The 57,671-nt window shown below is 57.4% G+C and carries 39 protein-coding genes and 1 tRNA gene (1 of these 40 running past the window's edge); 17 read left to right on the top strand and 23 right to left on the bottom strand.

Annotated elements, in window-relative coordinates:
* The 6 genes from ABIQ96_RS26525 to ABIQ96_RS26500 form a co-directional block, all read right to left on the bottom strand.
* Positions 1-2,286, bottom strand: the 5' portion of a protein-coding gene (locus ABIQ96_RS26525) for a PQQ-dependent sugar dehydrogenase (protein WP_348217688.1). The gene continues 3,156 nt to the left of window position 1, outside the view; only the first 2,286 of its 5,442 coding nucleotides appear in the window; its start codon is at positions 2,284-2,286; the stop codon falls past the left edge of the window.
* Between the two features lie 285 nt (positions 2,287-2,571).
* Positions 2,572-4,773 carry a serine/threonine-protein kinase gene (locus tag ABIQ96_RS26520; RefSeq protein ID WP_348217687.1) on the bottom strand — a complete coding sequence of 734 codons (2,202 nt, stop codon included), beginning with the start codon at positions 4,771-4,773 and terminating at the stop codon, positions 2,572-2,574.
* On the bottom strand, positions 4,770-5,336 hold the full coding sequence (locus tag ABIQ96_RS26515) for an ECF-type sigma factor (protein WP_348217686.1): 567 nt from the start codon (positions 5,334-5,336) through the stop codon (positions 4,770-4,772). Before ABIQ96_RS26515 ends, ABIQ96_RS26520 begins: the two co-directional genes overlap by 4 nt.
* 333 nt (positions 5,337-5,669) lie before the next feature.
* Complete coding sequence (gene ccsA / locus ABIQ96_RS26510; RefSeq protein ID WP_348217685.1) at positions 5,670-7,520, bottom strand: cytochrome c biogenesis protein CcsA; 1,851 nt, start codon at positions 7,518-7,520, stop codon at positions 5,670-5,672.
* Entirely contained in the window at positions 7,517-8,674 is a 1,158-nt protein-coding gene (locus ABIQ96_RS26505) for a cytochrome c biogenesis protein ResB (RefSeq protein ID WP_348217684.1), read from the bottom strand. The genes ccsA and ABIQ96_RS26505 overlap by 4 nt, the downstream gene beginning before the upstream one ends.
* Positions 8,675-8,680: 6 nt before the next feature.
* On the bottom strand, positions 8,681-9,757 hold the full coding sequence (locus ABIQ96_RS26500) for a hypothetical protein (RefSeq protein WP_348217683.1): 1,077 nt from the start codon (positions 9,755-9,757) through the stop codon (positions 8,681-8,683).
* A gap of 138 nt (positions 9,758-9,895) precedes the next feature.
* Here ABIQ96_RS26500 and ABIQ96_RS26495 point away from each other — a divergent pair, with 138 nt between their 5' ends.
* From ABIQ96_RS26495 to ABIQ96_RS26470, 6 genes are all read left to right on the top strand, one after another.
* Positions 9,896-10,177 (top strand): type II toxin-antitoxin system RelE/ParE family toxin, encoded by a 282-nt coding sequence (locus tag ABIQ96_RS26495; RefSeq protein ID WP_348217682.1) that lies wholly within the window; start codon positions 9,896-9,898, stop codon positions 10,175-10,177.
* A gap of 9 nt (positions 10,178-10,186) precedes the next feature.
* On the top strand, positions 10,187-10,492 hold the full coding sequence (locus ABIQ96_RS26490; protein ID WP_348217681.1) for a HigA family addiction module antitoxin: 306 nt from the start codon (positions 10,187-10,189) through the stop codon (positions 10,490-10,492).
* 878 nt (positions 10,493-11,370) lie between these two features.
* Positions 11,371-12,672 carry a TolC family protein gene (locus tag ABIQ96_RS26485; RefSeq protein ID WP_348217680.1) on the top strand — a complete coding sequence of 434 codons (1,302 nt, stop codon included), beginning with the start codon at positions 11,371-11,373 and terminating at the stop codon, positions 12,670-12,672.
* A 4-nt stretch (positions 12,673-12,676) separates the two neighbouring features.
* Positions 12,677-13,405, top strand: coding sequence for a hypothetical protein (locus ABIQ96_RS26480; protein WP_348217679.1), 729 nt, complete (start codon positions 12,677-12,679; stop codon positions 13,403-13,405).
* Between the two features lie 6 nt (positions 13,406-13,411).
* Complete coding sequence (locus ABIQ96_RS26475; protein WP_348217678.1) at positions 13,412-16,567, top strand: CusA/CzcA family heavy metal efflux RND transporter; 3,156 nt, start codon at positions 13,412-13,414, stop codon at positions 16,565-16,567.
* Complete coding sequence (locus ABIQ96_RS26470; protein ID WP_348217677.1) at positions 16,564-17,004, top strand: hypothetical protein; 441 nt, start codon at positions 16,564-16,566, stop codon at positions 17,002-17,004. The genes ABIQ96_RS26475 and ABIQ96_RS26470 overlap by 4 nt, the downstream gene beginning before the upstream one ends.
* 144 nt (positions 17,005-17,148) lie before the next feature.
* Here ABIQ96_RS26470 and ABIQ96_RS26465 read toward each other — a convergent pair whose 3' ends face one another.
* From ABIQ96_RS26465 to ABIQ96_RS26455, 3 genes are read right to left on the bottom strand one after another with little or no spacing between them, the layout of a single operon-like run.
* Entirely contained in the window at positions 17,149-21,042 is a 3,894-nt protein-coding gene (locus ABIQ96_RS26465; RefSeq protein ID WP_348217676.1) for a hypothetical protein, read from the bottom strand.
* Positions 21,043-23,466 (bottom strand): hypothetical protein, encoded by a 2,424-nt coding sequence (locus ABIQ96_RS26460; protein WP_348217675.1) that lies wholly within the window; start codon positions 23,464-23,466, stop codon positions 21,043-21,045.
* A gap of 27 nt (positions 23,467-23,493) precedes the next feature.
* The gene (locus tag ABIQ96_RS26455) at positions 23,494-24,522 is read right to left on the bottom strand and encodes a multiheme c-type cytochrome (protein ID WP_348217674.1); all 1,029 of its coding nucleotides are present in this window, start codon (positions 24,520-24,522) and stop codon (positions 23,494-23,496) included.
* 522 nt (positions 24,523-25,044) lie between these two features.
* On the opposite strand from ABIQ96_RS26455, the gene ABIQ96_RS26450 reads away from it, so the two are divergent.
* The 6 genes from ABIQ96_RS26450 (at position 25,045) to ABIQ96_RS26425 (ending at position 35,005) form a co-directional block, all read left to right on the top strand.
* Entirely contained in the window at positions 25,045-26,268 is a 1,224-nt protein-coding gene (locus ABIQ96_RS26450) for a 2Fe-2S iron-sulfur cluster-binding protein (protein ID WP_348217673.1), read from the top strand.
* A 10-nt stretch (positions 26,269-26,278) separates the two neighbouring features.
* Entirely contained in the window at positions 26,279-28,030 is a 1,752-nt protein-coding gene (locus ABIQ96_RS26445; protein ID WP_348217672.1) for a cyclic nucleotide-binding domain-containing protein, read from the top strand.
* Complete coding sequence (locus ABIQ96_RS26440) at positions 28,012-28,842, top strand: hypothetical protein (protein WP_348217671.1); 831 nt, start codon at positions 28,012-28,014, stop codon at positions 28,840-28,842. Before ABIQ96_RS26445 ends, ABIQ96_RS26440 begins: the two co-directional genes overlap by 19 nt.
* Before the next feature lie 371 nt (positions 28,843-29,213).
* Positions 29,214-30,575, top strand: coding sequence for a cytochrome c3 family protein (locus ABIQ96_RS26435; RefSeq protein ID WP_348217670.1), 1,362 nt, complete (start codon positions 29,214-29,216; stop codon positions 30,573-30,575).
* Between the two features lie 36 nt (positions 30,576-30,611).
* The gene (locus tag ABIQ96_RS26430; protein ID WP_348217669.1) at positions 30,612-32,693 is read left to right on the top strand and encodes an adenylate/guanylate cyclase domain-containing protein; all 2,082 of its coding nucleotides are present in this window, start codon (positions 30,612-30,614) and stop codon (positions 32,691-32,693) included.
* Positions 32,694-32,773: 80 nt separating this feature from the next.
* Positions 32,774-35,005, top strand: coding sequence for an ATP-binding cassette domain-containing protein (locus ABIQ96_RS26425; protein ID WP_348217668.1), 2,232 nt, complete (start codon positions 32,774-32,776; stop codon positions 35,003-35,005).
* A 33-nt stretch (positions 35,006-35,038) separates the two neighbouring features.
* On the opposite strand, the gene ABIQ96_RS26420 is transcribed toward ABIQ96_RS26425, so the two are convergent.
* Positions 35,039-35,953 carry a FecR domain-containing protein gene (locus ABIQ96_RS26420; protein ID WP_348217667.1) on the bottom strand — a complete coding sequence of 305 codons (915 nt, stop codon included), beginning with the start codon at positions 35,951-35,953 and terminating at the stop codon, positions 35,039-35,041.
* 228 nt (positions 35,954-36,181) lie between these two features.
* Here ABIQ96_RS26420 and ABIQ96_RS26415 point away from each other — a divergent pair, with 228 nt between their 5' ends.
* Positions 36,182-37,537, top strand: coding sequence for a hypothetical protein (locus ABIQ96_RS26415; protein WP_348217666.1), 1,356 nt, complete (start codon positions 36,182-36,184; stop codon positions 37,535-37,537).
* 34 nt (positions 37,538-37,571) lie between these two features.
* Here ABIQ96_RS26415 and ABIQ96_RS26410 read toward each other — a convergent pair whose 3' ends face one another.
* Together ABIQ96_RS26410 and ABIQ96_RS26405 are read right to left on the bottom strand one after the other, a co-directional pair.
* Complete coding sequence (locus tag ABIQ96_RS26410; RefSeq protein ID WP_348217665.1) at positions 37,572-39,653, bottom strand: FecR family protein; 2,082 nt, start codon at positions 39,651-39,653, stop codon at positions 37,572-37,574.
* 21 nt (positions 39,654-39,674) lie between these two features.
* Positions 39,675-40,631, bottom strand: coding sequence for a hypothetical protein (locus ABIQ96_RS26405; protein ID WP_348217664.1), 957 nt, complete (start codon positions 40,629-40,631; stop codon positions 39,675-39,677).
* Between the two features lie 151 nt (positions 40,632-40,782).
* Here ABIQ96_RS26405 and ABIQ96_RS26400 point away from each other — a divergent pair, with 151 nt between their 5' ends.
* Positions 40,783-42,966, top strand: a complete 2,184-nt coding sequence (locus ABIQ96_RS26400) for an adenylate/guanylate cyclase domain-containing protein (protein ID WP_348217663.1) — start codon at positions 40,783-40,785, stop codon at positions 42,964-42,966.
* A 135-nt stretch (positions 42,967-43,101) separates the two neighbouring features.
* The gene (locus tag ABIQ96_RS26395; RefSeq protein ID WP_348217662.1) at positions 43,102-43,539 is read left to right on the top strand and encodes a cyclic nucleotide-binding domain-containing protein; all 438 of its coding nucleotides are present in this window, start codon (positions 43,102-43,104) and stop codon (positions 43,537-43,539) included.
* Positions 43,540-43,619: 80 nt separating this feature from the next.
* On the opposite strand, the gene ABIQ96_RS26390 is transcribed toward ABIQ96_RS26395, so the two are convergent.
* The 4 genes from ABIQ96_RS26390 to ABIQ96_RS26375 all read right to left on the bottom strand — a co-directional run bounded on the left by ABIQ96_RS26390 (position 43,620) and on the right by ABIQ96_RS26375 (position 48,408).
* Positions 43,620-45,122, bottom strand: coding sequence for a heme-binding protein (locus ABIQ96_RS26390; protein WP_348217661.1), 1,503 nt, complete (start codon positions 45,120-45,122; stop codon positions 43,620-43,622).
* Positions 45,123-45,261: 139 nt separating this feature from the next.
* Complete coding sequence (locus ABIQ96_RS26385; RefSeq protein ID WP_348217660.1) at positions 45,262-45,399, bottom strand: hypothetical protein; 138 nt, start codon at positions 45,397-45,399, stop codon at positions 45,262-45,264.
* Positions 45,400-45,832: 433 nt separating this feature from the next.
* On the bottom strand, positions 45,833-47,941 hold the full coding sequence (locus ABIQ96_RS26380) for a PA14 domain-containing protein (RefSeq protein WP_348217659.1): 2,109 nt from the start codon (positions 47,939-47,941) through the stop codon (positions 45,833-45,835).
* A 393-nt stretch (positions 47,942-48,334) separates the two neighbouring features.
* Positions 48,335-48,408 (bottom strand) — tRNA-Arg (locus tag ABIQ96_RS26375).
* A gap of 96 nt (positions 48,409-48,504) precedes the next feature.
* Between ABIQ96_RS26375 and coaD the strand changes: the two genes are divergently transcribed.
* Entirely contained in the window at positions 48,505-48,999 is a 495-nt protein-coding gene (gene coaD / locus ABIQ96_RS26370) for a pantetheine-phosphate adenylyltransferase (protein ID WP_348217658.1), read from the top strand.
* On the opposite strand, the gene ABIQ96_RS26365 is transcribed toward coaD, so the two are convergent.
* From ABIQ96_RS26365 to ABIQ96_RS26345, 5 genes are all read right to left on the bottom strand, one after another.
* Positions 48,996-50,396, bottom strand: coding sequence for a Gfo/Idh/MocA family oxidoreductase (locus tag ABIQ96_RS26365; protein WP_348217657.1), 1,401 nt, complete (start codon positions 50,394-50,396; stop codon positions 48,996-48,998). The genes coaD and ABIQ96_RS26365 overlap by 4 nt on opposite strands.
* 18 nt (positions 50,397-50,414) lie before the next feature.
* A complete protein-coding gene (locus ABIQ96_RS26360) occupies positions 50,415-51,818 on the bottom strand; it encodes a DUF1080 domain-containing protein (protein ID WP_348217656.1) in 1,404 nt (467 codons plus the stop codon).
* A gap of 155 nt (positions 51,819-51,973) precedes the next feature.
* Positions 51,974-54,259 carry a c-type cytochrome gene (locus ABIQ96_RS26355; protein WP_348217655.1) on the bottom strand — a complete coding sequence of 762 codons (2,286 nt, stop codon included), beginning with the start codon at positions 54,257-54,259 and terminating at the stop codon, positions 51,974-51,976.
* Positions 54,260-54,344: 85 nt separating this feature from the next.
* Positions 54,345-55,373, bottom strand: a complete 1,029-nt coding sequence (gene rsmH, locus ABIQ96_RS26350; RefSeq protein WP_348217654.1) for a 16S rRNA (cytosine(1402)-N(4))-methyltransferase RsmH — start codon at positions 55,371-55,373, stop codon at positions 54,345-54,347.
* On the bottom strand, positions 55,370-55,720 hold the full coding sequence (locus tag ABIQ96_RS26345) for a nucleotide pyrophosphohydrolase (RefSeq protein ID WP_348217653.1): 351 nt from the start codon (positions 55,718-55,720) through the stop codon (positions 55,370-55,372). Before ABIQ96_RS26345 ends, rsmH begins: the two co-directional genes overlap by 4 nt.
* 190 nt (positions 55,721-55,910) lie before the next feature.
* Here ABIQ96_RS26345 and ABIQ96_RS26340 point away from each other — a divergent pair, with 190 nt between their 5' ends.
* Positions 55,911-56,765, top strand: a complete 855-nt coding sequence (locus tag ABIQ96_RS26340) for an endonuclease/exonuclease/phosphatase family protein (RefSeq protein WP_348217652.1) — start codon at positions 55,911-55,913, stop codon at positions 56,763-56,765.
* A 65-nt stretch (positions 56,766-56,830) separates the two neighbouring features.
* On the opposite strand, the gene rplQ is transcribed toward ABIQ96_RS26340, so the two are convergent.
* Positions 56,831-57,319: a 50S ribosomal protein L17 gene (rplQ, locus tag ABIQ96_RS26335; protein WP_348217651.1), complete on the bottom strand. Its 489-nt coding sequence runs from the start codon at positions 57,317-57,319 to the stop codon at positions 56,831-56,833.
* Positions 57,320-57,347: 28 nt separating this feature from the next.
* On the bottom strand, positions 57,348-57,671 hold a 324-nt coding region (locus tag ABIQ96_RS26330), incomplete at its 5' end, for a DNA-directed RNA polymerase subunit alpha C-terminal domain-containing protein (RefSeq protein ID WP_348217650.1).

Here is a 57,671-nt window from a genome sequence, read left to right as displayed (position 1 = left end):
ATAGGTCTGCCCCGCAACCGGCTGGATGCCTGAGTAACCCCACTGGTTTTGTGCCAGATCGTGAATGGCGAATTCAAGCTGGCCGCTCACAGGGTTCGCAGCACCGGGAACACCGAAGAGAAAGCGCTCCGCTCCGAAATCAAAACTGCTCGCACCTCCCCAAGTGGCTCCCGCCCGGCGTGTCATTTGGAAACGATAATAAACCGCATGCTGGACTTGTTCGGTCGTTTGGCAAATTCCACCACTTGTCTCATCGGCGGGACCGGGGCCGTTGTATTCGCGTCTGGCGGCGCTCCCATTGGTGGTTTTCAGAATGCCTCCAACGACCTGCGGATCACCCGAACTCGCGCTCCACACGGAGGAGGTCATCGTGTGGCCGACGAAGCTGTCATTCAACATGGTATTGTCTACATCCCAATGGGTACCAGCGTTGCGGCCGATAACAGAACCATCCGGGTAGCTGAAGTTTTCCACGCCGATCAGTCCGGGCTGCGGGTCGGCGCCGGGATAACTGGCGGGGTTCGAGGGATTGGTGCCGACGGCGAATTCCAGGGTATCTGTGAAACCATCCGCATCGCTGTCGTTGCTTTGCGGATTGGTGCCGGCCGCGAATTCCTCTGCGTTGGTTTTGCCATCGCCGTCAGGATCGCCGAGAGCTCCGTTAGGTCCGTTTTTCGCTCCCGGAGGATTTTCCCCGATGGTGCCATCGTCGCCATCGCTCAGACCATACAGTATTTCCCAATAGGCCGGGAGACCGTCCGCATCGAGATCCGGAATGGCGGTGAGAAGCCCAACGCCCGCGGCATTCAGCGAAACAGTGAGATCATCCCAGGTCGTCGTCGTATTGCTGGCAAGCCTGACCGCGGTGGACCAGTCCGCAGTCGTGGTGGTGCTGAAGGTGGTGTAGCTGCGGGTGAGATCCGCATTGTTGCTGCCATCCAGTGGATTCCAGAAACTTTGCTGGCCGGGGTTCACAAACAATCCTAGCAGATGATTCGTGTAGTCGATGACGGCGACCATGGTATAAGTTATGCCATCCGTCAGATGAAGGTTCGCATAGGACGTCCCAACGCCCGATTGATCGATGCCAACAGTGTCGGTGCCGGCATTGCCAGTGGGCACTCCGAAGAAAATTCGTTCACTCGTGAAAGCATACGAACTGGCACCGCTCCAGGAAGCGTTGCCACTTGCCCGGTTGATCGTGAAGCGGTAGAAAACCTGGCCGGCCACCCTTACGCCTCCGCTGCGTTCGTGATCGTTATCCGTATCGTTGGCAGCAGTGCCCGCGCCTTCGGTCGGTCCGTTGTATTCACGGCGGGCGTTGGCGCTGTTATTGGTGACCAACTGGTTGTTGGAAATTGCGGCGTTGGTCGCACTGGAGCCATTCCAAGTCGAAGTGGTGGCCGTGACGATGTTCGTGAAATTATTATAATTGAATCCACTTCCTCCGGTTTTGCCATTGATGGCCCCATTCGCGTAGGTAAAGGTTTCGCTGCCGAGGGTTTGCAAGCCGGCGGATGCCGCGTCACGGGTGACCATAAGATCGTCCCAAGTCGCTTGGCCGGAGCTGGCCAACCGGACGGCGCTGGACCAGTTGGTCACGGTGTAAGGGCGGGTCACATCGGCATTGTTGCTGCCATCCCGCGGGTTCCAATAGTCTTCCGGGCCGGGATTGACGAAAAGTCCGAGCTTGTGGTTATCGAAGTCGATCACCGCGACCAAAGTATATGTAGTGCTGTCCGTGAGATTGATGTTGCCGAGGGTCGTTCCACTGTTTGCTCCGAATTCCTGAATGCCGATGGTATCGGTCGCAGCGCCGCTGCCGCCAGGCACGCCAAAGAACAGTTGCTCGGATCCGAATTCCAGAGAACTGGCACCGCTCCAGGACGCGCTGGCGGCGCGGTTGAGCGTGAAGCGATAGAAAACCTGGCCAGTCGCGCGGATGGCGCCGCTGCGTTCGTGATTGTCGTTCGTATCGTCGGCCGCGATGCCAGCCCCTTCGGTTGGGCCATTGTATTCGCGAAGAAAGCCACTGCTGTTAGTGACGAGTAGGTTGCTCAGGATACTGGACGTGGCCGAACCGAAGGCCGCATCCCAATCGGACGTGGTGGCGGTGACGGTGTTGGTGAAGGTGTTGAAATTGAAGCCCGTGCCTCCCGCTTTGTTCGCGATCGAGCCGTTAGCGTAGGTGAAAGTTTCGGCTCCGATCGTTTGCCCGGATGCCCTCCGCAGTCCCATGAACGAGGCGAGGAGAAGAAGAGTCGCCAGTAAGGGTTTCGAAATCATATTGCACTGAATGTGATGCGTCCGTCAGACGCGCGGAAGATTCATCGCGGAAACCGTGCCGATCTTCAGCGACACAAGGGCCCGGGAATCCGCGCAGGCACCGTTTTCCGGGAGAATCCGGGTACGATTGCTGACAGCTCGATTCAATGGGTTACCTGTCAATGCGTATCAGGAAGGAAATCCCCGCCAAAAATTTCAGAAAATCCCATTGTCCCCGGTAGGCATCTTCACTTCAACACGACATTTTCTTCCTGGCCCCGCGCAGCCGGAACCACTTGTCCGTCATCAATTTTTCTCCATTTCCTGCCCTGCCTCCCTTGAGAGCAATCCGGCAATCAACCAATCGAACCAGTAGGCCGGGATCGAGCTCCCTCCCACGGAATCGTTCCCTGCGGATTCCTCGATCAGTTTTCTGGCATCATCCAGCGCCGACTTCGCCTTACTCCCCAGCCCCTGCCGCGAATATGCCATCGACGAGAGGCACAAGATGGAAGCGCGGCAGGAATTCTTGATTCCCCGATCGGCAAGACCGGTCGTACAAGCCTCCAACACGGACTCGTTACGACCGCACCGATATTCGTACAGGCCCAACGCGAGCCCCGCCCACGAGGGAAGCGGCGCTCTCAAGGGAGGCCCCATCACTTCCACCGAATTCTGCAAGCGTTGCAGGAAATCGGCGTCAGCCGGACTAAGCAGAGACGCTTTTAACAGATGCTCCGCCTGCAACGAATTGCGAGGGACCAAATAATAATCCTTCACCTCACTCCGGAATTCCAGATAATCACGTTCCTGATAGTGACTCAGGGCGGCACCGATTGCTATCAGATCCGAACCTTGGAGAATTCTGGAAGGATCATCCAATCGATTGGCCTGCATTAACAACCTGAAACATTGGATCGCCTGATCCCAGCGGCCGTGGGTGGCGTTCCAGTCGCCCAAAGACCGAAAAACAACGGCTGCTTCTAACGAAGGCTCGATGGACGAAAGAGGATACTTCTGGCGGAGTGCGTCTGCTTCGTCGATCCGTCCCTGATCGAGGAGAAAAGCCACACGTGCCACGTTCGCTCGGGCATCGGCATTAAGGTGAAGGCGATTTTCCTCGCTCCTCGATACTTGTGCTTCCCTCCGCGCCTGCCGCTCGCGCCTGTAAAGCATCGTAGATATGACCAGGCCAGCCATGAGTAACACGGTGAGCGAAACGCCCGCGCTGACCGCCAGACGGTTGCGCCGGATAAATTTACCCAACAGATAGAGACTGCCCGGCGGACGGGCCGTGACCGGCTGATGCGCCAGAAATCCCAGCACGTCGAGAGCCAGGCCGTTCACTGTCTGATAGCGGCGCGCGCGGTCCTTTTCCATCGCCTTCATGACGATCCAGTCGAGATCCCCGCGGATGGAGTTAATGAGTTGCGCGGGTCCCGCTTTCCTCTCCTCCGCCACCTCGTGCAGGGTTGACTTCTCCACTTTGCCAAGCGTGATCGAGGGTCTTGGTGCCTCGGTATTCAGCAGGGTGTGGCGGATTTTTGAAATGCCGTAGGAAGCGAGTTCCTCCCTATCAAACGGTGTGTGCGAGGTAAGTAACTCGTAAAGCAAGACACCTAGGCTGTAGATATCGCTGCGGGTGTCGACGTCGAGGCCTGCCAAATCGATTTGCTCCGGACTCATGTAGGCAGGAGTGCCGAACAACTGATCGTGAGAAGTTAAAACAGCATGATCGAAAGTTTGGGGATTGATCGCCTTTGCGATTCCGAAATCAATTACCTTCGGCACGTCGATCCCGTCCTGCTCGCTCACCAGAACGTTAGAAGGCTTGATGTCGCGGTGAATGATTCCCTTCTGGTGCGCATGCTGAATGGCTTGGCAAACCTGGACGAAAAGACGCAGGCGCTGCACATTGCCCAGTTTTTTGCGATTGCAGTAGGTGGTGATCTTCTCACCGGTCACCAGTTCCATCACAAAATAGGGACGCCCGGAGGCAGTGGAACCGGCATCAAGAACCCTGGCGATATTCGGATGATCCATCAGCGCAAGGGCCTGTCGCTCGATTTCGAATCTCGCAATCACGCTCTCGGTATTCATTCCCAACCGGACGATTTTCACCGCCACGCGCCGGTGGATCGGCTCCTCCTGCTCGGCTTCATACACGACACCGCCGCCGCCTTCACCGATTCGCATGATCAATCGGTAGCGGCCCAATCTGGCACCGGGACCTTCGAGATCAGCATCGGGAAACGGTTCGCCGGCAGGCTGCGGCGTCATTTCCGAAACCAGATCAGATGCCATCCGCGCCCGCCGCTCGCGCGCTTCAAGAAAGAACGAGGCCGCGCCGCGTGAAACCTCCACGAGTTTCCTCATTTCCTCCAAGCCCGCCGGATCGCTGCGGAAGGTGCGCTGGAGAAACTCCTCGCGCGTCTCGCCCTCATCCAGCGACAGAGCGACCTCCAAAATCGCACTCTCGATCTCCCTCGATGACTCCGTGTTTTTCATGAGTCGCCGCGGGTGCGGGATTCCTCTTGAGCCAGAATGATCCGATAGAGCTTCGCTTTGGCGAACATCCACTGTCGCTCCACGGAGCGGAGACTGAGGCCGGTGAAACGGCCGATCTCCTCGCTGCTGAGTCCTCCATAGAATTTCAGCAGCACGACCTTGGCCGACTCCGGATCGGTCTTTTCAAGGATCGTGAGGCATTCATGGATCATGATGATATGATCGTCATTCTCAATCCAGTTGTGCTCAAACGTCGTCACATCCACGGGTGCCATCCGTTTTACGGTAGCCTTGCTTCGGGCGCGCTCCACCAGGATACGCCGCATGGCCACCGCCGCGGCTCCGAAAAAATGAGCTTGGTTTTTCCATAGGGTGTTCTCGCTGCCGGCCACTCTCGTCCACGCCTCGTGAACCAACGCGGTCGGTTGGAGCGTCTGGTAGCCCGCCTCGTTTTTCAAGCGGTGGGCCGCCAAGCTGCGCAGTTCCTTGTAGATGATCGGCAGCAACTCGTCCGAAGCAAATCCTGCCGTGTCGGGATCGGTGTCCGGAGTCTCGTTATCCATTTTCGGGAAAAATATTCAAAGCTCGTTACTCCCGCAAGTTGATTGCTGCTTGCACAAAAAGACACCCAATCCCAAATCCCGGCAATCCCCTTCCCCAGCTAGCAAGGGGCCACCCAAACCCAATAATGGGCGCCCCCTTGCTATTTCCCTGGGAAATCTCACTCTCGACAAAAGGACGTTAAATTCATTGATCGGTTGGGTTTTGTGTCGCTCAAAGATCTCCTGAAAAATCTTCGGTGAGCACATTCTATTGCGGTTTTCCGGGATCCCCCCCGCCAGAAAACTTCGAAAACTTTGTGATCCCATCCAATCGGGAGGTTGTTGAAGCCATCCTCAGACGGACATTTCCACCGAGTCACAAGGTATCTTCGGACCGCGTTCGCGGATCAGGCCGAGCGCCATGATGAGAACCTGGCTGATCATGAACGCGCTGAGCCAGAGAAATGCCGCGTCGGTGAAGCCATAGGAATGAAGGCCGATGCCGAGCATGTTGGTGCCGAACCAGGACCAACTGGTGACGATATTCCCAAACACCGCCATGACCATCATCCCTCGCTCCCGAATCATGCCACCCCAGCGTGCGTGGAGGATGATGGCGTTCCAGATGACGATGAGCAGCGCGCCGTTTTCCTTGGGGTCCCAGCCCCAGAAGCGGCCCCAGGACTGGTCGGCCCAGATGCCGCCGAGGACGGTGCCCACGAAGCTGGCGAGGGTCGCAAAACAGATCACGCCATACACCATGCCGCGCAGCGAGGCGGCGGTGGATTTCGGAATGTTCCCGAAAGCGCGGCGGAGCAGATAGACAATGGCGATGGTGCCGGCGAGGAAGGTGGACGCGTAGCCGAGGGTGATGACGACGACGTGGGTGGCCAGCCAGAAATTCGTATCAAGCACCGCGCGCATCATTTCCAAGGTATCACCTGATAGAGACAAATGATGGGCGATGAGCAGGGTCGTGAAGCCAAGCACCGAAGCAACCACGATGCCGATCGCATTCCGATAGAAGAGCTCGATGAAGGTGCTGAGAATGATCGCTCCCCAACCGATGAAAATCGCGGAGGAGTAGAGGTTGGTGACGGGCGGGCGGCCTTCCAACATCATGCGGGTGACGAGGCCCAGGGTGTGAAATGCTAGGCCGATGAGCAGGACGCGGAAGGCGGCTTGCCGGAGCGTGGTGCCCAGCCAGAGCCAGGAAACAATGGCGCAGAGAAACGCAACCACGTAGAGAACCATGCAGAGGTAAAAGGGCGCGATCGAGTTGAAGAGACTTTCCGCAGAGGCTTTCTTCAAATTGTCCGGGCGATTCTCCAACAGCCAGGCTCGATAGTCTTTGATGGCCGAGTTGAAAGCAGTGGCATCCCCGGCGCGATAAGCGTCCCCAATGCGGGCATAGGCGAGAGTCGATGAATGAAGCGTTCCCTTGTCGATCGAATCCATCAAGGAGTCGGGGAGCTTTTTCCAAGCGTCAGTTCCATTGCCGGAAGGTGTCGTGTAAACCTCTGTCATCGGCGCCCAATCGGCAACAATCGTCATGCGCGATGAGCCGCTGTCAATGGCGGGCTGGTTGAACTCCTCACCCCGGTCTTGCTTCCCGATCTCAGCGACGGCCGCGCGGACGTCAGTTAGAAAAAGGTTGAACTCGGATTCGAGGTGATCTTGTCCTGGCAATGCGAGGGCGTGCTTGAGCTGGTTGTAGAGGGTGAGATTCCGAGTGAGAAGCATCAGCGCGTTTTCATACGGCGACCAGGTTTTCGAATCGGTCGCTCCGATGCGCTTTGCCTCCGGTTGCAGCGCGGCAAAGGAGGGCTGGAGCTGGGCGTAGGAATAGGACTTCTCCTCACCACGGGTGAGCTTGGTTAGACCGAGAAGGTCGTCGTGGTGGATGAGAAAAATTTTCCGGGTATCGGCCAGCGCGGGGTTGAAATCGAGTTCCGCAAGCCATGCGGCGGGGGTGGCTGGAGAGTCATCGCCGGGAACGCTTTGTTTGCCGTGGATCGAAAGCAGTGCGTTCCGCGCCAACGAATCGAGAGGCTGGACCCGACCGTTGGACACAACGGGAAGCGTGCCGAAACTCTTGAAATCGCGACCCTTTGATGCCCGCGTGGCCTTGAACACGGCGGTGGCGATGAAGAAAAGGCAGAGCGAGGGAATGAGCCACGCGGTGATTTTCCGGAGGGTGCTCATGGTGCGGGAGAGATTTTGTTGCGGCGGGAGATGGCTTTCATCAGGTGCTGGGAAAACACCCAAAGCAGGCCGAGCCCGACCATCGCGCAGGAAATGTAGGGGAGCGTCCAGACGGGGTTGCGGACGACTTGGAAAATAGAGGTCGAATCGTTGTTATCGAAGCCAGACTGATAGAAAGTGAGTCCGCCGTAACGCAGTGGATGGTTCATGTAGATGAGATCCTCGCGATTCTCGCCGGTGTCGGGATTGAGAATCCTGATCTTGCTGGAGAAGTTTTTCGGAACGTTGGTGCCGAGGTAGCGGTCGTGACTGAAGTCGAGGAGCTTGATGGAAAAAGGATGATAGAGGCGGCGCGGGCGGATGGACATTTCCCAAGGTCTTCCGGCCGCTTCGAAGGGCTGGTCGCCTTTGAACGCGTTTGATAGAAGCCAGCGGCCCAGGGATTTCCCTCCGTCCGGGATGACCTCGACAAAAGCGGTCGTGAGATCTCGGCGATCGTCAACAGTCTCGCGAGGGGTGCGGCGAACGGCGTAACCTTTTCCGAGTCCTTCGGTGGCACGGGTCACATCAAACTTCTCCGTGGCGTCGGCTTCCGGGACAATCTCGCTGTTGGAATAGTAGCTCTGGATTTTCACGGAAAAGCCTCCGAACGGGAATTCCGCGCCGTCTTTCAGGCGAGCCTGCGGAATCGCGGTGACGGTTTCCAAGCCATCGCCGTCGGGACGGATAACGACGAGCTCCACCTCGCGGGGAAAGGTCGAGTAGTTGATCGTTTCTCCTTCGTTGACGACCATCTGGGCTTCCCGACCTAGCAGTCCGGTGAAAATTTCCCCCACCAGCATCAGCAGGATGCCCGTGTGGATGACGATCATGCCGGCCTTGTTCCAACTGAGCTTGAAGCGCGCGGTGTGGGCGGCGAGAAGGTTGATGATGAGGAGAATGCCTAGCAGCGTCCCGCCGGGGATGGGGATGAAGAACTTTTTCTCGCCGGGCATGACATCCCACCATGCGATCCAGGAGCGAAAAAATCTCGCCTGCACCTCATGAATGCCCAGTTCGACCTGGGTGATCGTGGCGACAAAAATCAGCACCATCGCGAAACCCAACAGGGAAACGGTTAGGCGCAGGGAGCTGAGGAGCTTGAAAATTGGCAAGGGACGTTACTCGGGAAAAGTTGCAGAGCGGACGAAGGTGTCGAATTTCTCAAGGTTCGTTTCGACGAGTGAGGCGTCGCCGGTAATTTTGAAGAACCACGTCATGCCGGGGCGCTTGAGGATGGCGGAGCCGATCGCTGCTTTTTTCCCGTTGATTACAGGCTCGGCGCTGACCATGTGGCTGATGAAAATTTCTCCGGCAGGTATTTCCGACTTTTTCCCGAGAGCCGGATCGTCCTCGGAATCGAGCGGCGCGAGTTGGACCTGCGAACGCCAACGGTTGACGTTGCTCAGGACGCTGCCGGAATCCCCGGGCAGCGGGACGACGGAGACATCCGCCGAGGTGCCGTCCGGGCCGGCGATGCTGAAACTCGCAGCACGCATGGAGCTGCCCTCGCTGGGTGTCCAGCCCGCGGGCGGCGTCACATGGATCTTTTTCGCACTGCTAGAAGCAGGTGCCGGATTTGCCGTGGAAGCGCTTGCTCCCCCGCCCCCCTTGCGGACGGTTTGCAGGAACTCCATGAAAATCCCGCCGGATTTTTTTAGAACACCTACAGGGCCGGTGAATTTGAAATACCAAGTTTCCGATTTCAGCGGAAGAACTCCCGCAAGTATCCCATCGGCATCGTCCGCGGAACTTTCCGAGGTGAGATTGAAGAGCAGTATTTCCGCATCCGAGCCCGCGATCTTAAGCGGCTGCCCGGACACCTCTTTGTCGGCAAGCGGCTTCAGCCCCATCTGGCCTCGCCAGCGGTTGATGTTCGCAGCAAGGCCTCCGCCATCACCGGGGAGCTTCGAAATCGTTACCCGCCCGCCTCCCGGCAACGTGTAAGCAGCAGTGAGAAACTGCCCCGCTTGCTCCTGTTTCCAATCCGCCGCAGCCTGCCAAACCACCGAACCTGAACGAGCCGCGTCGTCTTGGGCTGTTTCTCCCTTGGGAACCCCACCCATTGGCCCCGCAGGAACTGCCGCGGAATTTCCTGATGCGGAATCCGTGGCAACCTTGTAGGTGCGGATCTCATTGTCCTTGCAGGAGCCGAGGACACAAAGCGAGAGAGGGGCGAGGAGCAATAGTCTGCACATGATGTTCGGAAATGACGGAGAACCTCGGTTTCAATGGCGATTGGAACCCCCTTGTCGAGAATTGAGAAGCCTCGATGGTGATCCTCTGCAATTTTCTTCCTTGAGACTATTATCAAATATGGTAATAATCATTGGCAAGTGATCGAAAACTTCACCTGCAAGGAAACATCAAAAGTCTTCGATGGAGAATACTCCCGGAAATTCCCCGGGGATATTCAGCCTCGGGCGCTCATGAAACTTCGGCAACTGCACCGGATCATCGCCATCGACCAACTCCGCCAACCACCTTCCAACCGTCTCGAATCACTCTCCGGAAATCTCAAGGGTTTCTGGAGCATCCGCATCAATCAACAATGGCGTGTCGTCTTCCGCTGGAAAGACGGCAATGCTGCCGACGTCCAAATCACTGACTATCACTGAGCCACCGCCATGAAAAAGAAACCGCAACTCATCCCGCTGCTCAACTTCTTCGCTGAAACCCTCCGCGAAACGCTTGAAGAATCCGGACTATCTCAGGCGGAGATCGCCCGCCGTTGTGGGATTCCCGCGCCCCACCTCACGCAGATGAAACAGGGCAAACGCCGCTGCACTCCCGAATACGACCTTCGCCTAAGCTGCTTCTTCGGTATCCCCGCCGGCATGTGGATGAATCTCCAGCTCGATTACGAATTCATGCGTGCCGATCGGGAAAAAGGCGAAGCCATCCGCAAGGAAGTGCAGCCATGCGCCGCTTGATCATTTATTGCGCCAGTCGCGTCGCGAAGAATGTTTCTGCTCCTTTGAGAAAGGATGGAAGTCGTTGAACATTGGCTGCCGGCATCGGGGAATTTATCCTGAGCGTCACGCTCTTCTCTGTAGGAGTATTGCTCATTTTGGGTCTAACTTTTGGTCGGTAATTGGAAGCGGTTCCGGCAGCAAATCAGCCATTCAATAAACACCAAGTTTGGGATAACCATCCGGCCAACCGCACGAATCCATGGAGGATTCCCATGTGAAAACGCTCTTCCCTCGCAATAAATTCTGTCGCAATATATTCTTGACCCTTCTCACCTCCGGCGTCAGATGCGGGCAGTGCAACGTGTGATGGCAGCTCTTCTTTTGCTGTGCTTCGGGATCATGATCCCGGCGGCAGCCGCTCCCATGCGGACCTGCTTCTTGGAAAAGAAGGTGCACACTGCCGGTTTTGCCACCTACGGCGAGACATCCACCGGTAAGGTGAAATGTTGCCCGGACTGTGGCTCAACCGAAAAGGGCGATTCCTGCTGCATTGAGGTAAAGAAGCTGCCGGACGCCACCAATCCCGCTCCGCCGTTTCTTTTGTTTCCAATTTCGTTTTGTTTGGCCGCTCTGGACGCGTGCGTTCCGCCCTGTCCAGTGATGGAATTGAAAGAGGCTTTTGTTCCTTCAGTTCCAATCCGCGGCCCCGACGTGCCAGGCGAGTGGCGAGCGCTGCTTGGAGTCTGGAACATTTGATCCGGGGTGTTAGCCCCGTGTGAAGCCATCTATTGTTAGGTTGGCTTTTCGTGCGCTGCCGGACAGGTATGCCGCGTCCCGATCTCAGGATCGAAGTCCGCACGAAGATCGCCAATTTCCAAGTTTTCATCACTCATTCCATGACATCCAGAATCTCTTTAGTCGCTCCGATGCGGCACCTGCCATTTGCAGGAACATTTCTTTCAGTGTTGGGGGCGACAGTCACCCTCATCCATGCCGAACCGGAACCCGTCGCTGTCACCATCAATGGCCTTGTCACGCAGGCGCTGTCGGCCAATCCGGAAATTAAGTTCTACAAGGCCGAAATCGCTGTCGCTAAATCGAACCGCAGCGTGGCAGGGAAATTATCGAATCCTGAACTCAATCTCAATCTCGGTCAAAAGCGGGTGCGTGGAGACAATGCCCAGGCAGAAGGCGTTGCCTTTGCCGTGGCTCTGGCCCAACCCATCGAATGGCCGGGCCGCCTTGGATTGCGAAAGGCGATTGCAGACCGTGACATCGCACTTGCCGAACTTGGATTGAATCAATTCAGCGCGTTTCTCGCCGCACGGGTGAAGATCCTCGGCTACTCGCTGGCGACCCAACAGGAGAACGCCGCCGCTGCCGCCGATGTGGCGAATCGAATTACCAGCGTGAAGGAAGTGATCGTGCAGCGTGAACCGGGCGGCATCGCACCGCTGCTGGAAACCAAAATTCTCGAAGCCTCTGAAATCACCGTGCAGCGCAAGGCCAGCGAAGCAGCGGTGGAAATGCAGAAGGCCATGCTGGAACTCAACCAACTCATGGGCCGTCGCGCCGATTCGCCATTGCAGGTGAAACGCACCGAATACGAGAGCGCGAAGCCTGCGCCACTTGTGACGCTGCTCAGTCAAGCCGCCCAAGGAAATTACGCAATCCGCGTCCGCCGGGCGGAGCTGGAACAACAAGGCTTGAAAGTCGCGCTCACTCAGAACGAGCGATACCCGACCTTCACCGTGGGACCATCCGTTTCCCATGAGAATGCCGGAGATAAGGAAACCGTCATCGGTCTAACGCTCTCGTTGCCGCTACCCTTGTGGGACGATGGTCGGGCGGCGGTCACCACCAGCGAGGCGAGACGGATGCAGGCCGAGGCAGCGCTGCAATCGACCTTCCGCGATGTCGAACGCGAAATCACCGAGGCATGGCTGATCCTTGAAACCCAGCGGAAAAGACTCGATGGTTGGAAGCCCGACTCCCTCCAAACATTCGCCGAAGCGGCAAGCCTTGCCGACCGCCACTACCGCCTCGGGGCCGTGCCCATCAGCACCTACATCGAAATGCAGGATAAATACCTCGAAGCCACCGAAGCCATCAATGCCAGCCGCCTTGAAGTTCTCCGCGCCTCACTGGACCTCGAACAACTCGTCGGTTCCACCACTGCCAAAAATTCAAACAAGTAACGCCATGAAAAATTCATCCCTAACTATTCTCGCGTGCGTGGCCCTCGGTGCCATCACCACCCTTGGCACGTCGTGTCAGAAGTCCGACGCGGCCACCGCCAAAGTCGCGGAGAAAGCTCCCGAAAACGGCGCCAAGTTCAAAAAAGGCGAAGGAGTCTCTCTAACCGAAGAGATGAAGAAGTCCATCGGTTTTCAGACTGCCGAGGTGACCGAGGAAGAAGTGCCGTCAACACTGACCCTTGATTTCACCGCCACAGGCTCACAAGCCGCCAACGGGCCTCTCACGGTCCAACAGTCGGCGTTCATCAAGCCTGGGACGGAAATAAAACTGGCAGGCGAGGGCATTGCGCCGGAATTGAAAGGCGTGGTCCAAAGCATTGATAAGATTCCCTTCGGCACGGCCCGCGATCTGGAGGTCACCATTTCCATCAGCCAACCGCTGCCCCAGAGCATCAACTTCAAGGGAACCATCGACATACCCGCCAATGGTTCGGTTGCCGCCGTCCCCGTTGCCGCGCTTTTGAAGACCGCAGAGGGGACATTCGTCTATGCCGTGAACGGAAATTTCTACGTCCGTACCCCCGTCAAGGTCGGCGCTTCCAACGACAAATTCGTGGAAATCACCGATGGCCTATACTCAGGCGATCAGATCGTGACCAAGCCCGTCATGTCGCTGTGGATGGCCGAGCTGCAAGTGCTTCGCGGTGGTAAAGCCTGCACCTGTGGACACTAACACGTCATGCTGAATCATCTTCTCGAAGCGGTCATGCGGCAGCGCGTCGCGGTGTTGCTTGCCACGCTTGTTCTCATCGGTGTCGGAGTGTGGGCCATGCTGCGGCTGCCCATCGACGCCGTGCCGGACATCACCAATCCCCAGGTCCAGATCAACACCGCCGTGCCCGCGCTCGCGCCGGAGGAGATTGAGAAACTGATTTCATTTCCGATAGAAAGCGAAATGGCGGGTCTGCCGGAAATGGTGGAACTGCGCTCGCTTTCCAAGTTCGGTCTCTCGCAAATCACGATGACCTTCAAGGATGGTGTGGATCTCTATCGGACCCGGCAACTCGTCACCGAGCGTCTTCAAGGCGTCTTGGATGAATTGCCTCCCGGACTCACTCCCAAACTCGCCCCCATCGCCACCGGTCTGGGAGAAATCTTCTACTACACGCTCGATTACACCGCCGAGGCCAAAGGCAAGCCCGCCACCCGCGAGGCGCAGCTCATGGCGCTCTGGCAGATCCAGGAATACACGGTCAAGCCGCTTCTGCGCAGCACCCACGGCGTGGCTGAGGTCAACCGGAGCGGTGGTTACGAACGCGAACTCATCATCCAGCCGGATCCCGCCAAGCTCGCGGCGGCTGGACTCTCGCTGGATGCCCTCGCGGAAATGGTGGAGCAGAACACGAAAAACGCCGGCGGAGGCTCCATCGAAATCGGCGGCGAGCAATTGATCGTGCGTGCTCCGACACGGGTAACCTCGGCGGAGGAAATCGCCAAGCTGCCGCTGAAATTCGGAGCGGGTGTCCGCCCGATTTTGCTGAGCGATGTCGCCACGGTTGGCATTGGTTCGTCGTTCCGCACCGGAGCCAGCACGCATGAGGGACAGGAAGCACTGGTCGGAGCCGCGATCATGCTCGCCGGAGAAAACACCCGCCTCGTCGCACAGTCGGTTAGGACCAAGCTGGAAGAAATCCAGGAGAAACTCCCGGAAGGCGTGAGTATCAAGCCCGTTTATGACCGCAGCGAATTGGTCAATCGCACCATCCACACGGTTGAACGAAATCTGTTCGAAGGCGCGGTGCTTGTCGTCGCCGTTCTGTTTCTGCTGTTGGGAAATTTCCGTGCCGCCTTCATCGTCGCTCTCGTCATCCCGCTTTCCATGCTTTTCGCCATGACCGGAATGATCCGCCTGGGAGTCTCGGGAAACCTCATGAGTCTCGGCGCGGTGGACTTCGGTCTCATCATCGACGGCGCTGTCGTCATGGTGGAAAACATCGTCCGCCATCTCGGCGAAAGGCAGCATGCGCTCGGTCGCAAACTGACGCCCCAAGAGCGATCCCGCGAAGTCCTGCGTTCGGCCAAGGAGGTCGCGAATCCGATGTTCTTCGGCGTCCTCATCATCACCGTCGTCTATCTGCCGATCCTCGCTCTCCAAGGGATCGAGGGTAAGATGTTCGCCCCGATGGCCGTGGTGGTCATGCTCGCCCTCGGCGGTTCGCTCGTGCTCGCCCTCAGCCTGATGCCAGTCCTCTGCTCCTATCTGCTAGGAGGCAATATCCAGGAAAAGGACAACTGGCTCGTCTCGCTGGTGAAAAAACTTTATACGCCGCTCCTCAACTTCGGCCTCCGCTTCCGCTGGCTGGTGATCCTGCCGATGTTCGCACTTTTCGGGTTTTCGCTGGTGATCTTTTCCCGGCTCGGCTCGGAATTCATCCCGCAGCTCGACGAAGGGGATTTCACCCTCCAATTCATCCGCACTAGCAGTGCGGGGCTTTCTTCATCGGTCGAATTACAGAAACAATCCGAGACCATTCTCCGCCGGGACTTCCCGGAAATCCGTGACGTATTTTCCCGTATCGGCACTGCGGAAGTCGCCTCCGATCCGATGGGACCGAATGTTTCCGACACCTACGTCATGCTCCAGCCCCGCGAAACCTGGCGGATGGTGGACGGCAAGCCCATCACCAAGGAGGCGTTGGGAAATCTGATGAGAACCCGCGTGCTCAATCAGGTGCCGGGGCAAAACCTCCTGGTCTCGCAGCCCATCCAAATGCGTTTCAACGAAATCATGGCGGGTTCACGGGCCGACCTCCTCTGCAAGATCTACGGCGAGGACTACGACGAACTCGAAAGCCTGGCGGGCCAAGTCCGTGCGGCGCTCAACGAAATCCCGGGTGGCGCGGAAACCGAATTCGACGCCATTGGCAAGGTCCCAATGATCGAGGTCCAGCCCGATCGCGATGCCATGCAGAAATTCAACGTCCATGCGGATGATCTGAACTGCCTGATAGAAACCGCGCTCGCCGGTGCCAACGTCGGCACGCTCATCGAGGGCAACCGCCGCACACCCATCATCGTGCGCCTGTCGGAAGACCGGCGTGCGGACATCCCCGCCATGGAGCGGCTGCCGCTGCGCACCGAAGAAGGTGCGTTGCTCTCGCTCGGTCAGATCGCCAAGGTAAAACTCGTGGAACAGGTAAACCAGATTTCACGGGAGAACACCCAGCGCCGTGTCTCCGTGATGATCAACGTCCGCGGCCGGGATACCGCCGGCTTCGTGGAGCAAGCCACCAAGGCGATCCATCAGCAGGTGAAATTTCCCGATGGCTATTACTTCGAGTTCGGCGGCCAGTTCAAGAACCTCAAGGAAGCGAAGGCTCGTCTAACGATTGTCGTGCCGCTCGCTTTGGGGCTGATTTTCGTGCTCATCTTCCTGAGTTTCCGGTCCCTCCGGCAAGCCACGTTGATCTTCCTCTGCGTACCGCTCGCCGTCTCCGGAGGCATCATCGCCCTATGGCTGCGGGCGATGCCGTTCACCATTTCCGCCGCCGTCGGATTTATTGCCCTCAGTGGCATCGCCGTGCTCAATGGGATCATGCTCATCAGCTTCATCAATCAGCTACGAGAGGAAGGGAAATCCCTGCGAGACGCCGTCGTAGAAGGCACTCTCACCCGCCTGCGGCCCAAGCTCATGACCGCGCTGGTCGCCTCGTTAGGCTTCCTTCCCATGGCCATCGCCACCGGTGCCGGGGCCGAAGTCCAGCGCCCGGTTGCCACCGTCGTCATCGGTGGCATCGTGACATCCACTTTCCTCACCCTGCTCGTCGTGCCACTGCTCTACGAATGGCTTGAGAGAAAAACCAAACCAAGAAACCAACCACCCATCGAAACATGAAAACCATCAGCAAACTTCTCACCGCCGCCCTTCTCGTCGCCTTCACCAGCAGCGCATTCGCTGCCGCCACCGTCAAGGCAGGACCCCGCAAGGGACGCATCCTCGAAGTCGATGCCCAGCAAGCCGAGTTCTTCATCGAGAAAGACCGTACCGTTAGCATCGCCTTCTATGATGCCGCCATGAAAGCCCAGCCCGTCGCCGCCCAGGTCATCACCGCCACCGCCGAGGCCCCGAGCGGCAAGGTGAAAATGGAGTTTGAGAAAAAAGGAGATCTCCTCGTTTCAAAAACCCCGCTGCCGGAAGGCGAGCACTACACCATCGTCGTCCAGGTGAAAACCGCTGCCGATGCCAAGCCTAAAAACTTCCGCATCCCCATGGACATCAGTGAATGTGGCAAATGCCACAACCCCGAATACGCCTGCATTTGTGACGAGTGAAGCAGGTTGTTTGCTCTGCAGCGGAGCGACTGCGCTGACGAGAAATGGGAGCATCACTGCTCTCATTTTGGTTTGGTCGCCTGGAGCGATCCTACATTTGTAACTTGAGCATTCAGGAAAGCGCATTGCCCCGCATTGGCTCGTTCACCATTGCATTCCGTCGGGGGCTCTCCGCTGTCTCAAGCGCCCCCTGTATGGCGGTGGTTCATCCCGCTCCGCCGATTTTGGAATCGTAAACTGAAGGGTGGGCGCGAGGGTTTTTCCGTAGGTGTCGAGGAGGGTGTCGTTTTCGCCGTGTTTGACGTCGGAGACTTTATACATGGGGCCGTTGCGGGTCCCCTGCCCTTCGCCCGTGGGTTTACGGAAGAAGGCTTTCATATCCTCAAGATTGAAAGGGCGGGAGCCGCGACGACCGAAGACTGCGGTTTGGTTGCCGCTTTCATCGACAGCGCGGTCTCGGTCGAGGCCGCGGGAGATGCTGACGGCCGCGCCTTCGGTCGGGTAGGTGGCGATGAGTTTTGGCTCGGGTTTGGGTGAGAAGCCCATGTGCCCGGGAACGTTTTCCGGGGAAATCATTTGCAGGACCCGCATGCCATTGTGACCGTCGGCGACGAGCGCATACATGGAGGCGCTCACGGAACCGACCTGGACATCGCGAACGTCGTTGAGCTGGCCGCCCGCGGTGAAATGACTGAGGAGGCGCGGCTTTTCCGGGTTTTTGATATCAATGATGGCGAGGCCTTGAGGGCCGTTGGCGACATACAGATAGGTTCTAGCAGCGTAGAGACCGCCTGTATTTGCCAATGAAATGGACGCCGCAGAAATCGGGGTGGGTTTCGCCGGCTCGGAAACATCGAAGACTTTCACGCCGTCGTCATCGGTGACGAAGCAGTAATGCCACTGGACGGTGGATTGACGCGCGCCGTGCAGGGCGGGGCCGGAATAGCCGCCGGCGAGAACCGGGGATTTAGGATTCGATGCGTCGATCACGGCCAGTCCGCGCGAGGTGGTGATGTAGAGCCACTGTCCGGCCATCCAGGCGTGGCGGGCTCCGTTGAGAGTCCCGTTAGGATTGAAAGTGGCGGCCCGTTGGAGGAAATTGTTCGCGGGATTGCCATCGAGCAGGGTCGCGACATCGACCACGATGAGTCCTTCCTCGAGATCGGTCACGAAGGCGTAACCGTGATATTCGGCGATCGGCTGTTCCTCGTTTTGCGGGAGCCGGTTGCGCTTGGGATCGTTGATGAGAGTGCTCGGCAAGGCGACGGAGGTGGCATTGGCGGTTTTAATAAACGTGTCCTGCCCGAAGGGTGACACCGGGGAAGTGGTGATGCGCTCGGAGAAATTCTTGTTATCGATGTTGGCGATATCAAACACGCCAAAGCCGTTCTTCCCGAGAGCGGCGTAGAGGTATTCACCCCGCGCCTGCAGGTCCGGAACGCCGCCCTTGGCTTCGTGGTGATAGCCGGTTTTCAGGATCGAGTGGTTGGCGAGATGCTCGCTGTAGTTGGTCGGATAGGCGATTCGATGCAGGTGGCTGCCGATCGCCGCCTGCGGCTCGGTACGCTCGGTCCATGCGACACCGGACAGCCCGTGGTCATCGGTCCCGACATAGCCAAATCTTCCGAAAAAGTTAACCGTGCCCGTGCCGAACCCGAGGAGCTGCGTCATGATCGCGTTGTTATCGTTGCTATCCGAGATGTGGCAGTCCGTGCAGTTTTTCGTCGTGCCAACGCCACTGGTGGTGTGGGCGAAGTGGGGGTTGAAGGCTTGGCCGGAGTAACCTTCGGCTGAGACGGTCTGCTGCTGGCTGTAAAACTGTTCGCGGTTCGTTCCTTGGGAGCCGACCACCACAGCGCTCGACGAACGCAGAACTGCCAGCCGGTTTCCCTTGGCCGTGCTGTCCCGACCTAACATAAAGACATCGTCGCGCACGACCTGGGGATTGTATGAACTGAAATTCCGGGAAGTGGTTCCTTCGAATTTGTTAGCGGCCATTTTTGAGTTCGCCTCCATCGGCATGTGGCAGCCGAAACAACTGGTCGCCCATGACGTGTGGCAGGTCTGGCAGTCCATCGCCTCATTGCTGTGGGCGAGGTCCTTCTCACATTTCTTGGAATCATCGGGGACAGCTCCCCAGCTTTTTCCGTCGCGCTTCAGCGTTTTCGCATAAGCGCTCATGATGTTGTAGTGGTCGGATCCGGGCGTGACGGTGTCGAGAGTTTGAGGGATTTCCCACTGGAGGTTCGGCTCCATCGAAGACTGCTGCATCAGCCGCTTGCCGTCCGCGCTCCAAGTGAAACGGGGGCCGAACGGAGTGTTGCTTTCGTGCAGATCAACGGGCTTGATTTTTCCTTCTTCCGAGAGAGTGCCGCCCTTGCCGGAGGTGACAAGGGTGGTGTGTGCGCTAACGGTTCCGTGGCAATCGATGCAGGTGATCGCGGTGGCCGCCCGTGGCTCGACATTGAGCAAGCCGTTGCCGTGGGAATCGTTGAGAAAATGGCAATCGACGCACTGCATTCCCCTCGCGAGGTGGATGTCCTTGAGGTGCACGGCCTTCTTGAACTTGTCCTTGTCGTCAGGCGAAATTTTCTCGTCTTTCAAGGTTAGTAAATTCCCTTCGCGGTCCTTTTTAAACACGGCGCGGAACACCCATCCGTGGCCGTGGTAGTCAGCGAACTGGGTCTCTTTCAGTTGGGGATTCAGCTCCGCGGTTTTCTCGAGGAAATTGACATCACCCCAGAGGCCGCGCGCTGCCGCCGCTTCGGGATTCGCACGCAGCGATTTGACCATTTCCTCGTCCGTCGGGTTGTGCTGCTCCTTCGGATACATGAACTCCGCGTCGGATTCCTGATCCCACCAGGTGTATCCAAGGTAGGGGTTCACAAACAAATTGCCCTGGTGCATGTGGCACGTGATGCATTGGCTGGATGGGATGCTGCGGGTGAATTTGTGGGCGATGGGGTGGGCTTTTTCCTTTTTGGAAATCATCGGGTCCGGATTGAACGACAGACCTTGGTTTCCGAAGGCGCTATACCAACCGGAATTTGAAGGAGAGCGGTCGTTCGCATAGACGACGTGGCATGCCGTGCAACCGCTGGAACGGTAATCACCCGGACGATTGTTAGATCCGAGGAAGTCCAGCAACGGATCGTGCAGCCGTGTCTTCTGCGCACCAATGACGACAGGATCGACCCTTGATAGAGTGCCGAGCCCCCGCTCGCCAAGGCGACGGAACGGCTTGCCGGGCGACTCGAAAGGATCGGGATTGCCAAGTTCCGCGAGCTTGGTTCCGCCCTTTTCGAAGATCCGGAAAATGTTGCCCGTTTGCGAGACGTTGAAACGCGGCAACGGAAAAATTTCCTGCACGATGCCCATCGTTCTCTGCATTTCCGGCGTGACCTTGATCGGACTTTGCAGGGCGAGAGCAACGCCGTTAGAGCCGTATGCTTGGCCAAATATCGAATCTTTGAGCGGATAGGACCCGTTGTTGTAGGCCGCCGCGCCCCAGAGCATCGCGCCGTGCCGCATCATGCTGTGATCGACGTGATCGACGGACTCCGCATGGCAGTCGCCGCAGGTCTTCTTGGCCACGCGCAGGTCCCCCGGGTTTATAAACTGGATGAACTCGGGAGATTCATGGTTGAGCAGGACATCGCTGGAATTTGGGTTCGCCGAGCTTTCAAAAAAAACGGGATTGCGCGGTGCCGGGTGTGCCTGGCGCATCGTCAGGCCGGGAGTGGGATCGCCACCGTGGCAGTCCGTGCACCCGAGGCGGACGAATTCACTGGCATGCGGATCGTGCGAGTTCTCATGACAGGAAATGCAGCCGCTGCTTTTTTTCATCGCTGCGGCTTTGGATTGATCCACCTTGTTGGCCTTCGGGATTGCCGCACCCTTGCCTTTCGGAGAATCCGCTGCAGCGATCGGAGGCCCGAAGAGGTTCCTGTAATCCGGGGCCACATCTTGCGCGGACAAGGCTGCCCCGCTAACAGCCAGTGCCCAGATGATGCGGAGGAAGATGGTGAGTCGGTTCATTTAGAAAGTCATGTTTGCGGACAGGAAACCGCTGAGGAGGACATCGGAAATACCATTGGAACCTGAGGAGGTGTAACCGGGCACAGGAGTCGGGGACGTGCTATAGATGTCTTTAAAACCTTCTCCGGGAAACAACATTCCCAGCCCGACGTTCAGTTTCAGGTTGTCGATCAGCAGAGGCCGATATTCCATGCCGAAGCTGAGATCCCAGCCGATTTCCCGATTGATGTCATCCGTCAGAAGCGCGGTGGCGATGGAATCCGTGTCCATGAACAGGAGGTAATTCAGGTTTGCGAATGCCTTCACGCGAGGTGTTAGCTCCCATTCCTCGCCAAGTCCGGCGATGAAGATGCCGGGGTTGACGAAATTCGACTGGCCCAATAACTTGTTGGAACCCAGGTCGGGAATCAGGCTCAGACGCTGCTTCAGCGCGACCCCCGTGCCGCCGAGATTCATTCCCTGCCTTTCCCAGTAGCTGAAGGGGCCGCCGATGAGATTCGGGCTATCCACGATCGCGTCCCACCCTGTCGCCGTGCCGTCGGTCGCATCGTCGTCGCCCGATGCACAGAAGAGGGTGAACTTGTGGCGCATCCAGTTGGTATCGACGGAAACTTCCATGGCCGCCATCCAGGCGCTGATGTCCACCTCGCGCCCGGCAACACCATTCATATCGTCCTTGCCGAACACGTGGTAGAGCGAATGGCTGATGTTCGCACGACCGATGTGGCCCTCGCCATTCCAGCCCAGGTAATAGGCCTCGAGATCGTGAGGAGCCACGGTGCCGATGGGTGCCGGGCGGACGATGTTTCCCGCGCTGTCATAGGTCAGGCCGGTGCGGCTTCCATTGTCCCAGTTGGCCAGAAAACTGAATTCGGCGGTGTAGCCTTCGGTGAGGAAATCCTGATAATAGACGTTGGCGACAAGGACGTTCTGGTGGCGGTCATCGAAGGTGTTCAGCTCTGAAAACGACTCTTTTTCGAAAAGGTCGAACAACGCCAGATTATACTGGATGCGGTTTTTCTGCAGGTTGCCGAAAAGCCGGTATCCCCAGTTCGAGTCCAGAAATACATGGCCGCGGAAATCGGCGTTGAATGTTTGAGTGCCTACCCGCAAGGCCGCGAAGTCGTAATTTTCAGATAGATCCAGCAGGTGCGATTCCAAAAAGAACTGTTGCAATCCGACTTGGTTCTCAAATCGCTCGGTTGCCCTCGTTCCATGCAGATTTCCGTTGGCGGGAGAAAGCAGAGGATCGAGGAATCCGCCAACATCGCCGGGATTTCCGATGCCGGAATTGTTGGGTGGATTGGACGTGGATTGGTCCAGCCCGCGCGGGTCCGGCGAGATGACGTTTGCCTCGTAACCAGAGACGTAGTTGGTGTTGAAAACAGGCTGGATGCGGAACAGCCACTCGACCGGTTTGAACGAAGTTTCTCCCTTGAACAAATCGAATGTTAGACTGGTATTGGTATTGATGACGGTCTGATCGCCCCTGCCGTAAAATTCCGAACTGGATGGCCGCGCCGTGCTGACACCCGAGGGGATGGGGATTTCGTGCTGCTCGATCTCAGTGCTGTTTTGCAGGGTCAGCGAAACGAAAATGTCCGGTCCGATGATGGGAAGATCGCCCTTCAGCAAACTCTGATAGTAGGGGTGCCAGAGGTATGGCGTCTTTCTCTCGTAGGGAGTTTCTGCGAGACTATCATCGAGGTAGCGATTCCACACTCCCGTCGCAACCCGGTAGCGATCCTCGACAGAAAGGGCGTTGGGCGGATCGTCAGAAGGCTCGTGATGACCCGCGTGCCAGTTTTCTGAAATGTGCTCCTCATAGCGGACATCTTTTCTGGGCAGGACTAACGGCTCGTCGATGTCAGGTTCGTAACGCCCCTCCGGGCCCTGCACCAGTTCGGCATCTATCCGGCGCTGCTCCAATCCCTGCCGCGGCAATTGCAAATCCTCGGGGATGCTCGGGACATACTTGGGAGATTCCTTCGGGACACCCGCATCCCGGCTGAAGAAACGATCATCGGCGGGGCCGTCTTTGAAAAACCGGCCGCTTTCCCGAGGTTTGTCCTCTTCACCAGCGAGGACACCGGCATCCATTCCAGCTCCAGGATCGGGGTTGAATTGCGTCGGGGGCAGCAGGAAATCTCTATCAATAGTGGTTTCCTCCGTGATTTCAAAAACAGGCAAGGCGGGTTCCAGCGGGGGATTCGGACTCGGATCGGGAGAGAAAGAGGCGGGGCTCGCCGGCAGGACATCGGACAAGGTTTGCTGGGCGGTGAGACGATCCGGACGCTTCTCCCCTTTCGCCAAATCCCAATCCGGAGTATGCACATGCGGCGGATGATAACAGGTCGTCGTCAACAGGACGCTCAAACAGGCCGCCAAAAGACGACTGCCTGTTCTGAGAAATCCGTCGCTCATGAATTCAAAAATTCCATGGATTGAAGATCATCGGCCCTGTTCCGAAACGTGGAGAGAGATCCGATCGAGTTTTTTGACGAACTGATCGGCTGTGTCAGCATCGAAGCTTTCCGGCGGTTTCGCGGCATCGAACAGCGCGTCCAGCAGTTCCTTGCCGATCACCGCCGGCTGTCCGGCGGCGACAAGTGACTGGTTCAGGCGATCGATGGCCAGTGTCAGGCGCTCGGCATAATAGCCCACCGACCACGAGCGAAATCCGGGGGCAACCGCGCTGAAGGCATCGGCTTGAAAGGGCGAACGATCGCCTATCAGTTTTGACAATATCGTGCGGGTTTGTTCCTGACTCATCGGCCCGCTCGAAATTCGTTTTGCATATTCATCCGCCGCGCGAACGAGATCTTTGGACGAGTCATTCCAGCCGGTGCCTGTTGCTTTCAACAATGCTCCAATGGCCTCGATTTCGGCGGACCTGCGCTCACCGGGTTCACGATTGGCTTGCGCCGCGGTTTCGCGCAATGCCACCGCTTGCCCGACCAACCAGGTTTTCGTGTTAGAAAATCCCTCCTCTTCGCGCCAGTGCTTGGGCTCGGCCACCAGCAGGCCGTCCAGCTCGAAGACCAACGGCGGGTGTTTCGCCTTCACGAGCTCGTCGCTGAGATTCTGGTGACAGGCGACGCAGTTGTTTGCCCGCTGATAGGCGCTGCCCAGTTGCCGCATGCCGAGCCGCGCAAGAGCGTCTTTCGGGTAATCCGGCCTTGTGTGGGAAAGCAGCCAGTTTTCCTCGGGGCCATGGCAGTTGGCGCAGGAGACCCCGCTGTCAACCGCGTGCCCTTCCGGAGGTGCCGCCATCCTGGACGGAGGCACCTGGCTCATCGGCGAGTGGCAGATCGTGCAGCTTTTTGACTCCGCGGCATTTTCAATCCCAAGCTGTCGGGCCATCGCGTTGGAACGCCCGTTGGTCAGGGTGGCGGAGGCTTCGGAATGGGGATCAAAACGTTTGAAAATCGTATAAGCTCCACGATCAAGCCCTGCCCCGCCGTGGCAGCCGCTGGTCATGCAAGTCTGCAAGCCAATTACCTTTGCCGTGTCAAGTGGCTCCCCTGCCCCGACCTGCGGGACACACACCGACATCATTGCCGTCAAAAATAGTCGATTCTTCCCCACTCCAATGAATCTAAAAATTTCAAGGGGTGAGGTGGCAAGCTTATAGAGAAACACCCAAGGCAGAGACTCGCAAGCTGCCGGCTCGCGTGGAACGGCACGAAGCTGAATTCGGGGTAGTTTCCCCCGTCGCAGAACCCTCCGGAGTGAAAGAAACGAGAAGAGTGTCGTGGGTCCCAAAGCGTGTCCCCAGAAAAATCGTGAAATCCTTCTTCCCTGCTTGTGCCACGCCCGGCGGGTCAATAGCTTGGTTGAAGGCGCTGGCTGGATTTGAACGGGCCACGTAAAAGACCACAAACATCCCCCTCATGCACTGCTTTAAAAATCCGTCCATCCACCAATAATCTGAACTCCGAGATCTTAAGTTCGGCAATTTCGAACCCTCTCCTTGCGATTGGGTTAACCGGTGGCGTCACGATGTTAGGATACGTCGTCACCCAATGGTGGACCGTGGCAGCCAGATATCGTTTCGAGGCGAAACGGAACCGGCTCGAGCTCGACGCACTGAACAAAAAAATCGAGATCCTGAACCTTCGGGCGCAGGCGGCACCGGAATCCGCCTGGAATGGATATCGCAAGTTCACCGTTTCCAAGAAAGTGGAAGAGTGCGAGGACACCTACTCGTTCTATCTCACTCCACACAACGGCAGGCCGCTGCCACCGTTCAAGCCCGGTCAATATCTGACTTTCGAACTGCATCCGCCGAACGCCGGCAAGCCTCTGGTCCGCTGTTATTCGCTCTCGGACGGCGCTCTTGTTGACGACCATTATCGGGTCACGATCAAGCGCGCCTTAGCGCCGGCGAACGAACCCGGCATACCGCCGGGGATTGTTTCCAGCTACTTCAGTGACCAGATCAAGGAAGGCGACATCCTCGATGTCAAAGCTCCCAGTGGCCGGTTCTTTCTTGATGTTGAGGTCGATCGTCCGGTGGTTCTCATCTCCGGCGGCATCGGCATCACGCCAATGCTGGCGATGGCCCGCTTTTTAACCCATATCAAGGACAACAGGGAAATTTACTTTTTCTTCGGCTGCCGCAACAGCGTTGACCACATGTTCCGGGACGAAGTCATCGAATTGCAGAAGGCCAATCCTAACATGCGGCTCCACATCTGTTACAGCCGTCCGCTTGCCGGGGACGTCCGGGGCGAGGCATATCACCACGAGGGCCGCGTCACGAATGACCTGATGAAGGAGATTCTGCCTTCCAGCAATTACGAATACTATCTGTGCGGTCCCGGGCCGTTTATGGATACCCTCGTCAACGGCCTGTACGACTGGGGTGTGCCGAAGAAGGACGTGAAATTCGAAGCCTTTGGCCCGGCCACCGTTAAGAGCGGGCCGAAAGAGGCCAAGGCCGAATCCGAGACAGCCGGCCAACCGGTGATCCCGATCGAGTTCGCCCGATCTGGAAAAACAGTGCCGTGGGATTCCCAAATGGAGAACCTTCTGGAGTTTGCGGAGAAAAACGGAATCACCACCATTGAAGGAGGTTGTCGTGCGGGCAGTTGCGGATCCTGCCTGGTGGCGATCAAACATGGCGAAGTCGAATACATTCTGGAACCCGGGGCTGCTCCGGAAGACGGCACCTGCCTGAGCTGCATTTGCCGACCAAGAGGAAAAATGGTAATCGATGCCTAAGGCGCTCAATATGGCAGAATCTCATACATCTCTAGCAAGCATCACCCGCCAGACGGCCCGTCCCGGCCGCTGGGATGATCCGCTGGATCCGGAGATGAGCGATGCCACGCTGGACATGCTGATGGCAACGGAACCATTCGCCAGCATGGACGAGCGCGCATTTCCGGCCGGCACCCCTCTGCGTGGGATCTTGCGGGCTGACACTGCCGTGCGCGAGTACGCCGCCGGAGAAATCATCCTGCGAAAGGACGATTACGGAACTTCGGCCTATCTGGTCCTGGAGGGTGAGGTCGATGTGATCCTGCGTCCGCAAATTGATCCCCAGCTTCTGGGGCGCGCACCCAGTGTCAAAAAGAGCTTCTTCGCGCGTGTCGCCCAATTGTGGAACAACCACCCGGAACCGGAGGGATGGAGCAAAAAATCCCCGCGTGCGAAGGACAATCCCAACGCCTCCATCAACAGGAAAAGCGGCTCCGTCTATCTACAGGATTATCCACAGATCGTTTCCGATTCAAAGACCGTCGCTCTGAAAAAGGGCCAGTTGTTCGGTGAAATTTCAGCGCTCAGCCGGATGCCAAGAACCGCCACCGTGGTGGCATCTACGAAGCGGACCCTCCTGCTGGAATTCAGTTGGGAAGGGCTGCGGGACATCATGCGTTATGATTCCGCGCTGAAGAAACAGATCGATCAGATCTATCGGGAAAACTCCCTGAAAAATTTCCTCCGGCATCACCCGCTTTTCAGCCACTTGGAAGAGTCGGGGTACGTGCAATTGTGCCAGGAAGCCCAGCTTGAGAATTACGGTGAATACAACTGGTCCGGCTCATACCTCAAGCTGGCGAAGGATGGTGAGCAGGCGATCTCCGCAAACGAGCCGGTCATCGTCAGAGAAGGAGAATACAGTAACGGGATCTATCTGATCAGCGCCGGATTCTGCCGGGTGAGCCAGAAATATGGCAATGGTGAGCGCACCTTGAACTACATCGGGGCGGGCAGCGCGTTCGGTTATGAGGAGATCGCAAATCATTGGAAAAATCCCCGGCAGGAGGCGCAGTCGCTTTACACGCTCCGCTCGCTGGGATACGCCCACCTGATTTTCATTCCAACACCTTCGCTCGAAAAATTCGCGAACCGGGCATTGGTGGAAACGGATTTCCCTGCCAGCCCCGTTCCGGAAAACATGCTGGAACCGGCGGACGCACGATCCGCGGAGGACGGTGGCGCGCCATCATCCAGCTTGATGGAGTTCATGGCGGAGCATCGCTTTTTCAACGGCACGAAGTCGATGGTGATTGATATGGACCGCTGCACCCGTTGCGACGATTGCGTGCGCGCGTGCGCTTCGACCCACGATGGCAACCCGCGCTTCCTGCGGCATGGACCGATGATCGACAATCTGATGATTGCGAACGCCTGCATGCACTGCATCGACCCGGTGTGCATGATCGGTTGCCCGACTGGTGCCATCCACCGGACAAGCTTCGGCGGAGAAGTCGTGATCAATCCGGCCACCTGCATCGGATGCGGCACCTGTGCCGCGAATTGCCCCTATGATTCGATCCGCATGGTCGAGGTAAGATCCAGCGATGGCGAGTTTCTGGTGGATGAAGAGTTCCAACCCATCCTCAAAGCGACCAAGTGCGACTTGTGCGTCGAGCAAACAAGCGGCCCCGCCTGCCAAAACGCTTGCCCGCACGATGCTCTCAGCCGGACGGATTTATCCCATGTAACCTCCCTCACGCAGTGGCTAAAAAGAAAATAGAGCTCACCCGAAGGAGGTTTGTCAGCACCTTGATGACCACGTTGTCGGTCGTCGGGCTGCTGATAGTCTATATCCAATACGCTCCATTGTATCCGCGCCACGCTTACCTGAGCGGCTGGGTGCTGTTCGCGGTGATGCTGTTTCTTACATTCTTCAACCTGCGCAAACGGATTCCTTTCCTGCGCCTCGGCAGTGCCAGCTTCTGGATGCAACTGCATCTTTATGTGGGAGTGTTCTCGGGGGCGTTGTTTTTCGTGCATATAGGTTTGTCATGGCCCGCGGGCACTTTCAATCAACTGCTCGCTTGGTGCTATGTGATTGTTTTCGTGACGGGAGTAATCGGCTTTTGGATCAGCCGGGCCTTTCCACGGATGCTCACGGTTGCCGGATACGAAACACCTTTCGAGCGCATCCCTTATGTGCGGAGCAACCTGCGTGTGGATGCCGAAGCGCTGGTATCGGCAGGCGTTGATGGCCAGACCTCACCTGTCATCGCGGAATTTTATTCGAAAAGGCTTGGGATGTTTTTCACCAGGTCCTGCAACCGCTGGGCGCACTTGCGGCAGTCACGTGCTCCGCTGGTTGCACACATTTCCCAGTTTGATGAAGTGCAAAGATATGCCAAAAAGAGCGAGCAGGAAATGTTAGACAAGCTGAGGGACCTCGTCGCTCAGAAGCACATGCTCGATTACCAGCACGCGTTACAGTCTTCTCTCCGGCTGTGGCTGTTCGCGCATATTCCGCTCAGCTATTCCCTGCTCATCTTCAGCGTGCTGCATATCATCCTCGTCCACGCGTTTTCCGGCACATGAAAGCCAGCCAACATTCATCGGTATTCCCCTCGAAGGAGTATGTGCGCCCCAATCTGGATTGGGAGTGCGGGCATCTCTGCGAGGGTTGCCCTTGCCGGATCGGTCCTTCACCCAAGGGAAAGTGTCGGGCGACTTATGAGTGCGCGCCCCTGTTAGCAGTGAAACCGGGAGAGGTGAAGGGGCATTGGACATGCACGCGCCCGCGAACCGGGGGTGGCAAGTGTGAGAACGGCCCTTTTCCGGACGGAACCTGCTGCAATGCGATTCCCAAATGCCAACCGCGCAGAACCCTTCGATCGATCCGGAAGCGTGTGGTCGCGTTCACCATCATCGCCAGTTTTCTCATCCTGTTCGTATGCCTCAGCCGCAACATGCGGAATGATTTCATCAATCCAGGTCCCATATCCAATGTCCACTCAAGTGCCGCTTTCGTGGCCATCCACACAAAGTTTCCGGGCGATCCCAGCAACTGTTCCGCTTGTCACGACAGCGCGGGGCCGGCGGTGGCTTCTTGGCAGTCAAAGGCTTTCGACGCCTTCCAGCACGGGCTGGCTCCGGCGAAATTAATCAAGAAAGGACCGATCGAAAGCTCCGCGATGGATACGAACTGCTTGTCCTGCCACGGAGGCAAGAAGTTCCACCAGCCGAACATGGCTGCCGAATTCGCGTGCTCCGAATGTCACAAGGAACATCAGAGCAACGGATTCATGCCGGAAGTAAACAGTGGTTACTGCACGTCGTGCCACGGCTCAGCCGAACTCATGGCTGCATCATCGAAAATGGGAACGATGATAGACCCCCACGCCTTTTCTTCTTTCACGTCCAAAGCCGACCTGAAGATCCAATCCCGTGAGCGTCCGGCAAAAGGCTATACCGAAGTGATCACCGCGTTTGATATCGATCATCCCGAGTTCCGGCAAATTCGGGACGGAGTTCGCGATGAAAATTCGCTGAAATTCAATCATGAGATCCACCTGCGCACGGGTAAGATTCCAAGGGTTCTGAATTGCGCCGACTGCCACGAGCGCGATGCCAGGGGCGAATACCAACGGCCTATCACCTACGAGAAGCATTGTGCCGAATGCCATACCCTGCAGTTCGATCCGGCTACCCCCGCTGACAAAGACAAACCCGGGATCTATTTGCCGCACGGCGATCCTTACTATGTTCGTGCCTACCTTCGCAGTCTCAATATTCAGTACGAAGAGTATGGCCGCAGCCATCAGGGCATCACCCGTCGGGAAGAACTCATAAAGTATGTGCGGGAAAAAAAAGATGGCATCGAAAAGCTATACCAAACCGGTGAGAATCTGGAGCGCGCCGTATTCTTCGCGGACATGAAAGGTGAAATGCCCGGTGGACTCCGGGCACCATTCGCGGGTTGCGCAACATGCCATGCGGTATCAGAACCCAAAAGTGACAATGCGACTCCTGAGATCAGGAAGGTCTCAGTTCCAGATCGGTGGATGGTCCTGGGGAAATTCAATCACGACCTGCACCAGAAGGGACTGGCTTGCCTTGATTGCCACAAAGTGCTGACCAGCACACTCACAAGCGATCTCAACCTACCGCCGATCAAATCCTGCATGGAGTGTCACAGTGACAAGGGAGGGATTGATAGCCGCTGCATCAGGTGCCACAACTATCACAACAGCCAACCGGATCTGATTTCTCCGAAATCTCCCGGCCAGCTCCTCTCCCCCGCCGGGGTGAAACAGCGGGCGGATCCATAGGATAACGGACACTTCGTCCCTGAGAATCATCCCTTGATGAAACCCAACCTGCAACGCCCCCTCATCGTCCTTGCGATCTGCGCAGCCTGCACCCTGGTGTTTGTGTTTTTATCGGCACGGGGATTCGTTCCATTGCAGCAGGTGGAGTTTTTCGCACAGGACTGGCAGATGCGGCTGGGCCGCAAGACGCCGGTGGATGAACGGCTCGTTCTCATCGGCATCGACAAGCCGGTTTACACCTCGGATTTCAGCGAGGAGGAATTGCAGGCAGAGCCGGTGCTGCGGGAATTACAAACGACTTTCCCATGGTCTCGCGCGGTGTGGGCACGGTTGATCGAAAAACTGGCGGATGCCGGGGCCAAGGTCATCGTGATCGACCTTGTGTTCGCCGCGCCGGGCGCGGGCGACGACAAACTCAATCAGGCATTGGAGAAATACAGGGACCGGATCGTCATCGGCTATAACATCAATGTAGGTAAAACGGATCGCGGTGAATTTAGCGAATTGATGTTGCCCGCTGAGAGCGTTCTCGCTCCGGCAGCGGTAAATTCCCCCGTGGAGGATGACCGGCTGGGCTATGTCAATATCTGGCCGGATTTCGATGATACGTTGCGCAATCTGAGTTTCCGCCAGACGGCCGGGCAGGTCGGTGACATCGTCCCCGAAGGTGTCGTGCTGGAATCGCTGGATGCCCGCACATTGAGGAAATCCGGTCATGCGGAGGCCATCCCGCCAGGATATGGCTCCCGGCCTTTCCGCTACACCGCTCCGGCGGGTTCCGCCTACAAACCCTGCCCGATCGGCGATATTCTGTCCCCCAAGCTCTGGGAAAAGTCCTATGCCAGCGGAGGATTCTTCAAGGACAAGATCATCCTGCTAGGCCCGACCGCCGAGATCTTCCACGACGAACACAACACGCCTTTCATCGACCCGAAAAAAATGGGCGGTCCTGAAATCCACCTTCAGGTCCTCGGCGCTGCATTGCACGGCGAGTTCATACAAGAGCCATCCCAAAATGCACGTCTGTGGATCATCACCCTGGCGGGTGTCGTCGCGGCGGGTTTCTGTTTCGTCATTCGCCAGCCGGCGAAGCGTTTGTTAGCAGTAGTCGGTTTGTGCGCCGCGTACATGGTAATCGCACAAGTTCTGTTTGACCATGCCGGAAGGATCGTGCCGCTCGCCGTTCCGCTGCTGGTCCTGATCGTAAGCAGTTTGATCGTCCTCACCTACGATTTTGTGTTAGAGCGGCTGGAGCGGATGAAACTGCGCAACACGATGGGACTCTATTTTTCCCCGAAGGTGCTGGAAGCGGTGTTGGCGGACCCTGGCTCGATGGAGCCGCGCCGCGCCGACGTGACATTGCTCCTCACGGATCTGCGGAATTCCACACCGTTGGCCGAGGCTCTCGGGCCGCAGGGAATGTTCGAACTCCTCAACCTCATCTTCGAGGCGCAGACGAATGCCATCATGGCCGAGGAGGGAAATCTGGAACACTTTCTTGGCGACCAATTCCTGAGCTACTGGGGCGCGCCTCAAGCTCAGCCCGATGCCGCGGATCGGGCCCATCGCGCCGCGATCCAATTGATCACCGCCATGGAAGCGGTCCGCCCCAAGCTATCGCCGGAGGTGCATAAATTGTTCGGATATGGCGTCGCACTCCACAGCGGCGCGGTGCTGGTAGGCAACAAAGGTTCCGCGCAACGGCTCGACTACGGCCTCGTCGGAGACACCGTGAACGAAGCCTCGCGGGTGGAGGCACTCACCAAGTATTACGGTGTTAAATTGTTAGTAACGAGCGTGACCTTCGGCCAGTTCAGCACCCGGAGCAATCATCGCCTGGTGGATCGCGTCATCGTCAAGGGCAAGAGCGAACCCGTGGAATTGTTCGAGTTTGAGAATCCCTGCACCACGCAGGATTTCGAGCAAATCTGCCGCCGCTATCAAACGGCATACAGCGATTATTCCGCAGGCCGTTTTACGGAAGCCCGGGCGCAATTTGAATCGCTGGTGCTCGAATATTCCGACGGTCCCGGCAAGGTTCTGGTCGCACGCTGCACCGAACTAGAGGCACAGCCTCCCACCGAATGGCATGGCATTTGGAAAATGGACGCTAAATAGACCCGTGGACTTCATCGCCCGCTTCAGGGATTGCTTCGTTCGTGAATCTTTCCTAATACCTTGTAAACCCTTTGAATCGAATGGTTCATGAAACGCCGCAGGCAAACCCCGAAGTGTCGCGAGTCCGGTCATCCGGCATCGGACAAATCCTGCGGCTGGTCCTAACTGAATTAAAAATCCACCGGGGCAAGGGCCTGCTCATTCTCGGCGGTCTGCTGATCGAGATGGCGTTCAGCGCCGCCGTGCCGATGAGTTTCAAATACCTGGTGGACGACGCGATCCTCCCGCGAAACGAAAAAATGCTCGTGGTCATTCTCACGGGTCTCGCCGCCAGTCTCGTCGTGGCATCGGCGGCAGGTCTCGGCCTCGACTATCTCTACGCGAAATTCTCGACCGGCGTGTTGAACGACCTGCGCCTGCGGATGTTCACGCATCTCCAACAGTTGTCCGCCAATTTCTTCGCCCGCTCGCAGGCCGCTGACATCATCGCCCGTTTTTCCAGCGACCTCTCGTCATTTGAAAACGCCCTGACATCCGCCTTGGACGGTTGCGCGCTGCCGGTGCTGGAAATCACCCTGAGCGCGGTCCTGTTATTCCTGCTCGACTGGCGGCTCGGACTCATCGCCATGCTGGCCATCCCGGCCTGCATCATGGGGCCCCGGCTGATCACGCCGCGCGCGACGGAGGCCGGATTCCAGCGCAAGCAAAAGGAATCACAAATGGCCGGCGCCGTTCAGGAAAACATCGCGGGCCATTCGATCATCAAGGCGTTCAGCCTTGAAAAATCCATGTTAGCCCGTTTCACCGAGCGGCTTTCACTGCAAGCGGCGGCCTGCCTGCGTGTTAGTTTCCTCAGCTCGCTCATCGAGCGGACAGCCTACATCGGCACGCTGGTGGTGCAGGTTTTGGTATTGGGCGTGGGCGGCTACATGGCGTTCCACGGCAAGCTCTCCATCGGCTCGCTGGCGGCGTTCCAAGCACTCTTCGTCAACTTCATCGACTCGCTGGCCACAGCCACCCATTACTATCCGACGCTGGTTCAGGCCGGGGCGGGCATGCAGCGGATTCAGGATCTGCTCGATGAAAATCCCGGCGTCCTCGACCCGCCCGATGCCCCACCGCTGCCACGCCTGTCGCGGGAAATCCGCTTCGGCGGCGTAAAATTCGGTTACACCCCGGCGCAACTGAACCTGGACGACGTCAGCTTTTCGATCAACGCGGGCGATTCCGTCGCCTTTGTCGGACCGAGCGGATCCGGCAAAAGCACGGTCCTCACGGTCCTAACACGTTTCTACGAGACCGCCGCCGGAAAAGTCGAGTTCGATGGCCACAACGTGCGTGCCGCCACCCAGGAATCCTTGCGCGGCCAGCTCGGCATCGTCTTTCAGGAAAGCATCCTCTTCAACACCACCATCCGCGAGAACATCCGCATCGGCAAGCCAACCGCCACGGATGCGGAAGTCGAGGCAGCGGCCCGCGCCGCAGAAATCCACGACCTCGTCATGGCCATGCCCGAGGGCTACGAAACCTCCGTGGGAGAAAGAGGCGGTCGTCTATCAGGTGGGCAGCGGCAACGCATCGCGATCGCCCGCGCCCTTCTCCGCGATCCACGGGTGCTGGTGCTGGATGAGGCCACCTCGGCACTGGACGCCGCCACCGAAGCGTCGATCAATCAAACTCTTGAACGCGCGGCAGCGGGGCGGACCATGATTTCCGTGACTCACCGGCTGGCATCCATCGTCGGCATGGATCGCATCTTCGTGATGGATCGCGGGCATTTGGTGGAACAGGGAAGACATGAGGAACTCATCACCATGGGCGGTCTTTACACCACGCTGTGGGAAAAGCAGCAGGGCTTCGTCATCGAGGATGGCGGCGGGGCGCGGGTGGAGGCCGCCCGCCTGCATTCCATTCCCATGTTGCAAACCCTCGATACGGCCGCCTTGGAGGCGCTCGCGGAAATATTCATCACCGAACGCTGCCCGGCGGATCGCGATGTTTTCCGCGAGGGGGACCCGGGTGACAAGTTCTATCTGGTTGCCCGCGGCAAGCTCACGGTCTGGGTAAAAACCCATGACGGCGGGCAGAAACAAATCCGCACGATGGACGATGGCGACCACTTCGGGGAAATCGCCCTGATGGAGGACACCACCCGCACCGCCACGGTCCGGACCAGCACCAGTTGCGTTTTCCTCACACTGGCACGCGATCCGTTCCTCAGGTTGTTGGAGCGCGAGCCGGGACTTCGCAAGGCGTTCGAAAAGGTCGTCGCGGAAAGACTCAAGGCTTCCAGCACGGTTCTCAGATCATAGACTTTTTGGACAAAAGACGAACTGCCAGGAAACCTATGGATTCACATTGGTCATTGGTGGCGGATTGATCACGGGCGGATTGACAATCAGTTGCAGAACCGGGGGTATCAGTGGCAGGCCACCCGGGCCACCAGGCGTCGGGCCGACCGGGCCGATCCCAGGGAAATCGAGCGGATTCCACATGAAGTCGAGGCCATTGAGATAAAACAGCGAGTCGTTCATGGGGGAAAATACGACATCCAACCCCAAGCCGGCTTCCTGCCAGTTACCCGAAATAGTTAGGCGTCCGTTGGCAATATCCTGATTCTGCTGTTCAATCGCCGCCTCAATCAGTGAACGCGATGAAAGTGGTTCGGAAAATCCCACCACGAGCAGAAGATGGGACGCGAGTTCCGCCAAATTAAAATTAGTCACCTCGCTGAACTTTGTGCCGTCGGGACTGACGATGACCATCTGCCCTGCCTTCAGTCGAACTGAAATCCCGTTTACCAAGCTGACTTCGACATTGCCTTCAAGGTCGAGCACTTTGAAACGACCGTCAGGCAGAACCTGGCCAATCTCGGTGGTTCCCAAAACCGCCGCGGAACTGCCTTTGTATTTGATCGCACCACCACCGACACCCGCAGGCGAATGAAACAAGACACCGCCATTTTTCAGCAGAATCTCCCTGCCACCCTGAGCGAAGGTGAAAGTCGTGTTGGAACCAACACGCGTGATGGTCTGGTCTTTGGCCGTCAGCTCGACACGGGAGTCCCGACCCGTCCGCACAAGGTCCGGCACTTTGAAAACCTCGTTCGTTTTAGCGGGACTTCCGGACTTGTTCGCCGCCGTCACCACATTCGCCTCTTGGATGATTTCCGTAAAAGTACTCTCCGTTAGGGGCTCTGCGGCGAATGCCACCATGCCCCCGGAAATAATCCAAGCCGCCGGTATCAATGGGGTTTTCACGCTGAATTGGCACTAGCCTGGGAATCGCAATTCTTGAACAGACACTCGTTCAATTGCGAACGTATCAAGTCGCCTGCCGCCGCCAAGTTATTTTATGGCACCATCGAGACTTTGGCGGAATCCGCCCTGAAAGATGTTTTTACCCTCCAAATCATTGCGTTTCACCCACCAGGTGATCTCCAACAAATTACTTGGCAATGCAGGTGGAATTCCTACGCTTTGAATTAGATGACTCAGTCCGCTACGGTCTCGAATTTGGCGCGACTGCTGGCGGAGTCATTGGAGGAAGTGCGTGGAGGGCGGGGAGTCGCCCTCAGTGCGGAGGAAATCGAATCGGCAAGCTTCCTGGTCTTCCAGGCAATGACAAGCCGCTCCCGGGATTATCACGATCTTTCGCACCTCTTCAAGGTCGCCGAAGGCCTGCCTGCGCTCGCGAAGCTTGCTGCGATTTACCATGACATCGTCTATTTCCACGTGGACGGCGGATTTCCCCCAAACGTGAACGACCGGATTGGCAACGTGGTGGTGCATCGCGGCGAAAAGATTTTCCTCACCAATTCGCCGGATGAGCTCACCGCGGAACTTGCCACTATTTTCGGATTCAGTCCCGGGGAGGAATTGCGGCACAATGGCGGTCTGAGTGAGTATCTCAGCGCAGTGCTCGCCGTGCGGGAGTTGTGCAAATTCCTTGAATTGAAGGACCTGTGGGCCGTGGCAGCCTGCATCGAGGCCACCATTCCATTCCGCGTGACTGTTCAAGGGATGACACCTGACGAACTATTGGGAAAACGCTTGGGATGCCTGCTAAGGGCAAACACAGCTCTGACGGAAGGGGAAATCGACAATATCCGGATTCTCGCGATCCGGATATCCAATGCGGATGTTGGGAGTTTTGGCCAGCCCGACCTCGGCAAATTCCTCGAGAATACCTGGCAGCTCCTGCTCGAAACCAATCCGGAATTCCATAAGGTGGGTACGTGCACCATCCGGAGCTACCGCGAGGCCTTGGTCGGAGTGGAAGGATTTCTATCCAATCTGGATCCCCGCGTGATTTTCCGGCGGCACGGCACCACGCCCGGTGATGAAGAATTCCAAGCCTTGGTCCAACGCGCGGAAAACAACCTGCGCAGCGCGTCGGAGTATTTGAGAGCGACCATCGCCGCCATGCTGGTTTTGGAAGCTTTGGCCCAACTCACCGGTGGAGACGGACCCATCTCCTACTTTACCGGGGCAATGGATTCGGGGCAGACCAAGATTCACGATTTCCTGCATCACACGGAGATTTCAACGAATTCCGCTCCGTCTCCGCTGAACGTGGAGGTGCTGCGCGTTCTGAAGCACAGTCGCGTCAGCGCCAGCCGCTTCGATACCGCTTCATCGTCGTTGGTGGCCTACCTTTACGAACTGTTAGGCACCGATGGGATTCAAGAACTGATACGCCGGGCCAGTGAGGTGCACGCCGGAAAACAAGACTGGAGATGGTTCCTTGCCGTCCTCCCGCGTGAGGTGGTGAGCGATGTCGCCACGGCGATCTCCCAGATCGCGGTCGCACGAAAGGACCGATTCCGCGAGTTTCTTAGTTGATGAAAAGCTAGTCGCTGTCCGAATTCCGCCACCCTCAGTAGTGTGGTCGGTTGACGTAGGGCTGCTGGTTCACTTGGACCGGGCCGACCTGTCCTGTCCCATCGCCGATGTTCACGAAATTCCCGTGGACCTCATCGTTGTATAGGTGGAAGTTGGAATAAACGGTCGTCCCCCCGGGATTCAAGAGTCGAACCTGGCTGTTAGGATCGATCTGCACCGTGGTTCCCGCGATGTCCACCTGGGTGCCCCGCAAGGTGGTGTCACCCACAAAGCGAACGCCCTGCGAGCCTTCGCCATAGAGCCGGATCAAATCCGAAGCTTTCGTGCCGTGGCCGAGGATCGCATCGCTGATCAGAAGAATTCCACCGGTACTAAAGACACGGGCCTTGATTTCCCGCGCCGAGACCGTCGAGTCCTTGAGTGAAATGTCGCCCTGATGGGAAGCCACCTTCACAACATCGGCGTCCACCGTTGAGTTTTGGGAGACATCGACATTGCCGATTAAAGCATCAATCAGGACGGTGGCATTGCCCAGTTGTGACAAGCTGCGGAGCTGGGAACTGCTGGTGATCTGGATGCTTTGTTTTGCTTTTAGACTGATCGACTTGGACGCGGTGAGGTTGACCGGCCGGCTCGCCTCCGTTCCCACGGCGATATTTCCTCCGGCGGATAGTTTGATCGTCTGGGCCTCAATGGAAGCCCCGGCAGTTTCAATGTTCCGACCGGCGACAGCTTTGAAGTTTCCATCCGGCACACTGATCTGAGCCAATTGTTCTCCGATGATGAACACATCCGACGACAGACCGTTCGCATAGAGCTCCACAGATTGGCTGGAGCCCATCAGATTGAAGTTATCGAAATTGATCGAACCGGAAAGCGATGCGAACACCAAAGAACGGATGTTATCGTCCAGAGTCCATGTGTCCCCTGTCGGAAGTTGGGCTCCTTCGAATGGCGTGTTGGAAGAAAAAGTAATATTGCCGGTCGCTCCGAAAATCACGTTCTGGATAGCACTCCCGGAGTTCACCAAGGGATTGCCGGAAAGATAGATTTCGTCACCTTTCAAAACATACCACGATTTTCTGTCTGCGAGGACCTGGTCCAGCCCGGGAAATGCCGCCGGATCATCAAACGCGTAAGTGCCGAAAACATCATCCTCCGCGGGCCGATATTCAGTTCCTGGCAAGTCAATATAGTCGCCCGGCCCGGAATTGAAGGCATTCGACGTGGAAGCGGTGTCGATGGTCGATGCATTGTCGAACACCGTTGTGCCTGCGATATTGATCGCCTTTGTAGGCCGCTGTACCGGCGGCTCGGGTGGCATAGGCGGATAGTGAGGCGATGGCTTGGACGGAACGGGGGTGCTGATATGTTCGCGGTCCCCCAGCAGCAGAGTCACGTTCCTGCCCCGCCCTTGAATCTGGAACGCGGTATCTATCAACTCACCGTGGTCTTTCTTTTTACGCTGATCCGCCAGTGCTTCCTTTACATATTTTTCATTGCCGATCCGGTCAAACTCCGCGGTGTTCAGCAGTTTCGAAGTCATTTGCAATCGCTCCAAATCTATCTGAACCGCCAGGGGAAGACTCTTTTTGTCGTCCGCCCGGGTGATCCACATATCTCCGGCTTTCAAGGTCCTGAACTGGCCACGATGTTCGTTCAACCACACGTCCACTTCTCCTTCAATGACGATGATCTTGATGAAACCATCGGGCGTGTACTCGACCATCACGGTCGTGCCGGTCACGGCTGCCGTCACTGCCGCGGTGCGGATCGTCGCACCACCTAACTGCTTCGGAACCTGCAGCAGAATCACGCCCTTTTGCAGATCCACGGTCCGGGACTTTGTATCCATCCGGAAAATCGAATTCGCTCCCACGCGGGTCAGGGTCTTGTCGGTAAACTTGAGTTCCGCGCGGGATTGCGCGCCGGTGGAGACGGCCGTTTTACCGCTGATCCGGGCTCCAGGCGTCGCGGGAAGCGGGCTGGCCTCAACCGGCAGGATTTTCACATCGTTGATTACCTTGGTGAGCTCGCCTTCACTCAACGGCGCCGCACACGCGGAGCCGGCGGCAAAGCCTGACAACCAGAGGATTAATCGAATTGAAGTCTTCATGATGGTTGGTTTTTGAAAAGTTTAGAAATGAATCCGGAGGCCCAAGCCGCCACCTACATTAGTGGACTCATAGTCGAATGCATCCACGTTCGAGTTATTGATGTTGAATGTGGATCCCGCATAGATGTCCATCCACTTGTAAGGCGAATAAGTTAGATAAACTCCCGCGATATTCAGCCCGTCGGCGCGGTCCACGTTGTAGTAGTCGAACCAGGTAAAGCGATACGATGCGGACACAACAAGATCGCGCATGATTTTGAATCGATAGCTAAAATCGGCGATGTATTCGGCATGCTCGAGACTGTCAACATCGGTTGCGACGTCCCAATCCCCCATCACGTTGAAGTGAAGGCTGTTTCGATGATCGATCAGCACGGTTTTCTGAATGCCGCCGAGGAGCGAGAAGCTATCAAGCACACCCTGACCGAAGTCATTGTCGGTCGTGCGGCCAAATTGCCCCTGCACAAAAAGAATGGAGTCTGCGAGGCGGGGCTCCAAATAGATCAACCCGAGGCTGGCCTGCAGGTATTCATAGTCGAGAAAGCTGTTGTCATTATACCGGTACACCTGCTGGCTGACGAAAGCGTCGAGAAAAAGCCGCTCTGTCAGGCGGGGCTGGGCTCCAAGACTGACTTGGCTCCCCCAAAAGACGTCGGAGTCCCCGCCCGAGGAAAGATTGGCCGGGTTATCCGTCCAGAACGAAAAGGTATCCGCCTGTGCGTTGAGCCATCTTACCCGTTCCATGTCTTTCAGGATCAATTGCTGCCCAATGTCGTCGTCGCCCTCAGATTCCGGAGCAAACTCATTTTCATCCGCCACTCCGAGTTCCGTGGGATCCGTCTCATCCAGCAACCGAGGTATCCCAAGCGGTCGAACCCCCTCGCCCAAACGCGTGGGATCGATGGGTTCGGCTCCCCCGGAAGGTAGCGCGGTGGCCAGTGCCAAAATAGCGATGGGACAATAGGGGAAACGGCTCATGGATCTTTAGTGAATGACCCGAAGACTACCAAATAATCACAAGGGCCAGCCAGTAAAATTTCGCTGATATTCTGCGGGCGGTTAGTTCCTCCTTGATACACTGAGTCCACAAAACGATTGACCGATCAGGGGCGCAGTTTCAACTAGGCCCATGACGAGCCGCCTGTTCCGGGGGACAACCCGCGAGAAACGTAGTTTTGTGCTCGCAACGATCGCCATCGTGATCGGCGGAATGTTGATGCTGGCGAGGCACCTTGACGACTGGACCCTGTCTGCCTCTGAAGACTCCGAAACCCAGCCCGTCTATCGATCCCTTGCCATTACCAGTTCCCAGCCGCTCAAGCATCTCGAATGGGACGTCTATGATTTTGTCCATACATTCGGAGCAAAAACGCCCGCGGACCCTGACGTGGTCGTGCTGGGCATCGATGAAGCCAGCCTTTCACTGGAGAACTCCCGCGCCTTTCCCGAGGACATCGAAGGCTCCCGTCCGCTCCAATTGATGAACGAGGTATATCCATGGTCCCGCGAGGTCTATGCCCGGGTCATCGAGCGATTGGTGGACGCAGGTGCGCAGACCATCGTGATCGATCTGATCTTCCCCGCCCCCTCGGGACGCCACCCTGAAGGAGACGAAGTCTTGCGGCGGTGCTTGGATAAATACCGGGATCACGTCATCCTCGCCGCAGATGTCGTCACGCGCGGAATCCAAAACGGTGAAAATGAAAGCATCCAGTTTCCTGACGAGAGCCTGATTGCACAAACGTGGCCTCCGGACAAACGCATCGGCTTGGTTTCCTACTGGCCCGACACGGACGGAGTGATCCGGAAAGCGCGCTTTCGATATGATCTGGATCCCGCTCAGCCCGAAAAAACGCTGCACTCGTTCGCCGCCTCCACCCTGCTGTCTCAAAACCGCGGTCAATGCCTCCCGAACGACTCCGATTTCCACTATGTGCGCTTCGGCGACTCGACGAATTACCCACCGATTTCGCTGCACGAAATTTTCGTCCCCTCGCTCTGGGAGAGCAACTATGGTTCCGGGAAGAGCTTCGCCGGAAAAACGGTCTTTCTGGGCACTGTCGCCCTCCAGCAACAGGACTTCCAAACGACTCCTGTTGGGAAAATTGCCGGAGTGGAGATTCATGCCCATGTCTATGCCGCAGCCAAAGCCGGGCAGTTGTTGCGCGGGATGCCATCGTGGTTTTCGCCCGTATCGATCGCTGCGGCGTCAATGCTGGCTTGGTTTTTGATTTCGAGATTTCAACGGCCTGTTCTCGTTACCGGAGTCCTTTTCGGGACGGTGATGCTCGCCTTCATCGGTCAGATGTTGTTGTTCAACCATGCCGCGCTGGTCGTCAACGCCAGCACTCCGATACTTGCCTTTGGAATGATCGGCATTTGCGGACTCTCCTACGACTTCCTGTTGGAGCAGCGCCAAAAGCAGGCTCTGAAACGCTCGATCATGCGCTTTCACTCCGCTGACGTCGCGGAACAAATCGTCCAACACCCGGAAACCTATCACTCGATCCGGCAAGGAGCGGTCCGTTGCATTGTGATCCTCTTTTCCGATATCCGCGGCTACACCAGCATGAGCGAGCAGTTGACCGCCCAGCAAATGGTGACGCAACTCAACGAGTATTTCGAGCGGATGGTCGCGGTCGTCTTTCAGCGGAAAGGTGCTGTCGATAAATTCATCGGAGACGCCATGATGGCGGTATGGGGACGCTTCCGCAATGATTCCCGGGAAGCTGAACTGGCGGATGACGCCTGCCAAGCGGTGGACGCAGCCTTGGCCATGCGAAATGAACTGGCTGCTTTAAACAAGCGGTGGCGCGAAAAGAACATCACCGAGTTGGCCATCGGGATCGGCATTCACCAAGGCGAGGCGGTGGTCGGCGAAATTGGCTCCCAGCAGCGGGCGGAACTAACCGCCATTGGCGATTGCGTGAACTTGGGTTCGCGGTTGGAAGGCGCGACCAAGGAGTATGGGATCGATTTGCTGATCAGCGATGTGGTGCAGCAGCGCGTGGTATCACGATTCGTTTGCCGCTCGGTGGATCTCCTCCGGGTGAAGGGAAAAACCAAGCCTGTGGAGGTTTTCACCGTGCTCGGACCATGCGAAATGACTCCGCCGCCAGGACTCGAACACTTCGAGGAAGCGATGCGCTGCTACCGCCATGGCCGGTTTGACGAAGCCTTGCAGCTCTTCCAAAAAGCGATGGACGGCGGCATGGATGACTACCTGACCTGCGTCTTCGTGAATCGTTCCAGCGACATGGCGAAAAACCCGCCTGAATCCTGGGAAGGGGTTTACACGATGACCAAGAAGTGACCGCTCGATCTGAATTCCAGCGCCCCATTTTCTGACTGGCCATGATGATCGAAGCTGGTCAGTATCCGCGGTTAATACCCAATGAGTTCTTCGTCCCTTAACACAGAATTGCCAGCCGTCGGTTTCCTCACTGAAGTGGAATCATCCCATCGCGAGTTTCTAACATCGTTCGGATCTTTCCTCCGACCGGAAAATGGTGACGTCTTTATTGAAGAAGGAGCCGCCCAAAATTGCCTGCATCTCATTCTATCCGGAATGCTGCATGTGGTGACTGCGGCGGGCGAACGATCGCTTTTGGTCGCGACACTGGGAGCAGGTGATTCCCTCGGCGAGGTGAATGTCTTCGACGCGGCCAGTGCCAGCGCTTCCGTCATTGCCCGCAGCGAATGTCTCATCTGGCGGATTACGGGTGAGGAACTCGGGGCATTTTTCGCTGCGGATCCGCAAGGTGGAGTCCAGCTCATGCAAGGGCTGCTGGGTCTTTCCGCCAAGCGGATTCGCGCCATGAATGCCAAGCTCGTTGACTCCGAGACGAAGGCTTCGTTTCATGATTTCTGGAAAGCTGGCGAGTAATCGCATCGAGTGCCGCTTGCAGCGCTCCATTTGCAGAGTCGCCGTGTTTCCGACATTGTTAGACCCGTAGCGTCTCCCGCCTACAAATCCGGATCGCGCGGAAATTTCGCATATGGCAGCCGTGCCCCTTGGTATTTCTGCCGGTCGGCGCGAATGCTCTCGGGTGCCACAAAACCGACGGTGCCGGCAGCGGCAATGAGGTCGTCCTGATCGATGCCGTCGCCACTGACACCGATCGCGCCGATCATCACCCCGTTCCGATAGAGTGGAAAGCCTCCGGGAAAAATCGTGATTCCGTTAGGCAAATAGGGATTGGGGGCCGTGAGCGAGTCGGTCAGCACAACGTCATTCAACGGATTCTTCACCCCCGCCGGCAGCAACGAATACCGTTCCTGCAAGCTGTAGAATGGGCCGGGTGCAGTACCCGCGATCCCTGGCGGATAAAACTGCTGCGCGAGGAAGCCCACCGTTCGCGACGAGAAAGCCCTCGTGTCATCGGAAAAGAACACCGCCGTTCGCGCCTTTTGGGCCGCCACGTCCCAACTGAAAATGGTCGCCCCAGGCGTGCGAAGAGTACCAAGAATGGCCGGTGCCGTGTCTTTCGAGGCAGGATTGTTCACCACGGTGATAAACGTTTGCGCCGCCTGCCCGCTTGGCAAACGAATGCCACCGCGTGTGATTTTCGCCCGGGCCGAAGCTTGGGAAAGAATGTTGGCCACCTCTGTCGAGGTCAGTCGGGACTGGCCATGAATTTTGCCGCCCTCGGGATCGCCGATGATCGGGGCCCGAATCTCGCAGGTTTGCCCCCCGAACATGCCGGTCGGATAGGCAACGACGGGCGAGCCCACACGACGGTAGGCAGCAACACTGCTTCCAATCGAGCCGAGCGATTGGACATTGCCTAACTGCGTGCCGCTTTTCACGTAGGGGACGCGGATTCCATCAATGAACACCCGTGAGCCGAAAATCGTCGCAGAGGGTTGGAACCCGAGCTGACCCGCCAGAGCCACGTCTTCATCCGGGTCGTAGCGTTGCTCCTCGGTCTGGATATCTGCCAAGGCCGAAAAAGGGCTGACCTTGGGCGCACGGGTCCGGCCGGCTACCCCCACTCCGCCGATCAATTTTCCGGCACGGAAAAGAGGCACGCCGCCGGGAGATCCCGCGAGGCCGGTCAAGGGAGCCGCGCCGGCAATGGCCGCGCCGTTGGTGCCGCTGGTGAAATCGGCGACGTGTCCGACGTTGGGATTTTTAAAGCGATTCACGTCGGTAAACGAAAGGCTGGAGAAATTCACCCCAACAAGCGGACCGTTCGGACGATTGCGAACCCCGGGCGGAAAATGCTGCTGCACGATGAACCCGGCCGTGCGCGAGGTGAAGGCGTTCTGATCGCTGCTCAGAAAAGCCGCTGTGCCGGCTTTGGTAATCGCGTCCTGCACGGCCTTGGATTTGGGCGCACTGTCCATGCTCCAGACGCCGAGCACGAACCCCTCACGATCCACCACTGCGATGACCGCATGCGGCTCAATCTGTTCCGCGCGGGAAATCGCCTGGGCTAGAACACGAGCCACCTCGTTCGACGTCATGCCGGAAGCGAAAACCGTTTGGATCAGCAGGGCAGCCAGTAGTGAAATGAGACACCGGTTCACCAACCAACAATGAAGAACAAGCATCCCGAGGCAACGTCTAATTCGGAAACAAGTTTCGGACCCGCACTCCTTCGGGTCAGTCGGATTGGGCCGCATTCCCTATTTTTATCTGCTCTGGAAGTTCGGAGTCCCGCCCGATGCCCATGTTGAGAAAACTCTCCACCAGATCGTTGCTCGCCCATTCTTCTGCGGTCGTGTGCTGTTTGCTCCGCATGGCGGGCGCGGTGTTTGGCCATACAGGCAGCGATGCGTTGATGCAATTGAGTTGCCCCCCTGCAGGTGAGCGCTCTTCACCATTCTGCCGTTCGCTGTCCCCATTATGGGGACTATACACTTCTCCGGATTTTCCGAATGCTATGTTCAGCCACAGTGGGCTGAAGAATTTCCGGAGTTAATGGGTTTTCTCCGGACTCATAGGGTCGCCGGTTGATAAAGACCGACGACCCCAACTTCTCCGCAGCAATTGCCCCGACGGCAATCGCCAACGATTGCAATCATCAGTGAAAGGGCATTTAACGATTCACGGTTAGAGCTGCACGCCGGACTGACGGCAACCGCAACGCCCGGCCGGTTCTCCTAGGCGCGCGGCGCTGGAGACAAGGATCCGCCATTCATGGACAGGGCCCGATGAAATGAAGGGGCGTTGCTCACGGCATTGGAGAATCCACCTTGCGCTTCCGATTCATCATCTCTTTGCCCATGCGGGTAAGCGTCAGCCACCAGTCGGATGGTTTGCCTTCGTTGGTGATAAAGCGCCCCCAGGCGTCCTGCAATGCCTCCGGCGGCACCGGTTGGCGCGGCCGATCCTGACATTCCCACAGAAGACGAAGGGACCCTTTGCCCGTGCGGTGGCGATAATCCAGGCGATAGTCCACGGACGCCCCCTCACTAACAGCGATGGCCTTCGGCGTGGTCGCCGCCCCGTTCAGGTGATTTGCCACTAAGACTTTTTCCCCATTGAAAAACAACTCCACATCATCGCCCGGAGCTCCCTCGATCGAGAACGTGTATTGCCCCGCCACCGGAAAAGTAATCCTACCTCCCATCCGGACAAAAAAGTTCTCCGCGGAAATTCCCTTGTGGGGAGCGGTGGTTCCCAGTTCGAGTTCGGCCCGCGGCAAGCGGACGAATCTTCCCTGCTCCTGGGCGTTGGGGCCGTTGTAAAAGGTCGCTGCGACTCCCGCTCTCTTCGGCGTCGGCGGTGAATCGTCGCTCATCGGAATGATGGCCGTGCCTTCGTCATACTCGTCGAACATTCCGACAAACATCCGGTCCGAGCCGGCCTTGGCGGCGTTGGAAAGCTGGTTCCAGTAATGTTGGCCGCCATCGCGCGGTGTGTAGGCCAAGGTCGGATCTCCAGACGGAAGGTGTTTGAGATTGGCCCATGAGAACCCCGGCATCACATGCGCATGGTAAGAGAGCCCGAGTTTCCCAAAGTCCGCCATATCCTTGGCATACGACTGCGACATCCATGAGAGAACGCCGTCATACTTCTTGAAATGATCCTGCCACGGCGCAGCCATTTCCCGCCAGTTTCCCGGAATCCCGCCGATGAGGTGGTTTCCGCCGTATTTGGGATCGTTCTTGAAAAAATCGACCACGGCATTGGCCGTTTCCGGCGAGATATTCCGGTTAGGGAATGGCAGCCCCCAAATGAAGACCACCGGCTTGCCTCCTTCACGCGCATAGTTGGGATCATCGAGGACATGGAAGCGATCCACAAACCACTTCCAGTCGGTCTTGAGTGTTTCTAGCAGTTTGGCGTCCGGATAGCCGCTGACGTCGTATTCCACCGCCCAGATCCGCCCCTCGCGATTGGCGGCGGCACGCACGTTTGCCAACACCCACTCCGGCCGGCCGTTGATCGAGTTAAAATCGTCCGACACAAATCGCTGGAGGAACGCGCCGTCGATGTCGTGCTCGCGCATCCAGCGGAAATGCGTGTCCACCACTCCCGGCCAAGCCGAGGAAAACAGATAGGCCTGCGCGCCGCTTTTCAATTTCACGTCGGCCGCCTTCTCTAGCGAAGACGACGAATACTGCGAGACATCCGGCCACATGTCGGTGGTAAACTCGCCTTCCTGGATATTTCCCCAATGCACCCATCCCCTCCCGTCGGGGTCGTTCGGCGTGCGGAACCATCCCTGATAGCCCGTCATCACTTTGCCTTTCAAGGTGCTGTTATCCGCAGGCTTCACACGGGCTCCCCGGTATGGACCATTCCATGGGTCTGAAATCACGTATTGGAAATTCGGTTCCTCGAACGCAGTGTCCTGCACTCTAACACCCCCTATGGCGAGCTTCACGCCCGCCGATCGTTCGATCCCGACCCTGACCGAAATTCCGCCGTTTTCCGAAACCCGGATCCCGTTCATCCGCATCAGGGCGGAGACCACCTTGCCGGAATTCGTCCGCTGGCAGCCGAGAAACCGGTCCGGCTTGATTGGCTTTTCGCCATCCGGGATGAGTTGGACATTCAGCCTGCCGTAGCCTTCGTCCAAATACGCGACTTTCAGATAGAGGACGCCGTCGGCAGGAATCGCAACCTGAGTGACCGCTCTGAACGTCAATTCCCCGGACTGTTCGTCACAACTCCATGCGCGGGTGCTGCGGCCATTCGCCTGGACTGGAACTTGCTCCAGCGTCTGCCCGTTAGCGGACTTCGCCTGAAGCATGACCGGTGCCGCAGCCGCCAACGAACTCCCGATCATCATCGGTAAAAAAACCCTGCTTATAATGAGTAGTCCTCGGTTCATCGTCGTTTTTTCCCAGTGACTGAAGCCATCCTTCTATTCTGGAAAAGAACATTGGACGTGAGGGCTACCTGCCTGCACGCCAACGCCAGTTCCCGAAGCTCAGCCCGGAAGCGACAATTGGATAGTCCCCAAAGCGGGGACAGAATCCAGCGATCGGTCCCTGATCTCAAGCCATCAATGACGGATATGGGAGAATTGCAGCGCATATTTGGCGATGGAAGACTCTGCCAACTGCTCGCGTTTGGAGGCAATCGCGTCTTGCAAGCTGCGGCGAAGTCGACCGCAAATCTGCGTAGGAAATCCGGTGAGGAAGGGCCAGTTTGAGGTCGCACGAGACGCTACCCGTCAACTTGCTAGACTCTGATTATTCATAAGTCTCTTATTTTCAAAAAGCGCGCTCGACTGGATTCGAACCAGTGACCGTCCGCTTAGAAGGCGGATGCTCTATCCAACTGAGCTACGAGCGCTTGTGTCGGGGGCTTTTAAACGGCAGCGGGGCTGGTTGTCAAAATCCGCGTGGAATTTGTTTTCCGGCCATCGGGATTCCCTCCTAGGCTCCGGCCATGCGCACCGCGGTTTACGCCGGCTCCTTCGACCCTCCCACCAACGGCCACCTCTGGATGATCGAGAGGGGGCTGGAAATGTTCGATCACCTGATCGTCGCGATCGGCAGTAATCCGTCGAAGCACTATTCGTTCAGCGTCGAAGAACGGCTTGAAATGTTGCGGGCTTCCACGGCCGCGAGCGAAAGACTGATGATCGCCCATTTCGACAACCGCTACCTGGTGGACTACGCCAAGAAAATGGATGCGAAATACATCCTGCGCGGCATCCGCTCGCCAAACGACTACGAATACGAGCGGGTGATGCGCCACATCAACTCGGATATGGCACCCGACATCACCACGGTTTTCCTAATGCCGCCGCGCGATATCGCCGAGCTTTCCTCGAACATGATCAAGGGTCTCACCGGACCGACAGGTTGGGAAGACACGGTGCGCCGCTACGTGCCGGAGTCGGTTTTCCAAGCGCTGGCGGCACGCGGCGGGACGATTTAGATTCCGGCCTTTTTCAGGATGGCGTCGATATCGTACTCGGCGCCGCGCGGCTTGCGGCTGCGTAGGGCGTTGGCTTCGGCATCGCCGGGGAAGGATTCGGTGGCAACATCCCAAGTGACCTTCCGACCAAGTTTCATGCCGATCCATGCGGCGGCGCAGGCTTGCAGACTGCGGGCCGCCTCGTCGACCGGGGCGATGGGCTGGCGATTGGCGATGATGGACTCGATCCAGTTGGTCTTGTGGTCCTTGCTGGGCATCCAGCGTTTCGCATCGTTGCCGAGAGGAGAAAGCAGGCTTTCCTTGCTGGCGCGGAGGGCGCTCTTTCCATCACCGGCAGGCGCATTGCCATCGCTGGCGGTGACTTTGACCGCACCGCGAGTGCAGAAAATCCAGCCTTCCTCGCCTTCGAATTTCAAACCGTTTTCCAGCTTGTCGTCGAGGATGACGCGGACGTCATTCGGATAGAGCATCTCGACGTGGTAGTGCTGATGCACGGTCCAGACATCGTTTTTCATGAAGTCCGCCTTCGCCTCGATGACGGACGGTCCGCCTAACTGCTGCCCCATCGCCCAGTGAGCGATGTCGATGTGGTGGGCTCCCCAGTTGGTGATCATGCCGAGACCGAAGTCCTCGGTGGTGATCCAGCCGGGACGGTCGGCGAAACTGTTCTGCGGATGGCAGTGAAACTCGTTGTAATCCTGCTGCGGCGCGGGGCCGAGCCAGCGGTCGTAGTTGAAATTCGCGGGCACCGGCATAGGGGTGAAGGGAACGCCTTTGGGCTTATCCAGTCCGATGCCGATGTGGATGGTCTTCAGCTTTCCTAGGCGTCCGTTCAGCACCGCCTCGCTGGCGGGGCGGAAGGCTGTGAAAGGATTTTCCGAACGCTGTTGCGAACCGGTCTGCAGGATCACTTTTTTCGCCTTAACGACCGAGCGCAGGGCGATGGACTCGGCGATGTTATAGGTGAGCGGCTTCTGGCAATAGATATGCTTGCCGGCGATGGCGGCCTCGGAGGCGGCGATGCCGTGCCAATGGTCCGGCAAGCTGACTACGACGGCGTCGATGGATGAATTCGCCAACAGCTCGTGGTAGTCGCTGTAAACCTTCACCTCGACGACGGATTCGCCCTTTTTCTTGTAGAATTCCTCAATGCGGCGTTTGGCCTCCGCCGAGCGCTTCGTGTCGAGATCGCAAACAGCAACGACGCGGGCGAGCGAGACATTGAGCACATTGCCCATGTCTTCCATGCCCATCCGGCCGCAGCCGATCTGGGCGACCTGGACGCGTTTGTTAGGAGAGTCGGCGGCGAAGAGCGAGCCGGGAAAGATGGACGGCAAAGCGATCAGTCCGGCGGTGCCGCCGATGGCGGTTTTGAGGAAGTGGCGACGTGGGTGCATGGGTTGATAGGGTGAGGATTATTTTTTTGCGAAGTCGCGGATTTTGATATTCTGATAGAACACCTGATTGCCGTGGTCCTGGAGCAGGATATGGCCTTCCGGCAGTTCGCCGAAATTCGGCCAGATCTTGTATTTGCTGATCGCCACCAGATCGCGCCATTCTTTCGAGCCGCGCTCGAATTCGACGGTCTTTACGCCGTTCAGCCAGAACGTCACGTGCTTGCCTTCCGAGAGGATGCGGGCGTTGTTCCATTCGCCGATGGGATTGACCTTCTTGGTCGCCGGCGCGGTGATCATGTCATAAAGAGAGCCGATCGTGCGGTCGCCGTCGCGGCCAAGCTTGGCATCCGGATGACGCACGTCGTCGAGGATTTGGAATTCAGGCCCAATGGCGGATCCTTCGCCCTTGTTGATCGAGGGATCGACAAAAATCTTGATGCCGCTGTTAGCGCCCGGAGTGATCTTGAAATCCACGCTGAGTTCGAAATCGGAATACTTTTTATCAGTGATGATATCACCGGCCGCGGCGGACTCGGCACCGCCGGTTTCGTTGATGCTGAGGATGCCATCTTCCATTTTCCAACCCGCCTTGGGAAAATCCGGACCGTGAGCGCTGCGCCAGCCTTCGCTGGTCTTGCCATTCCACAGCAACGTCCAGCCCGCGGCCTTTTCCGCCGCGGTGAGGGCATTCCGAGCGGGAGCTTCGATCAGTGCGGAAGATTTCACTTCCTTGATTCTGATGTTCCGCCAGCGGACTTGGGATCCCTCCACGCTCTTGTCACTTCCGATCGCGTGGACTTGGAGCGCAATGAAACCGGACGGCGTCATCGAGTCCTTGATCGAAGCGCATGGCGTGCCGTTAAGGGTGGTTTTAATCGAGTCACCAATGGCTTCGACATGAACCTTGTTCCAATCGCCTTGTTTGAAAATCTTGCGCCCCTGGTCGCCAAACTGTTTCCCCTCCCCTCCGAGAATTCCAGGATAAAGCCAGCCACGGCGGGCCTCGTCGTAGATGCCGCCGGTCCACCAGCGGTTTTGTTTCGGGTTCGGATCAATTTCTATCTGATATCCATGCACACGGTCGGCAGGAATATTGATTTTCTTGCCGTCCCATTCCAGTTCTTCCGAAGACGAGGAACTCTGGCTGCGGATCTGCACGCCGGAGTTCAAACGGGGATCCACCTTGAATTCGTATTCGAGGATGAAATCACCGTAATCGCGACCGGTGCACATGAAGGAGTTAGATGTGTTCAATGTCGATGTCCCGACCACACATCCGTCCTCAATGGCATAAACGGCCTTGCCTCCCCGCTGGACCCATCCATCGAGGTCTTTTCCATTGAAGAGGTCCGACCAACCGTCGGCAGCCATCGCAGTGGTGCACGCGGAAATCAGAATCAAAGAAGAGCGGAGATAATTCATGTGCTTGCAGGTTTTTTCGGCCCAATAGGAGGAGTGGATACGGAATCAGGTTCGGGTTCTTGCAGGAACTCCCGTAAACGCGCGATTTGTAGCGGAACCTGTGATCAAGGAAACAACACATTCGTGTGATAACACCGTTTCCCGGAAACGTGGACCTATTTCATGAGTTCTTTCGCGGTCCAGGAATGGCCGGCGCGGTCTTTGGTCGCCGCACGCTGCTGCTTGACCAAGGATGAGGAAACCGGAGCCGCCTTGTTCGACCATTCGTTCCGAATGTAGGTCGCGAGATCGGCGATGGTCTGATCAGTGATGGCGGGGTTCATTCCGAGTCCGGGCATGTCGGCATTCGGCGAGTAGGTTTCCCCATCCACCGTGACGGGACCGGTCAACCCGTGCAGCAGGATCTTAACGAGAGTTTCCGGCTTACCCGTCACCCACTCCGATTCGTCCAAGGGCGGGCCGAGATTGGGCATGCCGGCCCCATCGGCACTGTGGCAACCGAAGCAGGCGGCTTCACCGTGAAACATGGCCTTGCCGCGTTGGAACGAGGCGAGTTCGTCGCCTTTCAATCCGGAATCCGAGGGAGTCCCCGCTTTGATATCCTTGCTGCCCTGTTCGAGCCACGCGAGGAAATCCTTGTCTTTGGAATCCTTCATCTGCGAGTCACGAAAAGCGATTTCATGATGGTCCAATCCGGAAATCGCCGCCTCGCGGACGAAATGGGATGCGCCATCGGACTTGAGCAACTCCGAGAGACGTCCGAACGCCTTGTCGGTGCCGAGGGGGCCGATTGCCCGCGCGAGATAGGGAACTACTTCGGGAGACGCCGGTTTGGCCGCTAACAGAATCGATTCAAGCCTTGCGAGTTCATCAGCGGGCAGACGGGTGCTCGCCCAGAGCGCGGAGGCTTGGAGCTCCGCATCATTGCCGCGAATTGTGGCAACAAGATTCTCCGCCTTCAAGGCATGCATGCCTTCCAGAGTCCAGATCGCACGAATCCGCGCGATGGTGCTTCCTCCGACGGCGAGCTTGGCGAGAAACGGAATGTCCGCGGCGTTATTGCGCTCTACCAGAAGGCGCTGGGCCATTTCACGCTGCCAGGCATTGGGATGCATCAGGATTTTCACCAGATCAAGTCCGTGGAGCGCGGCGATGTTAGTCTGATGCTCGATCGCCCCCTTAACGGCACGGATCCGATAGATCCGTCCCTGCCCGAAACCCGGGGATTCGAGGCCGCGGGCCAGTGTCTGTTTCCGCAGATAGCTGGTCATGTAGGTCGAGTGCTGGATGATCCCGTGATACATGTCCACGATGTAGAGCGTCCCATCCGGCGCGTTGTAAGCGTTGACCGGCCGGAAACGTTCATCGGTCGATGCGAGAAACTCCGATTCTCCCATTGGAAGCTCGCCTTTGAGCATTCCATCTTTTTCCACGATGCGGATGGCCTTGACCAAGTTGCAAACCGGTTCCGTGGTGAAGGCGGTGCCATACCATTCCTTGGGAAAATTCGTGCCGCGATAAACCGCCATCCCTGCGGAGGCGGTTGTATTGACGAGCTTGTAAGTTTTCGGATCGAGCGTGTCGCTGTCGAAGCCGTGAGCCTTGGACATGTAGGCGCGGTTCACTGCCGGAGTGACTCGGGCAGGCCAGACCCGGTTGCCACCGAGCTGGACGAAATCCTTGATCTTCATTTTCACTCCCGGATTCCCCTGAAGCAGATTGGGAGCTAACAAATCCGCAAACAGCAGGGTCGAATTGTTGTTGTGATAGAGCCGGCCGTAGTCGTCGCAGGCGATTCCCCATTGACCACGGAACGACGTGGGTTCGAGGATCCAGTCATCGCCGTCACGGCGCAGGCGCCTGTCGGATTTTGCCAGATACCAGCGGTTGTCGAGATTGGAAAGTAGTCCGTTAGGCCGATGCTCGACGTTGCCCGTTTCCATCATGTCCGTCTGGATCGTCTTCGCCTCTCCCTCGGGAAGATCGCCCTTCCGCCTGATCCAGCACAAGCGGTGCTCGTCCATGAAAAGCACCCTGTCTTCCAAAACCGAAATCGCACGCGGCAGCAGCAATTTGTCGAGGAACACCGTTCGCTTGTCCGCCTTACCATCACCGTCGGTGTCTTCGAGAATGACAATCCGGCCTTCGGGGGTTTTCTCACCCTTCCCGTCGATGTCCGGCATGTAGCCGCGCATTTCGCAAACCCACATCCGTCCCGAGGCGTCGAAATCCAAACACACCGGCTTGTCTATCAGAGGCTCGGCCGCGACCGGCTCGATCACGAATCCCGGTGCGATCTGAAACGACTTCAAAGCCTCGCTCACCGACAGGACCGGGCTTGGCGGAATGAGGTTCTCCGGAACCACTGGTTCCATCCGGGCTCCTTTTTGATCCCCTTGCTGGGCGAATGCCGTCAGCGCGAGGCATGAAAAGAGAATCAACGACCGGAAAAGCATTGGAGTGGATACGGCGAATGCTTATCGACTCTTTTGAAACTTATCAACATCCGGCAGTTTTCAAACCACGCTATTTTCGGGTGACCCAGCGCAGTTTGGCAGAGGTGCTCCGCGGATTCAGGCGTCGTTCCTCGGGTCCAGCGGTGATGATCCCGTCACTCATTTCCGAGTAGAGGCCATCGGTGATTCCCATTTTCATGGCTTGTTTCACCCGCCGGTCTTCTCCGGAATGAAAGGTGAGGATCGCCGCGCGGCCGCCTGATTTCAGGCAGTTCGGCAGCGTTCGTAAAAAGGCATCCAGCGCGGTGAACTCCTCATTCACGGCGATCCTGATCGCTTGAAACACCCGTCGCACGGTCAATTCACGCTCGTCCTCATCGCTCACGCGGATGGATTCCCGGATTGCCCGGGCCAGTGCGAGCGTGTCGGCAAATGCTTTTCCGGCGAGAGCCTGCGCGATGGATTCCGCTCGCGGTTCGTCGGAATGAGCTTGAAGGGCGAGTTCGAGTTTCGCCGGACTGGTTTTCGACAACCACTCGGCGGCGGAGAGGCCGCGCCCGGGATTCATGCGCATGTCGAGCGGCCCGGCGACCTTGAAACTGAAACCTCGCGAAGGATCATCAAACTGCATCGACGAGCATCCCAGATCCGCGAAAATGAAGTCCACCGTGTCGATCCCCTTTCCTGCCAAAGCTCGAGCCACACCGGCGTAGTTGGAGCGGATCGGCACGAAACGGTCTTCGCCATAACCGGCCGCACGCAGGCGGGCCTTGGTTTTTGGGAATTCGATGGGATCCACATCAAGACCGACGAGTTTTCCGTCTGGCGAAATCCGATCAATGATTTTCACGGCATGTCCGCCGTATCCGAGGGTCGCATCGACGCCGATCATGCCGGGTTGCAGATTGAGCGCATCAAGGCATTCCTCGACCATGATCGGGATGTGCGAACCGGCGGGAGTTTTTCCCGAGGCGATGACCTTGGCGACAGTCTCGCCGTAGCGCTCCGGGTTGAGTTCCTTGTATTTGTCCTCGAAATTACGCGGGTTCTTACCGCTGTAGCGTTTCCGTCGAGGGGGTCTTGGTAATTCTTCGCTCAAAGTTCGGAGTATTTCAGGTTGTTGCCCCGGGATTTTTCAACCGGGTAGCGGACGTTATTATAAGCGAGTTTCGCCTGCATCACATCGCCAAGTTTGAACCCGAGGTTATCGGCGAATTCAAAAAGCAGGATGGCGACGTCGGCGATCTCGGAGGCGATTTCCTCACGGTTTTTCTCAAGGCGTTTTTCGATCTGTTCTTCCTGCTGCCAGACGAAATGCTGCATGAGTTCGCCAGCTTCTGCGGCGATGGCGACGGCGAGATCCTTGGCATTGTGGAATTTCCGCCAATCGCGGTCATCCACGAAAGTCTGAATTTGAGAAGTAAGCTCGGAAATGGAGTCGCTCATGGATGAAGGCTAGTGGAAAACAGGGCGGCTTACATCTGAAAAGACCGCGCACAGGCTTGTGATGGATTTTGTTCGAGGTCAACGTTCATGCAGCATGTTTTATCGATCCCGAATCGTTGTTTGCTCCCTATTGTTGTCGATGATGGTGACGAAAGCGTCCGCCGGGGACATTTCGCCCTCTTTCACCTTGATGAGCTACAACGTCTGGAAAGGTTGGTCGCAGGTGGACGATGGTTTTGGGAAGGGCATCGCGTCGATCCGGGAATCAGGGGCGGACGTCGCGGGATTGCAGGAAGCGTCGCCCGAGCTTGCCAAACGGATCGCCAGCGAGCTGGGATGGTATTGCACGGAAAAATCGACCGGCACCGCCCAACTTGTTAGCAAATTTCCCATCATCGAATCCTTCGACATGGAACGCCTCACCGGTGCCAGGATACGCATTTCGGCAGAACCGCGCCGCGATATCGTGGTTTTCAACTGTCACCTCGACTACCTCTATTACGGTCCGTATGCGGCGACCAAAACAGGTGCCACAGCCTCCAGCGTGTTGGAAGAAGAACGGAAGAGCGCGCGGGAAACCCAAATGCAGTCGATGCTCGAAATGATGCGGCCGTTTTTTCCGAGCGCCGCCGAAACACCGGTTTTCCTAACAGGAGATTTCAACGGCCCCTCCCAACTCGACTGGACGGACGCGTGCACTTCTTTCCACGGGAATGTCGGAAACGTGCCGTGGCCCGCCAGCAGCTTGGTGCTACAGGCCGGATTCGCGGATTCGTTCCGCACCGCACATCCTGATCCGGTGCGGGAGCCCGGCAACACATGGTCCGCGATCCACAAGGAAACCGAACCTCAGGACCGCATCGATTTCACCTATCACATGGGAGTCGGGGTGAAAGTCACACGATCCACCACTTTCAGCACGGCAGTGGAAGCGACTGAAGGAGCATGGACCGAAGCCGGCGTCACCTCCGCGGTGAAGAAAAACACCTGGCCGAGCGATCATCTTGCGGTGCTGACAGTTTACGCACTGCCACCAGCGAAATAACCCGCATGAAAAAAGCCGCCTGCGGGTGAACGCAGGCGGCTTTCGGAATTGATTGCTGCTAGAGATTACTCTCCGGCCACTTCGACCACTTCGTCAGCAGCCTTTTTCTTGGCGGCTTTCTTAGCGGCCTTTTTGGCAGGCGCGGGAGTCTCTTCCTTGGCGGCGACTTCCTCGACCGGTGCTTCAGCAGCGGCGGCTGGGAGATCAACCCACTCGATGATAGCCATCGGTGCGGAGTCGCTCATGCGGGCGCCGAGCTTGGTGATGCGGCAGTAGCCACCTTGGCGATCCTTCGAAGCGGGTGCCGTTTCGGAGAAAAGCTTTTGAACGATATCTTTCTGGCGAAGGAAGGAGATCGCGAGGCGGCGGGAATGCAGATCGTCGCGCTTGGCGAGAGTGATCAGCTTTTCCGCAACCGGGCGAAGCGCCTTGGCTTTGCCAAATGTGGTCTTGATGCGGCCATGCTCAATCAGATTGCATGCGAGGCCTGAGAGCAAGGCCCGGCGTTGCGAGGCGTTGCGTTTGAGTTTAACTGTTTTGCTGCGATGTCTCATCGGGTGCTTCCGTTTCTATTTAAATGTGTTAGTCGTCGAGGTTTTGAGCGATCAGATCGGCAAGGCCGACCGGCGCTTCGTCTTCAGCACCGAGGCGCGGGCCGCGGGATGCTGCTGCTGGTCCGGAAAGCAATGAGGCTTCGAAGGACATTCCGAGACCGAGGCCGAGCTCGACGAGCTTGTCCTTGATTTCGTTGAGGGATTTTTTGCCGAAGTTGCGATACTTCAGCATTTCCGCTTCCGACTTCATCGCGAGTTGGCCCACCGAGGTGATGTTCGCGTTGTTGAGGCAGTTGGCGGCACGAACCGAGAGTTCGATTTCGTTGACCGACATGTTGAGAAGCTTCTTGAG

It is taken from the genome of Luteolibacter sp. (genome assembly GCF_039920825.1).
Taxonomy (GTDB): Bacteria; Verrucomicrobiota; Verrucomicrobiia; order Verrucomicrobiales; family Akkermansiaceae; genus Luteolibacter.
This window is presented reverse-complemented; position numbering and strand designations above follow the sequence as displayed.

Coding starts and splice junctions, on each gene's coding strand:
- ABIQ96_RS26520 (WP_348217687.1), bottom strand. CDS start 4,773: ATGAAAAACACGGAGTCATCGAGGGAGATCGAGAGTGCGATTTTGGAG.
- ABIQ96_RS26515 (WP_348217686.1), bottom strand. CDS start 5,336: ATGGATAACGAGACTCCGGACACCGATCCCGACACGGCAGGATTTGCT.
- ccsA (WP_348217685.1), bottom strand. CDS start 7,520: ATGAGCACCCTCCGGAAAATCACCGCGTGGCTCATTCCCTCGCTCTGC.
- ABIQ96_RS26500 (WP_348217683.1), bottom strand. CDS start 9,757: ATGTGCAGACTATTGCTCCTCGCCCCTCTCTCGCTTTGTGTCCTCGGC.
- ABIQ96_RS26490 (WP_348217681.1), top strand. CDS start 10,187: ATGAAAAAGAAACCGCAACTCATCCCGCTGCTCAACTTCTTCGCTGAA.
- ABIQ96_RS26485 (WP_348217680.1), top strand. CDS start 11,371: ATGACATCCAGAATCTCTTTAGTCGCTCCGATGCGGCACCTGCCATTT.
- ABIQ96_RS26480 (WP_348217679.1), top strand. CDS start 12,677: ATGAAAAATTCATCCCTAACTATTCTCGCGTGCGTGGCCCTCGGTGCC.
- ABIQ96_RS26475 (WP_348217678.1), top strand. CDS start 13,412: ATGCTGAATCATCTTCTCGAAGCGGTCATGCGGCAGCGCGTCGCGGTG.
- ABIQ96_RS26470 (WP_348217677.1), top strand. CDS start 16,564: ATGAAAACCATCAGCAAACTTCTCACCGCCGCCCTTCTCGTCGCCTTC.
- ABIQ96_RS26465 (WP_348217676.1), bottom strand. CDS start 21,042: ATGAACCGACTCACCATCTTCCTCCGCATCATCTGGGCACTGGCTGTT.
- ABIQ96_RS26460 (WP_348217675.1), bottom strand. CDS start 23,466: ATGAGCGACGGATTTCTCAGAACAGGCAGTCGTCTTTTGGCGGCCTGT.
- ABIQ96_RS26455 (WP_348217674.1), bottom strand. CDS start 24,522: ATGACCAGCGGCTGCCACGGCGGGGCAGGGCTTGATCGTGGAGCTTAT.
- ABIQ96_RS26450 (WP_348217673.1), top strand. CDS start 25,045: ATGTTAGGATACGTCGTCACCCAATGGTGGACCGTGGCAGCCAGATAT.
- ABIQ96_RS26445 (WP_348217672.1), top strand. CDS start 26,279: ATGGCAGAATCTCATACATCTCTAGCAAGCATCACCCGCCAGACGGCC.
- ABIQ96_RS26435 (WP_348217670.1), top strand. CDS start 29,214: ATGCGGAATGATTTCATCAATCCAGGTCCCATATCCAATGTCCACTCA.
- ABIQ96_RS26430 (WP_348217669.1), top strand. CDS start 30,612: ATGAAACCCAACCTGCAACGCCCCCTCATCGTCCTTGCGATCTGCGCA.
- ABIQ96_RS26425 (WP_348217668.1), top strand. CDS start 32,774: ATGGTTCATGAAACGCCGCAGGCAAACCCCGAAGTGTCGCGAGTCCGG.
- ABIQ96_RS26415 (WP_348217666.1), top strand. CDS start 36,182: ATGACTCAGTCCGCTACGGTCTCGAATTTGGCGCGACTGCTGGCGGAG.
- ABIQ96_RS26410 (WP_348217665.1), bottom strand. CDS start 39,653: ATGAAGACTTCAATTCGATTAATCCTCTGGTTGTCAGGCTTTGCCGCC.
- ABIQ96_RS26405 (WP_348217664.1), bottom strand. CDS start 40,631: ATGAGCCGTTTCCCCTATTGTCCCATCGCTATTTTGGCACTGGCCACC.
- ABIQ96_RS26400 (WP_348217663.1), top strand. CDS start 40,783: ATGACGAGCCGCCTGTTCCGGGGGACAACCCGCGAGAAACGTAGTTTT.
- ABIQ96_RS26390 (WP_348217661.1), bottom strand. CDS start 45,122: ATGACGTCGAACGAGGTGGCTCGTGTTCTAGCCCAGGCGATTTCCCGC.
- ABIQ96_RS26385 (WP_348217660.1), bottom strand. CDS start 45,399: ATGCGGAGCAAACAGCACACGACCGCAGAAGAATGGGCGAGCAACGAT.
- ABIQ96_RS26380 (WP_348217659.1), bottom strand. CDS start 47,941: ATGAACCGAGGACTACTCATTATAAGCAGGGTTTTTTTACCGATGATG.
- coaD (WP_348217658.1), top strand. CDS start 48,505: ATGCGCACCGCGGTTTACGCCGGCTCCTTCGACCCTCCCACCAACGGC.
- ABIQ96_RS26365 (WP_348217657.1), bottom strand. CDS start 50,396: ATGCACCCACGTCGCCACTTCCTCAAAACCGCCATCGGCGGCACCGCC.
- ABIQ96_RS26360 (WP_348217656.1), bottom strand. CDS start 51,818: ATGAATTATCTCCGCTCTTCTTTGATTCTGATTTCCGCGTGCACCACT.
- ABIQ96_RS26345 (WP_348217653.1), bottom strand. CDS start 55,720: ATGAGCGACTCCATTTCCGAGCTTACTTCTCAAATTCAGACTTTCGTG.
- ABIQ96_RS26340 (WP_348217652.1), top strand. CDS start 55,911: ATGAGCTACAACGTCTGGAAAGGTTGGTCGCAGGTGGACGATGGTTTT.
- rplQ (WP_348217651.1), bottom strand. CDS start 57,319: ATGAGACATCGCAGCAAAACAGTTAAACTCAAACGCAACGCCTCGCAA.